This is a genomic window from Hydrogenophaga sp. (assembly GCF_050250835.1).
Taxonomy (GTDB): Bacteria; Pseudomonadota; Gammaproteobacteria; order Burkholderiales; family Burkholderiaceae_C; genus Hydrogenophaga.
In genome coordinates this window covers 113,089-169,416 of sequence record NZ_JBFWNX010000001.1, presented here as the reverse complement: position 1 = coordinate 169,416, position 56,328 = coordinate 113,089, and the positions used below count along the sequence as shown (strand labels likewise).

The following is a 56,328-nucleotide window of genomic DNA, read 5'->3' as shown; positions in this document are numbered from 1 at the left end:
GCCTGGGCGCCAAAGAGGAGGTGGTGGAGGCCAAACCGGCACCGGCACCGGTCAAACCGCCCGCCGATGCCGAGCGTGCCCGGGCACTGCTGGAGGGCAAGCCGACGCCGCCTGCAGCGGCTTCACCGGCCCCCGCGCCCGCGGCCGGTGCCTCCGAGCGCATGGTGGTGCAGGTGGGTGCGTTTGCCGAAGAAGCTGGCGCGCGCACGGTGCGGCAGAAACTTGAAGCAGCCGGCCTCAAGACCTACACGCAGGTGGCTCAGACGGCCGACGGCCGACGCATCCGGGTGCGGTTGGGTCCGTTTGAGAGCCGTGCGGAGGCCGAAAAGGTGGCGGCTCGTGTCAAGGCGCTGGGCCTGAGCGCCAGCGTGCTCACACTGTGAGCCTGGCGGGACGCCAACCATGGTGACGACGGACTGGGTGCTGCTGGCGGTTTTGCTGCTGTCCGTGCTGTTGGGGCTCTGGCGCGGGCTGATGTACGAAGTGCTTTCGCTGGCCGGATGGGTGCTTGCTTTCATCCTCGCCCAGGCCTTTGCCGACGACGTCGCTGCCCGGTTGCCGATGGATGGCTTTTCGCCGCCGCTGAAACTGGCGCTGGCATTTGTATTGGTGTTTATCCTGGTGGCGTTTGCCGGAGGCATGGTGGCCTGGCTGGTGCAGAAGATCGTGGCCAGCGTGGGCCTGAGGCCGGTGGACCGGGTGCTCGGTGGCGCCTTCGGGCTCGCGCGGGCACTGGTGATGTTGCTGGGCGTGGCCGTGGTGGTGAGCATGATGCAGTTGCAGAGCGCGGCGTGGTGGCAGGGTTCAAGCACCGCAGGCATGCTGTCGGCCACGCTGCTGGAAATACGCCCCTTGTTACCCGAGCCGGTGGCCCGACATATCCGTTAGTTTTCCTGAGGGTTCAAATCATGTGTGGAATCGTGGGCGTGGTGAACAAGACGCCGGTCAATCAGCTCATTTACGACGCCTTGCTGCTGCTGCAGCACCGGGGGCAGGACGCGGCTGGCATCGTCACCCAGCAGGGGCGCAAATTCTTCATGCACAAGGCCAAAGGCATGGTGCGCGACGTATTCCGCACCCGCAACATGCGCGCACTGCCCGGCCTGTGTGGGCTGGGCCAGGTGCGCTACCCCACGGCAGGCAACGCCTTCAGCGAAGAAGAGGCGCAGCCCTTCTACGTGAATGCGCCGTTCGGCCTGGTGCTGGTGCACAACGGCAACCTGACCAACGCCAAGGCGCTGGCGCAGGAGCTGTTCCAGACCGACCACCGCCACGTCAACACCGAGAGCGACTCCGAGGTGCTGCTCAACGTGCTGGCGCACGAACTGGAAAAGGTCACGCGTGGCATCACCCTCAAGCCGGCCGATGTGTTTGCAGCCGTGCGCGGCGTCCACCAGCGCGTCAAGGGTTCTTATGCGGTGGTGGCGCTCATCGCCGGTCATGGCCTGCTCGCCTTCCGCGATCCGCACGGCATTCGTCCGCTCTGCGTGGGCCACAACGACCAGGGCGGCGTGATGGTGGCGAGCGAATCGGTGGCACTCGAGGGCACCGGTTACGTGCTTGACCGCGACCTGCAACCGGGCGAGGCGGTGTTCGTCGATCTCGAAGGCCAGATGCACTTCCAGCAGTGCGCCGACAAGGTCAGCCACCATCCCTGCATCTTCGAGTTCGTGTACCTGGCCCGTCCCGACTCCGTGCTCGACGGCATTTCGGTCTACCAGGCGCGCCTGAACCTGGGCATCACGCTGGCCAAGCGCGTGGTCTCCACCGTGCCGCCCAACGAGATCGACGTCGTCATTCCCATCCCCGAATCCTCGCGTCCGAGCGCGATGGAGCTCGCCCAGTTGCTCGGCCTGCCGTACCGCGAAGGTTTCGTGAAGAACCGCTACGTGGGCCGCACGTTCATCATGCCGGGGCAGGGCGTGCGCAAGAAATCGGTGCGTCAGAAGCTCAACGTGATCGGCAGCGAGTTCAAGGGCCGCAACGTGCTGCTGGTGGACGACTCCATCGTGCGCGGCACCACCAGCCGCGAGATCGTCCAGATGGCTCGCGACGCTGGCGCGCGCAAGGTCTATCTGGCCAGCGCTGCGCCCCCGGTGCGCTATCCCAACGTCTACGGCATCGACATGCCCACGCCCGACGAACTGGTGGCGCACGGTCGCACGGTCGAGGAGGTGCGCGAGAGCATTGGCTGCGACGCATTGATCTACCAGGACGTGGACGCGATGAAGCAGGCCATTGGCTCGCTCAACCCCAGTCTCTCCGGCTTTGATGCCTCGTGTTTCGATGGCGTCTACGTCACCGGCGACATCACCCCCGACGACATCGCCCGCCTCAACGCGGGGCGCGACCACAGCGAGGAGGGCGAAGAAGACACCTCGCGCCTGGCCCTGCCCAACGCACAGGTCGCCTGATCACCCTTGTAGAAGACCCTCCCATGACGCAGAAGAAAACCGCGCCCGGTCTGCACCGCGACACGCTGGCCGTGCGAGAAGCCGTGGAGCGAAGCCAGTACGGCGAAAACTCCGAGGCGCTCTACCTCACCAGTGGCTATGTACAGCCCAGCGCCGACGCATCGGCGCGCCGCTTCGCGGGTGAGGAGGACGGCTACACCTACGGCCGCACGGGCAACCCCACCGTCACCAGTTTCGAGCAGCGCCTGGCCGCGATGGAAGGCACGCAAGCCGCGATGGCCACCGCCTCCGGCATGGCGGCCATCATGCTGATGTGCTTCAGCATGTTGCGCTCGGGTGACCACGTGGTGTTTTCGCAGTCGATGTTCGGCTCGACCATCAAACTGATCGGCACCGAGTTCGCTCGCTTTGGCGTCGAATCCACGATCGTCCCTCAGTCCGACATCGACGCCTGGCGCGCTGCCGTGCGGCCGGGTACCAAGCTGCTCTTTGCGGAAACGCCCACGAATCCGCTGACGGAAGTCTGCGACATCGCCGCGCTGGCCGACCTTGCGCACGGCGTGGGCGCCTTGCTGTGCGTGGACAACTGCTTTGCCACGCCGGCGCTGCAGCGCCCTGTGACGCTGGGTGCCGACATCGTCATGCACTCAGGCACCAAGTTCCTGGACGGCCAGGGACGCGTGATGGCTGGCGCGTTGTGCGCGGCCGAAGAACTGGTGCGCGAGAAATTCCTGCCCGTGCAGAAAAACGCCGGCATGGTGCTTTCACCCTTCAATGCCTGGGTGGTGCTCAAGGGACTGGAGACGCTGAGCCTGCGCATGAACGCACAGAGCGCGGCCACCCTGACGCTGGCGCAGTGGCTGGAGCAGCACCCCGCGGTCGCGCGCGTGCATTACCCTGGACTTCCCAGTCACCCCCAGCATGCGCTGGCCATGCGCCAGATGTCCGGCGTGGGGGGCGCGGTGCTGTCGTTCGATCTGAAGGCCGACGATCCCACTCAGGCGCGGGCGCGCGCTTTTCATGTGCTCGACGCGTTGCAAGTGCTGTCGCTGTGCACCAACCTGGGCGACACCAAGACCTTGCTGACCCACCCGGCCAGCACGTCACACGGCAAGCTGGCCGAGACACAGAGGCAGGCCGCCGGCATCGGTCAGGGCCTGATCCGCGTGGCGGTCGGCCTGGAGCATCTCGACGATTTGAAGGCCGACCTGTCGCGCGGCCTGGACACCCTTTCATGAGCACCGTCAGAACCCGCTTCGCTCCGTCGCCCACCGGTTTCATCCACCTCGGCAACATCCGCTCGGCGCTCTATCCCTGGGCCTTCGCACGCTCCACCGGAGGCGTGTTCATCCTGCGCATCGAAGACACCGATCTGGAGCGCTCTTCGCAGGCGGCGGTGGACGTGATCATCGAAGGCATGAAGTGGCTCGGACTCGATCACGACGAAGGCCCCTTCTACCAGATGCAGCGCATGGACCGCTACAAGGCGGTGCTCGCAGGCATGTTGGCTGCCGACCTGGTGTACCCCTGCTACATGAGCGTGGCCGAACTGGATGCCCTGCGCGAGAAACAGATGGCGGCAAAAGAAAAGCCGCGCTACGACGGTACCTGGCGCCCTGAGCCTGGCAAGGCCCTGCCGCCGGTGCCCGAAGGCGTCAAGCCTGTGCTGCGTTTCAAGAACCCGCAAGGTGGCGTGGTCGCATGGGACGACAAGGTGAAAGGCCGCATCGAGATCGCCAACGACGAACTCGACGACCTCGTGATCGCGCGTCCCGACGGCACGCCCACCTACAACTTCTGCGTGGTGGTCGACGACATCGACATGGCCATCACCCATGTGATCCGTGGCGACGACCACGTGAACAACACGCCGCGCCAGATCAACATCTTCCGCGCGCTCGGCAAGGAGCCCCCGGTGTATGCCCACCTGCCCACCGTGCTCAACGAGCAGGGCGAAAAGATGAGCAAGCGCAACGGCGCCAAACCGGTGACGCAATACCGTGACGAGGGTTACCTGCCCGATGCCATGGTCAACTACCTCGCCCGCCTGGGCTGGAGCCACGGCGACGACGAGATCTTCAGCCGTGCGCAGTTCCTGGAGTGGTTCAACCTGGATCACCTCGGCCGAAGCGCCGCGCAGTTTGACGAAACCAAGCTTCGCTGGGTGAATGCCCAGCATCTCAAGGCCATGACCGATGAGGCTCTGGTGCCGCTGGTTTCGCAGCAGTTGGAAAAGCTGGGCGTGCGCGCAGACGCACGGCTGCCGCGCATCTGCGGACTCTTCAAGGACCGCTGCGACACCACCGTGGCGCTGGCGCAATGGGCGCGGGCGTTTTATGCCGACGTCACGCCCCACCCCGAAGAGCTTGCCCAGCATGTCACCGACGCCGTGCGCCCCGTGCTGGCCACGCTCGTCGCCAGGCTGGCCGACTGTGCGTGGGACAAGGCCGCCATTGCTGCGGCCATCAAGGCAACGCTGGCCGCGCATGGCCTGAAGATGCCGCAACTCGCGATGCCGGTGCGAGTGCTGGTGATGGGCACGGCCCAGACGCCTTCGCTGGACGCTGTGCTCGAACTGCAGGATCGTCAGATCGTGTTGGCGCGTTTGCAGGGTGCTTGAAAAAATCGCCTATAATCTGAGGCTTGCTGAAATGCACCGCTTGGAGCGATTCACCCGGTACAGAACAGCAACCCGCGTGGGGGTATAGCTCAGCTGGGAGAGCGCTTGCATGGCATGCAAGAGGTCAGCGGTTCGATCCCGCTTACCTCCACCAAAGTTTTTCAATCGTGAAGAAGAGTACCGGTAGCCCGATGCTAGAATTCGCGATTCGGTTAGTCCCAAGGTTTTGACCCTATCGTCTAGAGGCCTAGGACATCACCCTTTCACGGTGAGTACCGGGGTTCGAATCCCCGTAGGGTCGCCAAACAAGCCGCAAGGCAAGTAGGCAAACAAGTGGTTGGCACTTGGCTCGCAAGAGCGAACGCCATCTACCAGGAGTGGTAGTTCAGTTGGTTAGAATACCGGCCTGTCACGCCGGGGGTCGCGGGTTCGAGCCCCGTCCACTCCGCCAAAAATCCAGAAGCCGTTGCAAGTTTTGCTTGCAGCGGCTTTTTGCTTTCATCTGCTGGCCAACGAACCAGGCCGATGGGATGGCGCCTCCCGGGGTCAGAAGCCTGCGCTTACACTGCGCGTTCTTTTTCAGGCCTCCAATTTCATGCCAGTGCCGTCCTCCGATCACAAGCTTCAGATCACGCCCGTGCCGGCCCGGCGCACTTACGAACTGGTGGTCAACAGCATTCGAGAGCAGTTGGCCAATGGTGCGCTCAAGCCCGGCGACAAGCTGCCATCTGAAAAGGACCTGGCCGAACAACTGGGCGTGGGGCGCAACGCCGTGCGTGAGGCGCTGCGCAACCTTGAGAACGCCGGGCTCATTGCGATGGAGCTGGGCGTGAAGGGCGGGGCGTTTATCCGTGAGGGCGACACCACGGGCAAAGTCACCGAGGTGATGCGCGACATGGTGCACCTGGGTTCGATCTCGGTGGACGACCTGACGGAGTTGCGCATCCACTTGCTGGACGTGGTGGTGCGCCTGGCCTGTGAGCGGGCCACAGAAGAAGATTTTTCGGCGCTCAAGGACATCGTGGACAAGACGGCGTCCACGCTGTCGGACCCGAGCTACGAGCAGCGGCTGGCCTATTCGCTGGAGTTCTATCGCATCCTGGCCAGGGCCACGCGCAACCGCGCCATCAGCATGGTGGTGGACTCCATCAGCGACACGGTGGGTCGCCTGCTGGGCCCCACCTACTTCTCGCCGGTTGAACTGGCGGCGGCGCGCCAGCGGTTCTACGAGCACTTCGTGCGGCGCGATGCCGATGCCGCCAGCCGCGAACTGCGCGCATTGCTCGTCGCGCTGAGAGACCTGGCCAAGAGCCTCGACATCGGGCCAGGTCGTTGACCGGCCAGGCGCTTCGCGACACTGCTTTTTGCTGACAGGGTTTACCCCCATGGCGGAATTTCTGTCGTCTCTCAAAATAGTGGGACCTTTTAAAGGTGGGACATTTAAACCACAGGAGACCGTGTGAGACTCGCAAACAAGAAGGCCATCGTGACGGCCGCCGCTTCCGGCATGGGTCAGGCCGGGTGCGAGGCATTTGCCCGCGAAGGCGCTACCGTGGTGGCCATCGACATTGACGCCCAGCGCCTGAAGACCGTCGTGGACCAGATCAACGCCAGCGGCGGCAAGGCTCACGGCATCGTGGCCGATCTGCTGGACGCGAATGCCTGCCGCAGCACCATCGAAGAGGCGGCCCGTCTCATGGGGGGCATCGACGTGCTTTGGGCCCACGCGGGCATGCCGGGCCTGCGTGAGGTGGAGAACCTCGACATGGTGGCCTACGACGAAGCCATGAACCTCAACGTGCGCGCCGGCCTGCTGGCGGCAGGCGCGGCTCTGCCCTTTATGCGCAAGGCCGGCGGTGGCTCGATCCTGTTCACCGCGTCCACGGCGGGCCTTGTGGGGGCGTCGGTGAGTCCTGTGTATTCCACCGCCAAGTTCGCCGTGGTGGGCATGACGAAGTCGCTCGCGCTGCGTTGTGCGGCCGACCGCATCCGGGTGAACGTGATCTGTCCGGGCCCGATCGACACGCCCATGTTCCCGAAATTCTTCGATCCCAACGCCAGCGCCGAGATGGCGGCCAAGTCGCAGGCCGCGGTGCTCGCTGCGATCCCGCTGGGGCGCATCGGCCAGCCGCACGAAGTGGCGAACGCCGCGCTGTGGCTGGCGTCCGACGAGGCTTCTTTCGTCACCGGCGCGGCCTTGCCGGTGGACGGGGGTTTCACCGCCCGCTGAACCCCGGCCCCGGGTTGCCACGAGGCAGCCCGCGCGCCCCTCGGAGTCCGTCATGGAATATTTCATCGTTGCCCTGCTCAACGGCGTGAGCTACGGCCTGCTGTTGTTCATGCTCTCGTCCGGTCTCACGCTGATCTTCAGCATGATGGGCGTGCTGAATTTCGCGCACGCCAGCTTCTACATGCTGGGCGCCTACCTGGCTTACGCCATCAGCACCTACCTGGGCTTCTGGGTGGGGCTTGTCGTGGCGCCGCTCGCGGTGGGAGTCATTGGCGCGCTCATCGAGCGCCACGGCTTGCGTGTGGTGCACAGGCATGGCCACATTGCCGAGCTGTTGTTCACCTTCGGCCTGGCCTACATGATTGTCGAGGTGGTGCAGGTGATCTGGGGCCGGACCACGCAGCCCTACGCCGTGCCGATCGAGCTCGACCGCCCCCTGTTCACGCTGTTCTCGACCACCTTTCCAGCCTACCGGGGCTTCATGATGCTGGTGGCGCTGCTGATGCTGCTCTCCATCTACCTGCTGCTCAAGAAGACGCGCATCGGGCTGGTGATCCAGGCGGCGCTCACGCATCCGGAATCGGTGGAAGCGCTGGGCCACAACGTGCCGCGCGTGTTCACCATGGTGTTTGGGGGTGGCGCCGCACTGGCCGGACTGGCTGGGGTGATTGGTGGCAATGCCTTCGTCACCGAGCCGTCCATGGCCGCTGCCGTGGGCAGCATCATATTTGTGGTGGTGGTCATTGGCGGGCTGGGCTCGCTGGTGGGTGCGCTGCTGGCTTCGCTGCTCATCGGCGTGGTGCAGACCTTTGCCGTGTCCATGGACTATTCGCTGATCACGCTGGTGAGCCACTGGGGCGTGGTGATCGACGAGTCGGCACCGGCATACGACCTCTTCAAGCTCACGGTGGCGCAGGTGGCGCCCATCCTGCCCTACGTGCTGCTGATCCTGGTGCTGGTGTTCCGGCCCCGAGGTCTTCTGGGAACACGGGAGACCTGAAAATGAAACACCCCCGCATCGCTTCGCGCTACCCCCTCAAGGGCGCGGCACCAGCCGTCCAGCAAAGCTGGCCCGGCGGCGCCACTCGATGGAATCGCTTCAAGCTGGCATTCCCCTGGCTGGCACTGACGCTGGTGGTGGTGTTCGCGCCGCTGCTGTTCAGCAGTTCCGCGTCGGTCTACTTCCTCTCCACCATGGGCACGCTCATTCTGTTCTGCCTGTCCTACAACATGTTGTTGGGGCAAGGCGGCATGCTGTCCTTTGGCCACGCGGTGTATTCAGGGCTTGGTGCGCATTTCGCCATCCACGCGATGAACATGGCCGCCGGCGGCGCGATGTGGATGCCGGTCTACCTGATTCCCCTGGTGGGTGGTGTGGCCGGCATGTTGTTCGGTGCATTTTTCGGCCTGATCATGACCAAGAAGGCCGGCATGACCTTTGCCATGATCACGCTGGGCATTGGCGAACTGGTGTTTGCGCTCTCGCACATGTTCCCGAGCTTCTTCGGTGGGGAAGGCGGTCTGTCCACCAACCGCAGCTACGGCGAACCGCTGTTCGGCCTGTCGTTCGGGCCACAGATCCAGGTGTATTACCTCATCGCGTTCTGGCTCGTGCTCAGCACGCTGGTGATGTACGCTTTCACACAGACGCCGCTGGGCCGTATCGCCAATGCGGTGCGCGACAACCCGGAGCGTGCCGAATTCATCGGCTACGACACCCGCCGTGTGCGCTACATCGTGCTGGTGGTGGCCACCTTCTTCGCAGGCGTGGCAGGGGGCCTCTCGGCCATCAATTTCGAGGTGGTGAGCGCCGAAAGCCTGAGCGCCCAGCGCTCGGCGGACGCGCTCATCCTCACCTTCATCGGCGGCACCACCAGCTTTGCTGGTCCCATCGTCGGCGCCTTGGTGGGCGGCTTCCTCATGCACAAGCTTTCAGACTTCACCGGTGCCTGGCAGTTCTACCTGGGCGCATTCTTCGTGCTGTTCGTGATGTACGCGCCCGGTGGCCTGGCGGGTCTGTTCACCGCCAACTGGCGCGTGCTGCGCTCGGGTCGATTCGGCCGCGTGGCACCGCACTGGATCGCCGTGGTGCTGGCCGCCGCGCTCATCGCGCTGGGCACCGTGATCCTGGTGGAGCTGGCTTACATCCACGCCTTTGGCACCAGCAAGGCGGCGGCGGCCCGGCTGCTGGAGCAACTGGGCGAGCATGGCATGTGGATCGGCGCGGGCATCGGTGCCGCCCTGGTGGCGCTGGGCGCTGTCTGGCTGCGTTCGCGCAAGGTGGCCTTCGTGAGCGCCTGGGACAGCGTGAACGCTGAGATCGACGCACGTGCCCTGGAGGGCAGGAAATCATGAATCACGCTCCAGCCATCGAACTGCGCGATGTGCGCAAGCGCTTCGGCGCCACCGAGATCATTCGCGGCGCCAACCTGGTGGTGCCGGCGGGTGAACGCTTCGCCATCATCGGGCCCAACGGCGCCGGCAAGACCACGCTGTTCAACCTGATCTCGGGCCGCTTCGGCCTGAGTTCGGGCGACATCCTGCTCAAGGGCCATTCCATCGTGGGGCTCAAGCCGTTCGAGATCAACCGCGCGGGTCTTTCGCGCAGTTTCCAGATCACCAACATCTTCCACCGTCTGAGCGTTTACGAGAACCTGCGCTGCGCGGTGATGTGGTCGCTGGGGTACCGCTATTCCTTCTGGCAGCGACTCGCCGCACTCGGCGACGTGCGCGAGCGCGCCGAAGCCATCCTGGAGCAGACCGGTCTGGTCGCCAAGCGCGACGTGGCCGCCGGCCTGCTGCCCTATGCCGAACAGCGTGCGCTGGAGATCGGCGTGACGGTGGCCGGTGGTGCCGATGTGATCCTGCTCGACGAACCCACTGCCGGCATGAGCCGCTCGGAGTCGGACGCAGCGGTGGACCTGATCCGCCGCATGACGGTGGGCAAAACCCTGCTGATGGTGGAGCACGACATGGGTGTGGTGTTTGGCCTGGCCGACAAGATCGCGGTGGTGGTGTATGGCGAGGTGATCGCCTGCGACACCCCCGAGCGCATCCGCTGCAACGCCGCGGTGCAGGAAGCCTACCTGGGCACCACCGCACACGAGGAAGCATCGGCATGAGCGCAGTCAACACCACATCGCCGCTGCTCGAACTGCGCGACGTGCATGGCTTCTACGGCAAGAGCCACGTGCTGCATGGGTTGAACCTCCATGTGGGACAGGGCGAGATCGTGAGTCTGCTGGGCCGCAACGGCGTGGGCCGTTCCACGGCGGTCAAGGCGGCCATGGGACAGGTGCAGGCCACCGGTTCGATCCGTTTCAAAGGCGAGGAGATTCTCGGCCTCAAGGCGTTTCAGATCGCCCACAAAGGCCTTGGCTACGTGCCCGAGAGCCGCGACATCTACCCCACGCTCACGGTCGAACAGAACCTGATCCTCGGCGAGAAAAAGGGTAAGGCCTCGCGCTGGTCCATGGACGACATGTACACGTTGTTCCCGCGCCTGAAGGAGCGCCGGCACACGGCGGCTGGCGTGCTATCGGGCGGCGAGCAGCAGATGCTCACGCTGTGCCGCACGCTCATGGGCGACCCTGATCTCATCATGATCGACGAGCCCACCGAGGGCCTGGCGCCAAAGATCGTTGAACAGGTGGGTGCCTACCTCGAAGAACTCCGCCGGCGCGGCATCTCGGTGCTGCTGGTCGAGCAGAAGCTGGCCATTGCCATGCAGATTTCCCAGCGCGTCTATGTCATGGGACACGGCGCCATCGTCTTCGAGGGCGCGCCCTCGGACCTCCAGCGCAACAGCCAGATCCGCAAGGAATGGCTGGAGGTGTAGCGACTCGCTCTCTGGCTTTGTCCCATCCACCCCCCAAAGGAGACACCATGAAATCTTTCATCCGTTCCGCCACCGGCCTGGCCGTTGCACTGGCCTGCTCAGCGTCGTGGGCCGATGTCGTGAAGATCGCGCACATCGACCCGTTCTCCGGACCGGCCGCGGCCATCGTGGAGAACGCCAACAAGACCCTGCGCCTGGTGGTGGACATCGCCAACAAGGAAAACTGGGCAAGCGGCCACACCTATGAGGTGGTGAACTTTGACGGCAAGGGCAGCCCGCAGGAATCGCTGCAGCAGCTCAAGAGTGCGTCGGACCAGGGCATCCGCTACATCGCGCACGCGCACAGCTCGGCCGTGGCCGCCGCACTCATCGACGCCATCAACCGACACAACGAGCGCAATCCCGGCAAGGAACTGATCTACCTGGACGTGACCAACGGCGCACCCGAGCTCACCAACGAAAAATGCAGCTTCTGGCATTTCCGTTTCGATTCGCACCAGGACATGAAGACTCAGGGCCTGGTCAGCTACATGGCCACGCTGCCCGATCTCAAGAAGATCTACCTGATCAACCAGAACTACTCCACCGGCCAGCAGACCAGCGCCGGTGTGAAGGCCGTGCTCAAGCAGAAGCGGCCCGACGTGGAAATCGTCGGTGACGACCTGCATCCCATGCTGGCGGTGAAGGACTTCGCGCCCTACGTGGCCAAAATCAAGGCCTCGGGCGCGCAGGCGGTGGTCACTGCCAACTGGAGCGCCGACTTGACCTTGCTCATCAAGGCCGCCAAGGACGCCAGCCTGAAGGTGCCCTTCTTCACCTACAACGCCGCCACCACCGGCGCACCCACTGCGCTGGCCTCTGCCAACGCCGAGGACGTCAAGCTCATCACCTACTGGAACCCGAACGACTACCCGAACGAGAGCAAGAAGGTGATGGAGCCCTTCCGCGCCAAGTACAACGACGACTTCGTGGTGCTGCCCTACTACAGCACGGTGAAGCTGCTCTCTGCGGCCATGGCCAAGGCCAAGTCGACCGAACCACTGGCCGTGGCCCGCGCCCTCGAAGGGCTGAAGGTCATGAGCATGAATGGCGAGATCGAGATGCGCAAGATGGACCACCAGATCCAGCAGTCGCAAGTGGTCTCGACCTGGACCAAGGCCGACGGCAAGGCCGTGAAGTACGACCTGGAGAAGACCGGCTACGGATGGAAGACGCTGCAGAAGCTCGAGCCTTACGTCTCGTCGCTCCCCACTTCCTGCCAGATGAAGCGACCGGGCTGAAGCCCTCTACAAGGACACACACCATGGGAAGCATTCCAACCCCATTCAAACTGCCCGCGTTCCTGGACGGAAAGCCCAAGCTGCTGCTGATTGACGGCCAGCTGGTGCCTGCGGCCTCGGGCAAGACGTTCAAGACCTACAACCCGAGCACGGGGCAGGTGCTGGCCGAAGTGGCCGAAGCCGGGCCCGAGGACATCCACCGCGCGGTGGGCGCCGCGCGGCGCGCCTTCGAAGGCCCGTGGAGCAAGTTCAAGCCCTTCGACCGCCAGGCCGTGCTGCTCAAGCTGGCCGACCTGCTCGACCAGCACTTCGAAGAACTCTCCACCCTGGACACCCTGGACATGGGCGGACCGATCGCGCGCACCGCAGCCGGTCGGCGCCGGGGCATTGCCCTGCTGCGCTACTACGCCGGGCTGGCCACGGCCACCCACGGCCACACCATCGAGAACTCGGTCGACGGCCACGTCTTCTCCTACACGCTCAAGGAACCCGTGGGCGTGGTCGCGGCCATCAACCCCTGGAACGGTCCGCTGGGGCTGGCCATCTGGAAGATCGCCCCGGTGCTGGCCACGGGCTGCACCATGGTGCTCAAGCCGGCCGAGCAGGCGCCGCTGTCGCCCCTGCGCCTGGGCGAGCTGTGCCTGGAAGCGGGCATTCCGCCCGGCGTGATCAACGTGGTGACTGGTTTCGGTGAAGCCGGAGCGGCGCTGGCGGCCCACCCCGATGTGGACAAGATTGCCTTCACCGGCTCGACCGAAGTGGGCCAGCACATCGTGCGCGCCTCGGCCGGCAACATGAAGCGCGTCTCGGTCGAGCTGGGAGGCAAGTCGCCCAACATCGTGTTTGCCGATGCCGACCTGGACGAGGCGGTGCCTGGCGCGGCCATGGCGGTGTTCAACAACTCGGGGCAGATCTGCAGCGCGGGCACGCGGCTGTTTGTCGAGCGCCGCATCCACGACGAATTTGTCGAACGCGTGGCCGCCTTTGCCAAGACGCTGCGCGTGGGCGATCCGCTGGACCCGCAGACGCAGCTTGGCCCGCTGGTGAGCGACGCGCAGCTCGAGCGCGTCACGGGCTACCTGGCCACGGGCAAGACCGAGGGGGCCAGGGCCTTGTCGGGGGGAGGGCGCATCACCGAAGGGGCGCTGGCGCAGGGGTACTTTGTGGCGCCGACCATCTTTGCCGGGGTGAACGACGGCATGACGATCGCGCGCGAGGAGATCTTTGGTCCGGTGATCTCGGCCATGCCGTTTGACGACGTGGACGAAGTGATCCGGCGGGGCAACGACACGCCGTACGGGCTGGGCAGCGGGGTGTGGACGCGCGACATCAGCAACGCGCAGCGCGTCTCGCGCGGGCTGCGCACGGGCACGGTGTGGGTGAACTGCTACCAGGCGATGGACCCGGCGGTGCCGTTCGGGGGCTACAAGATGAGTGGCTACGGCCGCGAGTCCGGCACCGAGCACATGGAAGAGTATTTGCAGACCAAGGCGGTGTGGCTCAAGGGCCACCCCATGAAGCGCTGAGCTGAGAGCACCCATGTCACGTTCCAATACGGGTTTCGACTACATCATCGTGGGCGCTGGCGCGGCCGGTTGCGTGCTGGCCAACCGGCTTTCGGCCGATCCGGCCGTTCGCGTCGCGCTGGTCGAGGCCGGGCCCTCCGACCTGAACTTCCCCGTCAACGTCAAGACCACGGTGCCGATCGGCAACGTGTTCCTGCTGCCGCACGAGCGTTACAACTGGCAGTTCAACTTCAGGGGCGGCGAGGGCGTCAACCAGCGCGACATTCCTTGCCCGCGCGGACGACTCTTCGGCGGCTGCACCTCGGTCAATGGCACGGTCTACATCCGGGGCCACCAGCGCGACTACGACGAGTGGGCCGCGCTGGGCAACCCCGGCTGGGGATACGACGATGTGCTGCCGTTCTACAAGCAGCACGAGAACCGCGCCGCCGGTGCATCCCGCTGGCACAACCGGGGTGGTGAGCTCGACGTGCAGCGGCTCAGGCACACCAATCCGTTGTCGCACGCGTTCGTGAACGCGGCGCAGCAGGCCGGGCACGCACGCAACGACGATTTCAACGGCGAGCAGCAAGACGGCTTCGGCCTGTTTGAACTCAACCAGCGCGATGGCCGTCGCCTGAGCAGTTCGCGCGCCTTTCTGCACCCTGTGATGGGCCGGCCCAACCTCACGGTGTTTGCCGACACGCTGGTGGAACGCATCCGCCTGCTTGCGGGCCGCGCCGTGGGCCTGACCGTGGTACACGGCGGCAAGCGCGTCGAGCTGGACGCCGGTACCGAGGTGGTGGTGTCTGCGGGCGCCATCAATTCACCACAATTGCTCATGCTTTCCGGCATCGGGCCGGCGCACATGCTGCACCAGCACGGCCTGCAGGTGCAGCATGAACTGCCAGGCGTGGGCGCGAATCTGCAGGATCACCCGACCGTGTCGGTGGCCATGGCCAATCCTGGCGCAGAGTCCTACGCGCTGAGCTGGCGCGTGGCACCGCGTGTGGCCATGGCCCCGTTCCAGTATCTGTTTGGCCGCACTGGCATGCTGTCGTCGAACGCCGCCGAGTCGGGCGGCTTCTTTCGCAGCCAGCCCGGCCTGGATCGGCCCGATGTGCAATACACCTTCATGGTGGGCATGAAGGAAAACGCCAAGACCATGCCGCGCCGCCACGGTGTGGTGCTGCACGTGGCGCTCCTGCGGCCACGCACGCGCGGCCAGGTGTCACTGGCCTCCGCCAACCCGGCCGACAAGCCGGTGCTGGACGCACGGTTCCTGGAAGACCGCGAGGACGCCCGCACCCTGGTGCGCGGACTGAAGGAAGCGCGGCGCATCCTGGGCATGCCGGCGATGGCGCCCTACCTGGGCGACGAGCTGTCACCCGGCGCCAGCGCTGTCAGCGACGATCGCATTGAAGCCTATGTGCGCCAGGCCACCACCACCACTTACCACCCGGTAGGCACCTGCAAGATGGGGCCTGCCGAGGACCCGATGGCGGTGGTGGATTCCCGCCTGCGCGTGCACGGCATCGAAGGCCTGCGCGTGGCGGACGCGTCCATCATGCCCAACATCATTGGCGGCAACACGGCTGCGCCTTCGATGATGATCGGCGAGCGCGCTGCGCACTTCCTGTTGAACCCTCAGGAAGCGGCGGCGCGCCCGGTCAGGCTTGCAGCGTGAACCCTTCGTAACCCTTGAACGCCACGTCCGCGCACTTCATGCGGTAGACGCCGTGACCGCCCACGTAGGGCAGGAACACGCGTGGTTTGCCCGGGATGTTGGCGCCGGTGTACCACGAGTTGGCGCGCGGGAAGAGGGTGGTATCGGCGACCTCGTTGACGTGGCGGACCCAGGCCTCTTCGAAGTCGGGTTGCGCCTCCATGCGCCGGATGCCCTTTTGACCGAGGTAGCGCAGGCAGTCGGCAATCCACTCGATGTGCTGTTCGATCGAGGTGATCATGTTGGTCAGCACCGAAGGGCTGCCCGGGCCGGTGACCATGAACATGTTGGGGTAGCCGGCGGTCATGAGCCCCAGGTAGGTCTTGGGGCCATGAGCCCATTTCTCGGCCAGTGAGGGACCGCCGTCGACGCGGATGTCGATGTTGAGGATGGCGCCGGTCACTGCGTCGTATCCGGTGGCGAACACGATGGCATCGAGCTCGTGTTCTTTTTCAGTCGTGCGGATGCCCTTGGGTGTGATCGCTTCGATCGGATGCTCACGCACATTCACCAGCTTCACGTTGTCGCGGTTGTAGGTTTCGTAGTAGTCGGTGTCCACGCAGATGCGCTTGGTGCCGATGGCGTGGTCGGTGGGCGTGAGCATTGCGGCCACCGCCGGGTCCTTCACCTTCTGTCGGATCTTGTTGCGCACGAACTCGGCCATGGTCTCGTTGGCCTTTTCGTTGGAGAGGATGTCCTTGTAGATGCGGGTGAATCCCGGTCCACCGTGCGCCCATCCCGCCTCATAGACTTTGGCGCGCAGTTCGTCGGACACCTCGAGTGCGCCCTTGTCGGGCGTGGGATGGTTGGCAATGCCGGCCGAGGAATAGCGTGCTTTCTCGCGCCGTGCCGGGTAGTAGGCCTTGAACCAGGCCTCGTACTCGGCAGGCATGGGCGTGTTCCAGGCCGGCAAGCTGAAGTTGGCGGTGCGCTGGAACACCGTGAGTTGCTTCGCCTGCTCGGCGATGCGTGGAATGACCTGGATACCACTGGAGCCGGTGCCGATCACGCCGACCCGCATGCGGGTGAAGTCCACGCCTTCGTGCGGCCATGTGCCAGTGTGATAGAGCTTGCCCTGGAAGCTGTCGCGGCCGGGGAAGTCAGGCATGCGTGGCAACGAGAGGCAGCCACCCGCCACCACGAAAAAGCGTGCGCTGACGGTGTCGCCTTGGTCGGTGCGGATCGTCCAGAGGCTGCTCGCCGAATCGAAAGCAGCGCTCACCACGCGCGTGCTGAACTGGATCGCATCTCGCAGCTCGAAGCGGTCCGCCACGTGGTTGGCGTAGCGCAGGATCTCGCTCTGCTGCGCGTACTTCTCGCTCCACTTCCATTCCTGCTGCAATTCGTTGCTGAAGGAATACGAGTACTCCATGCTTTCCACGTCGCAGCGAGCACCGGGGTAGCGATTCCAGTACCAGGTGCCGCCCACGCCGTCGCCGGCCTCGAAGGCGCGCACCTTCAGGCCCTGCTGGCGAAACTTGTGGATGGCATACAGGCCGCCGAAACCGGCGCCCACGATAACGACGTCAAGCCCGGCGGCTGGCTGCGATGAGGCTTTCAAGGGACAGGTCTCCTGAGGATCTTGGTGAAAGGGAAACGGAAAGGGGAATTCAGACCACGAGCGGCACCGACGCGCCGTCCATGGACATCACCACGCCCGTGACGTACGCCGCGCGGGGCGACGCCAGGAACACCACCACGTCGGCAATGTCCTGGGGTGTGGCCAGGCGACCCAGCGGTGCGCGCGATTGCGCCTGCCGCAAGGCTTCCTCCTCGGGCACGTTGCGCTGCCGCGCGTCGGCCGAGATCGCGGCGGTGGCGCGCTCGGTGAGCGTGAGGGCGGGGTTGACCGCGTTCACGCGCACACCGCTGGGCGCATAGGCCGCCGCCAGGCCAGCGGTGGAGAGCATCAGCGCGGCATTGGCCGAGCCCCCGGCGAGGTGGTGGATGGTGGCGACCTTGCCGCCCATGCCCACCACGTTGACCACGGCACCATGGCCGCGCGCGCCCATGCGTTTGATCAGCGGGTCCGTGACGTTGATGTAGCTGAAGAACTTGGCCTGCATGGCGGCTTGCCAGGCGGCCGGGCTGAGTTCGGCAAACGGCGTGAGCCTGGCTGCGCCGGCAGAATTCACCAGAATGTCGATGGGTCCGCCTTCGCGCTCGGCGGCATCCACCAGCGCCAATGCGGCCTGCGCGTCGCTCAGGTCGGCGCTGTGGATGGCCACGTTGGCGCCTGTGTCTTTCTGCAGTTGTGCCTGCGCGCTCTTGAGGTGTTCAGGGTTGCGGCCAGCGATGCTCACGCGTGCGCCTTCCCGCAGGAATTCCAGCGCGCATGCCAGGCCAATGCCGCGGCTGCCGCCGGTGACGAGCACGTGCTGCCCGGTGAGTCTGAGGTCCATGGGGTCTCCGTTGGGAAAGCTGGAATTGAAATGGTCTTACCAGTAGAATTCTACGACCTTTGAGCGTTTTACAGCGTGAGTTTTGAGGAGACTTCCGTGAGCATGAGCAACACCCATCCCCCCGTAGAACTGGACGCCGTGATCGTCGGTGCCGGCTTTGCCGGCATCTACCAGCTCTACAGCCTGCGCCGCATTGGGCTTTCCGCCCGCGTGCTGGAAGCGGGCGAGGGCGTGGGCGGCACGTGGTTCTGGAACCGCTACCCCGGCGCGCGTTGCGATGTCGAGAGCCTGGATTACTCCTATTCGTTCAGCGAGGAACTGCAACAGGAATGGGACTGGAAAGAGCGCTATGCGCCGCAGCCCGACATCCTTCGATACATCAACCACGTGGTCGACCGCTTCGACCTGCGCCGCGACATCCAGCTCAATGCGCGCGTGACCTCGGCCATCTTCGATGAGACGCTGGACCGCTGGCTGGTGACCACCGAGGGTGGTGATCGGTTTTCAGCGCGCTACTGCATCATGGCCACGGGCTGTCTGTCGATACCGCAGGCGCCCACCTTCTCCGGGCTCGATGTGTTCAAGGGTCGTTGGTACCACAGCGCCAACTGGCCGCACGAGGGAGTGGACTTTTCAGGCCAGCGCGTGGGTCTCATCGGCACTGGCTCCAGCGGCGTGCAGATGACACCGGAAATTGCCCAGCGGGCGAAGCACCTCACGGTTTTCCAGCGCACCGCCAACTACAGCGTGCCGGCGCAGAACGAGCCGATCACGCCTGAGCAGCTCGCCGAGGTCAAGGCCAACTACGGGGCACGCCGCGAGCGCGCCCTGGAAACCCACACGGGGCACTTCCTGATCGCCAACGACAAGTCGGCCATGGAGGTGAGCGAAGAGGAGCGGCGCAAGGAGTTTGAATTCCGCTGGAAGGGCGCCGGCGGTGGCTTTCGCATGCTGCGCGCGTTCAACGACCTGATGGTGAACAAGCAGTCGAATGACAAGGCGGCCGAGTTCGTGCGCAGCAAAATCCGTGCGACCGTGAAAGACCCCGCCACGGCCGAGCTGTTGTGCCCAAAAGAAGATCTTCCGTTCGGCACCAAGCGCCTGTGCGTCGACACCGACTACTACCAGACCTTCAACCGGGACAACGTGGCGCTGGTCGACGTGAAGACCGATCCGCTGGTGGAGGCCACGCCCGGTGGCCTGCGCACGCAATCGGGCCAGGAATACCCGCTGGACATCATCGTCTTCGCCACCGGGTTTGACGCCATGACCGGTGCGCTCAAGTCCATCGACGTGCGCGGTGTGGGCGGGCAACACCTGCGCGACAAATGGGAGCATGGACCGCGCACCTATCTGGGCCTGGCGGTGGCGGGCTTTCCGAACCTGTTCATCCTGGCGGGCCCCGGCAGCCCTTCGGTGCTGAGCAACATGGTGCACTCCATCGAGCTGCATGTGAACTGGCTCACCCAGTGCCTGCAAGACGCGCGCGCCAAGGGTGCGCGCCGCATCGAGGCCCAGCAGCAGGCCGAGGACGGCTGGGTGCAGCACGTGAACGAGGTCGCCGACCGCACGCTCTACCCCACCGCCAACTCCTGGTACATGGGCTCCAACATGCCGGGCAAGCCGCGCGTGTTCATGCCCTACGTGGCCGGCGTGCCCGCCTACCGAAAGATCGTCAATGAGGTGGCGGCCGATGGCTACAGGGGCTTCGAGATGGCTTGAAGCTGGACCACCCGGTGTGTCACTGCTGCCTCATTCACCGCCAGAGCGGCCTGCAGCGTTCGCATGCCGTCCAGACCGGAGCACAGTGGCTGCTCCCGCCCTTCTGCCACGGCGCGCACATGGCGCAGCTGTTCCATGTAAGGGTCCTGCCGGTGCAGCATGGTCTGGCTTGCGGTGAGCGGTTCGTGCCAGCCGCGCTTGCCATCGAAACGCCAGACGTTGAGCCGGGGCAGGGTGATCGAGCCTTCGGTACCGCTGAGGAAGTGCGTGTCCACCGACACCTGCGCGTAGTGCGGCGCTTCGCCGGCGGCGAGGTCCCAGTTCCAGGGCGTCACGGCCGCATCGGACACCGTGAGCGTGCCCAGGGCGCCGTTGGCAAAGCGCAGCAGCACGGCGGCGGTGTCCTCCACCTCGTAGCCGCGCACCGCGCTGGAGGCCATGGCCTGCACGCTCTCGATTTCACCCATCAGATAGCGCAGCAGATCCAGGTCGTGAATCAGGTTGATCAGCACCGGGCCGCCGCCTTTCTCGCGCCGCCAGGCAAGATCGAAGTAGGCATCGGGTTTGAGCCAGGTGGCCATGCCGTTGGCGCAGACCGGCTTGCCCAGCACGCCTTCGTTCACCAGCGCGCGGGCGCGCTGGATGATGGGGTTGTGGCGCCGCTGGTGTCCCACCATGATGGGCACACCGGCTCGTGCGGCGGCATCGCACAGGCGCTGAGCGTTCTCGAGGGTGTCGGCCACCGGTTTTTCCATCAGCACGGGCAGGCCGCGCGAGATGCAGTCGATGCCCACGTCGGCATGCGTGTGGTTGGGCGTGGCCACGATGGCGGCGCGCGCGCCCGATTTCTCCAGCAGATCGCGGTGGTCCGCGAACCAGGCCAGGCCCAGGCCTTCTGCCAGGGTTCTGGCCGCAGGCGTCGGATCGGCGATGGCGGCCACGGTCACGTCCGGATGGCGCAGCATGCGCTCGATGTGCATGCGGCCGATGGCGCCCGCACCGATGACGGCCACGGGCATGCGAGAAGAAGGGGAAGTGGTCATGGTCGTTGGTGGTGGTCTGTATTTTCGCGATAGTATCCTATGGTCCAACCAAACACGACCCCCTCCGAACATCTGGAAAAAGCACACCGTGAGCAGTCCGTCATCCCTCAAGAAAGAAGTTGATCTCGTGGTCGTTGGCGCGGGAGCCGGCGGCATGACCGCCGCCGTCATGGGCACGCTGGCCGGGCTGGACGTGCTGCTGTGCGAGGGCACCGAGCAGGTGGGCGGCACCACCGCCACCGCAGCGGGCACGATCTGGGTGCCCAACAACAACCTGGGCAAGGCTGCGGGCTTCGAGGACAGCCTGGAAGAGGGCATGCGCTACCTCGACGGCCTGGTCCCATCGGGCGAGCTGCGCCGCCTGCGCGAGGTGTACCTGGAGAGCGGACCGCGCATCATCGACGACATCGTGCGGCGCACGCAGGTGAAGTTCATGGCGGCGGGCAAGCACCCCGACTATGTGGACATCCCCGGCTCGCGCGTGGCGGGGCGCGCGCTGGCGCCGCTGCCGTTCGATGGTCGCCTGCTGGGCAAGGAGTTCCATCGCATTCGCCCGCCCATGAAGGAATTCATGGTGCTCGGCGGCATGATGGTCGGCAAGGCCGACATTGGTCACTTGCTGGGACGTTTCCATTCGTGGGCCAGCTTCAAGCACAGCGCGGGCCTGGTGCTGCGCTACGTCAGCGATCGCCTGCGCCATGCGCGTGGCACGCGGCTGGTGATGGGCAACGCGCTGGTGGCGCGACTCTTTGCGAGCCTGCGCGACGCGGGCACGGCCATTGCATTTGGCGCGCAGATCGAGTCGCTGCTGAAAGACGGCGAGCGTGTGACCGGCGCGCGCTTCAAGCTCAGCACTGGCGAACTCGTAGAGGTCAAGGCGCGCCGGGGCGTGGTGCTGGCCACGGGTGGCATCGGTCGCAACCCGGTGCTGCGCAAACAATGGATGGCGCCCGGGCACGACCGGTGGCCATCGCTGATCTTCGAGGGCAACCAGGGCGGCGGCGTGCGTGCAGCCGAACTCGCTGGTGCGGCGATCGACGCCAGGCCGGGCGGCGCGGGCGTGTTGTGGCAACCGGTCTCGGTCACGCAAGATGCCAAGGGCGGCACCGGTCTGTTCCCGCACCTTTTTCTTGACCGGGCCAAGCCCGGCCTGATTGCGGTGGACAGCGCTGGCCTGCGTTTCACCAACGAGGGCGCGTCGTACCACTATTTCTGCGAAGACATGATCCGGCGCCACGCCACCACGCCGGCCATTCCCGCCTGGCTGATCTGCGATGCCGCCTTTGTGGAGAAGTACGGCCTGGGCCTGATCCACCCCGGCACCACGAACCTGAAGCCGCACGTCCGGAGCGGCTACCTGCATGTGGGCGACACGCTGGACGCGCTGGCGCGCAGCATCGGCGTGGACGCGGACGGCCTGAAAGACAGCGTGGCCCGCAACAACGCGTACGCCCTCACTGGCGTGGACAGCGACTACGGCAAGGGCGCCACCGAAGTGAGCCGCTTCAATGGCGACCCCGATCACCAGCCCAACCCCTGTCTGGGTCCCATTGCGCAAGCGCCGTTTTGCGCCATGGCCTTGTGGCCGGGCGATGCGGCGGCCGACGCCGGTCTGGCCACCAACGAAAACGGACAGGTGCTCGACGCCGAAGGCCAGCCCATTGCCGGGCTCTACGCCTGCGGCAACGATGCGGCCTCTCTCATGCGCGGCACCTATCCCGGTCCCGGCGCCACCATCGGCCCGGCCATGGTCTTTGGCTACCGCGCCGCCATGCACGCGGCCGGAACATGATTTCCCTTTTTTGCGAGAACTTCGATGTCACCTGTCTCCTCTCCTTCTGTGGCCCTTGTCGCGGGCGCCAGCGGCATCGTCGGTATCGGCGTGACCCAGCGTCTGGTGGCTGATGGCTGGCGCGTGCTCTGCGCCTCGCGCTCGGGCGGCGGCGACATCGAAGGCACCGAAGGGATCGCGCTGGATCTGATGGACCCGCAGGCCTGCAGGAAGGTGCTGGCGAACCACCCCGGGATCACGCATGTGTTTTTCACGGCTTACCAGCCCGCACCCAGCCGCGCAGCCGAAGTCGCCCCCAACCTGGCCATGCTCAGGAATCTCGTGGAGGCCGTGAGTGCGACGGCGCCTCTGCTGGAGAAAGTGGTGCTGACCACGGGTGCGAAGTTCTATGGCATCCAGTGGGGCCAGACGAAGACGCCGTGCCGGGAGACCGACCCGCGCCAGTTGCCGCCCAACTTTTATTACGACCAGGAAGACTTCCTGCGCCAGGCGCAGCAGGGCCAGCGCTGGTCCTGGGTCAACCTCATCCCGCCATTCGTGTCCGGATTCGCAGTGGGCAACCCCATGAACCTGGTGATGGGCGTGGGCATCTACGCCGCCATCAGCAAGGAGATGGGTCTGCCGCTGCGCTTCCCCGGCAGCGCAGGTGCCTACGAAGCGCTGCACCAGATCGCCGACGCGCACGTGATCGGCGCGGCCGCGAGCTGGGCCGCCCGCTCGGAGACAGCGGCGAACCAGGCCTTCAATGTGAGCAACGGCGACCCCGCGCGCTGGCGCAACACCTGGCCGGTGATCGCCCAGGGCCTGGGCATGGAATGGGCCGAGCCCAAGACCATGCCGCTGGTCGATGTGATGCCCGACCAGCAAGCGCTTTGGGACCGCATCACCGAACGCCATGGCCTGCGCAAGATCGACATCAACCGCATCGTCAACTGGGCCTGGGTCGACTACATGCTGCGCATGTCGCACGACGTGTTGCTGGAGACCGGCAAGATCCGCCGCGCCGGCTTTCACGAATGCATCGAGACCGACGCCATGTTCGTGCAGCGCCTGCGGGAATTGCAGCAGCACAAGGTGCTTCCGTCATGAACGCGCGTCACCGCCGCATTGGCGATCTCACCCTGGGCTTTCTGACGCTGGGCGCACAGGCCGCCCCGCTGGACGTGATCGACGCGGCGGCGAACGCCGGCTTCGGCGCTGCGGGCCCGCGCATCAGCGGACGCTACCCCGGTGACGCCTGGCCCTCGGTGGATGGCAACCCGGACGCGTTCGACGAGATCCGGCGGGTGGCCGCGCAGCGCGGCGTTCGCCTGTCCAGCATCAGCGGGTACTACATCTCGCCGCAAGTGACGCTGGAGCATCTGCTGGCCAACGTGCGAGCCGCCAGGGCCGTGGGCGCGCCCATGATCCTGCAAGGGTGCTTTGACGGCGACCAGTCACGCGTGGCCGCGCTGGTGCGCGACTACGCCGCCGCTGCGCGCGAGGCGGGCGTGCGCATCGCGCTGGAGTTCATGCCCATGAGCGAACTCAAGACACTGGCGCAGACGGTGGCGCTCATCGCTGCCAGCGGTGCGGGCAACGTGGGCATCCTGGTGGATGCGCTCCACCTGGCACGTTCAGGGGCCACCCCTGGCGACGTGGCCGCGCTCGATCCGTCGGTCGTGTACCTCACGCAGCTGTGTGATGCGCCGGCACAGCTCGCCGAAGGGGACACACTGTTCAACGAAGCCATGGCCGGACGCAGGCTGCTGGGCGACGGCGGGCTGGATCTGGCCGGGCTGGTGAATGCCTTGCCGCCGGACGCCGAACTGGAACTGGAGACGCCCGCCGTGCAGCATGCCGACCTGGCACCCACCCTGCGTGCTCGCCATGCGGCCGAGGCGGCACAGCGCTTTTTCTCACGGCACTTTCAGGGGTAGAGGCCCTCGGCCCTGGCCTTGACGGTGGCCAGGGTCACCAGCAAATCGAGCGTGGGGGTGGAAACCCCCTGCTCGCGCGCCATGCGCAGGGGCGCCAGGAACATGCTTTCGAGTTCGATCCTGCGGCCGGCAGCGGCGTCCTGCGCGATGCTCGGCACATGGGGTGAACGCTGCGCAAAGGCCAGTTGTCCCGCAAAGTCGATGTCTGCTCGGCTGCCCACCGCAATGGCCGTGGCCGCCACCTCGGCCAGCACGCGAAAGCGCGCGTCCACCAGCACCTGCTCTGCAAACAGATCGCGTATCGGCACCGGCACCAGAACCCCCATCGGACCAGAGCCCAGGTTGAGCGCCAGCTTGGTCCAGATGGCGTCGCGGATGGCGGCGGTGGTCTCGACCGGGAAGCCCGCCTTTCGCAAGGCCTCAGCAGCCTGGCGCAGTCGTGGCGTGTCCTGCCCGCTGGGTTCACCCAGGGTGAGTGCGCGGTTGCCGCCCTTGACTTCGATCAGGCCGGGCGCGAGCACGGTGCAGGCGCTCGACGTGACACCTCCGATCACGCGCTGGGGACCGATGACGCGCCAGAGCGCATCGGTGGGATCCAGATCGGTCATTCGCCGGCCTTCGCGCGAACCCCCTACGCCATGGTGGTACCACCAGGGAATGCCGTTCTGCAGGAACACCACGGGCGTGTCGGGTCCCAGCAGTGGCGAGATGGCTTCTGCCGCCTCGGGCAGGGCATGGGATTTGAGCGTGACCAGCACGAGATCTTGCGCGCCGAGTTCGCCCGCGTTGTCGCTGGCCCTCAACTCGGCCCTGATTTCACCTTCGTCGGTGCGCAGTGTCAGCCCGGAGCGTCGCACGGCGGCCAGTGTCTCTCCACGCACCACCACGCTCACGTCCTGCCCCGAGCGGGAAAGAAGCGCCGCGAAGTGGCCGCCGGTGGCGCCGGCGCCAAACACGGCGATCTTCATGGCGGTGTCACTTTCTGTTCCGGATCGTTGGCTTCCAGGTGCTCGCGGTCGGCGTGCAGCTCGATCAATTTGTTCAAAAGCGCCAACAGCTGCTTGCGTTCGGCGCGTGGCAGTGGTTCGAGCACGGCCTCCCGGGTCTCGCGCGCGGCCACGCTGGCCTCGCGCAACACCTTCTCTCCCTCGCGCGTGAGGTGCAGCGTGCGCGCGCGTCGATCGCTCGGATGCGGTCGGCGCTCGATCAGCGCCTTCGCTTCGAGGCGGTCGATCACACCGGTGAGGGTGGCCTTGTCGAACTTGATGAGGGCCGACAGCCGGGTGGCGTCCACGCCCGGGTGCTCGTGGATGCCCACGAGCGAGGCGAACTGCACGGTGGTCAGGTTGTGGGGGGTGAGCTGCTCGGTGGCGATGGCCACGGAAAGCTGGAAGGCCCGGCGGAAAAGGTAGCCGGGCGCCTGGCGCAGGTCCTGGATCGAGAGGATGGGCATGGACGCAGTGTAGAGGGGCGGATCGAGGCGGAGCAATCGGCGCAGCGGCTGCCGGCCAGGCTTGGCAAATTCTATTTGAACAGATATAGTATGTATACGAACAACATGGCAGGCAACTCCACAGGAGCTGCGTGCCGCAGGAGACCCGCTTGCAAACCCCTATCTGTGAACGCCTCGGTTGCGAGGTGCCCATCTTTGCGTTTTCCCACTGTCGTGACGTGGTCGTGGAAGCCACGCGCGCCGGGGGCTTTGGCGTGCTCGGTGCAGTCACGTTTTCACCCGAGCAACTGGAGCGAGAGCTCAAGTGGATCGACGACCACGTGGACGGCAGGCCTTATGGCGTCGATGTGCTGATTCCCTCCAACTACGACAAGGATGCAGAAGCCTCCGAACAGCCGGTGCAGGACATGCTGCCTGCGGAGCAGCGCCAGTTCATGGAAGACCTGCTGGCGCGCGAGGGAGTGCCCGAGCTCGGCCCCGACGATGCCAAAGCCGCTCGCGAGGAACTGAGCGGGCGCGGTCGCAATTCGACGCCGGCGGGCGCCAGGAAGCTCATCGACGTGGCGCTGCGCCATCCGCAGGTGAAGCTGGTGGTGAGCGCTCTGGGCACGCCACCCAGGGCGCTGGTGGACGAACTGCACGCGCGCGGCATTCTGGTGGGTTCGCTGTGCGGCAAGCCCGAGCATGCGGTGGACCAGCGTGAGGCGGGTGTGGACATCATCGTGGCGCAGGGCACCGAGGCGGGTGGCCACACGGGCCAGATCTCCACCCTGGTGCTGGTGCCGCAGGTGGTGGATGTGGTCGCGCCTGGCATGGCCGTGCTCGCTGCGGGCGGAATCAGCCGAGGCAGTCAGATCGCGGCGGCCTTTGCGCTGGGCGCGCAGGGCGTGTGGATGGGCACGGTGTGGCTGGGTACGCGCGAGAGTGAACTCACGCCCATGGAGAAAGACGTGCTCTTCAAGGCCCGCACCGAAGACGCGGTGCAACGCAAGTACCAGACCGGCAAGACGGTGCGCATGATCCGCAGCAAGGCTTCCGAGGCCTGGGAGAAGCCAGGCGCACCGAAGCACCTGCCACCTCCGTTGCAGAACGTGCTCTACCACAGCGCGCGCATCCGCATCGAGAAGGCACGCCGTGCCGACCTGTGCTCGTTCCCCGCTGGCCAGGTGGTGGGCACCATGCGCGACGAGACCTCGGTGCGCCAGGTGATGGCCGACCTGATGAACGAATACGCCGCGACAGCCGAGCGACTGTCGCCCCTGATCAACCTCTGAAACCCTCACGAAGCATTGACATGAGCCAGATCACGCAACGAGAGTTCTGCACCGTCGAACGCGACGGTCACCTCACCATCGTCACCATGAACCGCCCCGAGGTGATGAACTCGCTTCACTACGAAGCCGACCTGGAGCTTCACGAGGTCTGGAACGATTTCGCCACCGACGATGACCAGTGGGTGGGCATCATCACCGGTGCCGGGGAGAAGGCCTTCAGCACCGGCAACGACCTGAAGACCCATGCGCAACGTGGCGTTCGGCATTTTCCGCCCACGGGTTTTGCCGGCCTCACCACGCGATTCGACCTGGACAAGCCGGTGATCGCTGCCGTCAATGGCATCGCCATGGGAGGTGGGTTCGAGCTTTCGCTGGCGTGTGACGTGGTGGTGGCATCGGAGAACGCGTTCTTTGCCCTGTCCGAGCCGCGCGTGGGCCTGGCGGCACTGGCCGGTGGTGTGCAGTACCTGCCTCGCGCCATCGGCCTTCCTCGCGCCATGGGCATCCTGCTCACCGGGCGGCGCGTGCCAGCGGCCGAGGCCTTCAGCCTGGGCATCGTCACCGCGCTGGCGCCCGCGGGCGGGGCACTTGCCGAGGCCCGTCAATGGGCGGGTCAGATGCTGGAATGCGCTCCGTTGTCATTGCGGGCCACGAAGGAAGTGGCGCGCAAGACCATGCTGGGCGACGACTTCGAGACCAAGCTCATGGCCGCGCGCGAGTTCCCGGCGGCCAAACGCCTGCGCAGCAGCGAGGACTACCAGGAAGGGCCTCGCGCTTTCGCCGAGAAACGCAAACCCCAATGGAAGAACCGGTGATGCTGGACAAAACCCGCGTTCCTGTCATCGTCGGCACCGGCCAGGTGACCGACACCTCATCGCCACCCGAGTCTGCGCGTTCGCCGCTGCAGTTGATGGTGGAAGCCGCACAGCTGGCCGCGGCCGACAGCGGCTCGGGTGCGGCCCTGTTGCGCTCCCTCGACTCGGTGACGGTGATTCGCCTTTTCTCAGACACGGTGCCACGCTTTGCTTCGCCGTTCGGCAAGCTGGTCAATCCCCCATGGTCGCTGGCCCAGCGCCTGGATGCGCAGCCCACCGACCTGGTGTACCCACCGCAAGGTGGCGATTCGCCCCAGGTGCTGCTGGCTCGCGCCTGTGAGCGCATCGCCCAGGGCGAGTCGCAGGCGGCGCTGATCGTGGGCGGCGAGGCCTTGCGCACCGAGCTTGCTGCCAGGCGCGCCGGGTTGGCGCTGCAATGGGGCGAGGACGCGCCGTCGCAGCCCAACGGCCTGGACGGCGTGAAGGACATGTACACCGCCGAAGAAGAAGCGCATGGCATGCGCTCGGCGATTGCCATGTACGGCCTCATTGGCCAGGCGTTGCGCGGCGCGGCCGGCCAGTCGGTGGACCAGTACCGAGAGGCCAGCGCCCGCCTGTTTGCCGGCTTCGCCGCCGTGGCCAAGGCCAATCCGCTGGCCACTCGCCGCGCCGGCTACAGCGCCGAGGCCATCGCCACGGTCACGCCAGACAATCCCTACGTGGGCTTTCCGTTCACCAAGCTCATGACGGCAAGCGCCTTCATCGACCAGTCCGCCGCCTTCATCGTGGTCTCGGAGGCGCGTGCCGACGAGCTGGGCATTCCCGAAGACCGGCGCGTTCACCTGCACGGCAGCGCTGCAGCGCACGACGAATGGTTCGTCAGCGATCGTCCGCGCCTGGACCAGTCCCCTGCGATGCGGCTGTCGGCGCAGCACGCGCTGGCGCAGGCAGGCTGCACGCTGGACGACCTGGCTTTCCTCGACATCTACAGCTGCTTCCCATCGGCGGTGCAGATCGCCTGCAAGGAGCTCGGCATTTCCCCCGACGATCCGCGTGAGCTGACAGTGACCGGCGGCCTGCCGTATTTCGGCGGGCCGGGCAACAACTACGTGACCCACGCCATTGCCGAAATGGTGCGGTGCGTGCGCAGCCAGCCAGGGTCGTTCGGCCTGGTCATGGCCAACGGCGGGCTGGTGACCAAGGAGGCCGTTGGCGTTTACTCCACCCGGCGACCCACGCGGCCGTTCGTGCGCGAGCGCGCGGCGCTGATCCAGGACCAGATCGACCGCATTCCCAGCCAGCCGCTGAACCACGCGCCGCAGGGCGAGGCGGTGATCGAGACCTATGCCGTGTTGCATGGCAAGAACGGCCCGGAGCGCGGCGTGATGTTTGGCCGGCTCGTGGCCACGGGCGAACGATTTCTGGCCAACACCCCGGACGATGCGCAGACGCTTGCCCGGCTGGAGAGCACGGAAGCGCTGGGCCTGCGTGGACAGGTGTCCCGCGTGGGCGAGATCAACGTGTTCGTGCCGACCTTCTAGGGGCTGGTCAGGCCAGCAGCGGAAGCCCTTCGCGATGTTCGCAGTCCGCACAGACTTCCTGCACCACCTGCCGCATGGCGGCGCGCACCCACTGGTGCAGGGGTTGGCGGTGCGTGCGCTCGTGCCAGACCATGGTGGTCTTGAACGGCGCGATGTCCACCGGCAATGCATGCAGGCGCAGCTGCAAGGCGACCTCGCTGCGCCGTGCCAGCCAGGTGGGCATGGTGCAGAGCAGGCTGGAGCTGGCCACGATTTCCGGGGCCAGCACGATGGAGCTCACCCGGGCGCCCACGGTGCGCACGAGGTTGCGCGACTTCAGTGCCTCGGCCACCGAAGATTCGGCCCACGAAAGGGCCACGTTGGGCGCAGCGGTGAGCACGTGCCGTTCGCGCATGAACGCATCGAGTGTGAGGCGATGGTTCTGGATGCGCGGATGCCCGGCGCTGCGGATCGCCGAGAGCGACTGGATCAGCAGGTCGCTGGCATACATCTGCTCGGGCACCTGCGTGGCGTAGCCCACCGCCATGTCGATCCGGCCCTCGGCCATCAACGCGAACAGATTGGTGTGATCGAGCCGCTGGATCGCCACGCACAACTGCGGTGCCTCCAGGTCAAAGCGGCCGATCAGGTGGGTGCCGAGCAGCAGCGCCATGGAGTCCGACATCGCCACCGTCAGCGTGCCTTCGGCGCGTGCGGGCTCAAAGGGGCGGGGGTCGGAGAAGATGTCCTCCAGCACCGACAGGCCGGTCTTCACCAGGGCGGAAAGTTCCAGCGCGCGCGGTGTGAGTTCCATGCCTTTTCCGGTGCGCACCAGCAGCGGGTCGCGCGTGAGCTCGCGCAGGCGCGAAAGCGCATTGCTCATGCCCGGCTGGCTCATGCCCAGGCGGTTGGCCGCGCGCGTGACCGATTTTTCGGCCAGCAGGGCTTCGAGGCAGAACAGCAGGCTGACTTCGATGCGCTGGGTGCTCACGTCCATCCAATCATTGGAGTCTTGAATGGTCCAATTCTAGGTCCTTTGTTGTTCGAATGGGTGTGTGCTGGGTCTAATGCATCGCTCTGCACACCGATCGACACATTGCCATGAGCCATAGCACCACCCTGATCGAGAAACCCGCCGCTGAACGGAGCACGCCGTTGCGCGAGAGCGCCGAGCTGGTCATGGTGCGCGACGCCGCCCGTGCGCTGCTCGACGCCGAGTGGCCGAGCCAGCAGGCGGCGGCCCTGGCGATGCAGCCGCAGGAACTGCGCCGCCTCTGGCAGCAGGCGGTGCGTCAGGGCTGGACCCAGCTCGATCTGGACGACCGTGAGCTTGGCCTGGCGGCCGCGCTGGTGCTGCAGCAGGAACTCGGTCGCGCCGAATGCCCGCTGCCACTGGCCGACGCGGTGCTTTGTGATGCCGTGCTGGGCGCCTCCCCGCTTCCCGCTGCAAGCTCACTGCGCACCGCGCTGCACGATGGCGATCTTGTGCCCACCTGGTGCTTCGGTCCTGAAAGTGGCGAGGCCGATGCTTTCGAATGGCTGGACGACGGCAAAGCGGTGACTGCGCGGCTGGCCTTTGTGGAGAACACCTCGGTCGCCACCCACCTCTTCGTGGTCACAGGTGGTGCGCGCGAAGTGTTGGTGGTCCCGTTGTCGACCACCCAGGTGCAAACCACACCCGGCCTGGCGCGCCCCCCGCTGGCACAAGTGGTGCTGGATCGCGCGACTCAGTTCGAGCGCATCGACACCGGGTTCGATCTGTCCACGCTGCCGGCCCTGGCCAGGCTGCTGCTGGCTGCTCGTGCGCTCGGTGCCACGCGCCACGGGCTGGAGCTGCTGTGCGACTACGCACGCGTGCGCACCCAGTTTGGCCAGAAGATCGGTCAGTTCCAGGCCATCCAGCACAAGCTCGCGAACTGCCTGATGGGTGTGGAGGTCTGTCGACTTGCGTTGCTGCACGCGAGCACCCCGAACGACACCCCGGCGGACGAGTTGCGGACAGCCACAGCCGTTGCGCTGGCCGGCCAGCACCTGCGCCAGGTGGTGCTGGAGCTTCACCACGGGTTCGGCGGCATCTCGTTCTGGGAAGAGCATGAAATGCCACGCATCTTTCGCCGCGTGCACGGCGACCTCACGCGGCTGGGGGGCGTGGGGGCTGCGCGCATGCAACTCGCGCGCAGCCTGCTCGCACCGGGAGCGCGCATGCCCGAATTCGACCTGGGTGAACAGGCCAACGCCTTTCGCCACGAGGTGCGCGAATGGCTGGCCGAGCACTGGGATCACCGCTACCCGGACGAGACGCTGGGCCAGCCGGTGAACCACCGCAAGGCGCGCCAGGACTTCAGCCGCAAGCTGGGCGCGCGCGGCTGGCTGGGCGTGAGCTGGCCGCGCGAATACGGTGGGCAGGCGCGCAGCGCGCTGGAACACCTGGCCTTCGAGGAAGAGATGGCGTACAGCGAAGCGCCAGTGACCTTTCACAACACGGCGGCCACCATGATCGGGCCGACGCTGATCCGCCATGGCTCTGCCCAGCAGAAGCAGGTCTTTCTGCCCGGCATCGCGCGTGGCGACATCTCCTTCGCGCTTGGCTACAGCGAGCCCGACCACGGTTCCGATCTGGCCGGTATCCGCACCGCCGCCACGCCGCTGCCTGAGGGCGGCTGGCGCATCCGGGGCCAGAAGATCTTCACCTCCACAGCGGGCTTCTCCACGCACGTGTGGCTGGCCGCACGCACCGACCCGGCCCAGCAGCGCCACCGAGGCATCAGCGTCTTCATCGTGCCGTTGGATGCGCCGGGCATCACGCTGCAACCCATGAGCGGCATCAACGGCCATCGCTCCAACGTGGTGTTCTATGACGATGTGCAGGTGGGTGAAGACGCACTGGTCGGCGAACTGCATGGCGGCTGGGAGGTGATCACCGCCGCGCTGGCCTTCGAGCGCGTCTCGCTGGCCGCCATTGCGGCTCGCACGCGTGGCTACTTCGACTTGCTGCTTTCGCATGTGCAGACCGCGCGAAAGGGCGGCCAGCCACTGGCCACGGACTCGCTGGTGTGCGATCGCATCGGCCAGCTCGCGGCGCAGATCCAGGCCGCGCGACTGCTCGCGGTGAACACCGCGCTGGTGGTGCAGGACGGCGAAGTGCCGGTGCACCAGGGCGCGATGGTCAAGGTCTTTGCCAGTGAACTCATGGAATCCCTGTCCGAAGCCGTCATTGACCTGGTGGGCACCGGTGCCACGCTGGAAGCCGGTGCCGCCAGCACCTTGCTGGATGGCCGCTTCGAATACGCCGTGCGCGACGCCTTGCTCTACACCATTGGCGGCGGCACCAACGAGATCCAGCGCACCCTGATTGCCCAGAGAGGCATGGGGATGCCGCGCTGAGCGCGCCGCTCGCGAAAGCGGAATTTCACTTCGAACCACCCTGAAGGAGACCTCCATGACCCTGAATCGCCGCACCCTGCTGGCCGTCACCTGCGCCCTTGCCATCAGCCCAGCCGTCCACGCGCAGGCCTACCCGGACCGCCCGGTGAAGATCATCTATACCTACGCCGCCGGTGGTCCCGGTGACGCCTTGACCAGGTTGCTGGCCCAGCACATGTCTACCTCGCTCGGTCAGCCGGTGGTGGTGGAGAACCGCACCGGCGCGTCCGGTGGCGTCGGCACCATGGCGGTGGCCCGGGCCGATGCAGATGGGTACACCTTCCTCCTGACCACCATCACCACCGTGGTGCAGATTCCCATGGTGATGCGCGACGACACGTTCGATCCGGTGAAATCGCTCACGCCGATCGCCAACGTCTCCATGCAGCCACTGATCCTGATCGCCAATCAGAGCGTGCCTGTCAACGACTTCCCTTCCTTCGTGGAGTGGTCCAGAAAGCAGCCCGATGGCGTGCACGTCGCGGTATCCGGGCCCACGCTGGAAGTGGCTTCCGCGCTGGTCAACAAAGGGGCCAACATCAAGATGGTGAATGTCCCCTACCGTGGCGCCGCACCAGCCTTTCAGGCCTTGCTCGGTGGTGAAGTGAAGCTCTACTTCACCACCCCGTCCGCGTCCACGCTGGAGTTCGTCAAGCAGGGCAAGGTCAAGATCCTGGGCATCACGTCGGCCGAGCCTTCGCCGCTGATTCCCGGCGGGGAGCCACTGATCAAGCATGTGCCTGGCTATGTGCAGGACATCAACTTTGCCGTGTGGGGGCCGCCCGGTTTGCCCGCGCCCATTCAGGCCAAGGTCAACGATGCGATTCGCACCGCGATGGCGGTGCCCGAAGTCAAGGAGCGCCTCAACAGCATGGGCATGGCACCCGCCTATGCCGACGCGGCCAAGGTGGTGAAGACCACCCAGCACGAAGCGGCCAACATCAAGCGCGCCATGGAGGTGGCCACCATTCGCTACGGGCAGTGAGTGCGCATGCCATGAAATCGCCCGTGTCGATGCGCGAGCGCGTTTCCGAGGCGGAGTGGGCCACGCGGGTGGACCTCGCCGCGTGTTATCGGCTCGTGGCCCGCCACGGCATGGCCGATCTCATCTACAACCACATCACCGCGCGAGTGCCGGGTGAGGAAGGTCACTTCCTCATCAATCCCTTCGGTTTCCTGTACGAAGAGATCACCGCGTCCTGCCTGTTCAAGATCGACCTGGAAGGTCGAGTGATCGAGCGGCCCGATGTGCCCTATGAGGTCAATCACGCCGGCTTCGTGATCCACAGTGCGGTGCATGCAGCACGACACGATGTGGCTTGCGTGATCCACACCCACACGCGCGCCGGGATGGCTGTGTCTGTGATGGAGTGTGGCCTGCTGCCCGCGACCCAGGGCGCACTGCGTTTTCATGATCGTCTGTCCTACCACGACTTCGAGGGCCCGGCGGTGGACGAAGGTGAGCGAGCGCGGCTGGTGTCGGACCTGGGTTCGTTCGACGCCATGGTGTTGCGCAACCACGGCTTGCTCACTTGTGGTCGCTCCATCGCCGAAGCCTTCCTGCTCATGCAGCGGCTGGAGATGGCCTGCCGCGTGCAGATCGACTTCATGGGGGCCAACACGCCGCTGCGCCTGCCAACCCCGCAGGCCATGGCGAAAACCGCACGCGTGCTCGCTCCGTCCACCTTCACCGGTCGCCAGGGTGCCGAAGCGTCCCTGGGCAACTGGAGCGGCCAGCGCGAATGGTCTGCGCTGCTGCGCCAGCTCGATCGCGCCGATCCTTCCTATCAACACTGACCCCCTCACCCATGTTTCAACTGGACCAGATCGAGCGGCAACTGCCTGTTGCGCCCACCCGCAATCCTGCTGCGCCCACCGCGCTCGGCGGCATCCGAGTCATCGACTTCAGTCACTTCATTGCGGGACCCTATGCCACGATGATGCTGGCCGACTTCGGTGCCGATGTCATCAAGATCGAGGCGCCAGGCAAGGGAGATGATTTCCGGCACTACCCACCGACCGACCCGAAACTGCCTGCGCAGGGCGCTTCGTTTTTCTTTGCGAACCGCAACAAACGCAGTGTGGCGCTGGACCTGAAGAATTCGGCGGCGCTGGAACTGGTGCGCGAACTCATCGCCGTCAGCGACGTGCTGGTCGAAAACTTCTCTACCGGGGTCATGCAGCGCTTTGGTCTCGACCCGCAGACCTGCCTGAAGCTCAACCCGCGCCTGGTGTATTGCTCGGTACCGGCCTACAGCCGGGATGGCGAGTTTGCCGATCGACCGGGGTTCGATCCGGTGGTGCAGGCCGAGAGCGGCTTCATGTCGATGAACGGTCACGCCGACCGCGATGGCGTTCGCGCGCTATCACCTGTGATGGACCTGGGCACTTCGATGATGGTGAGCAACACGGTGCTGGCCGCGCTCATGGCGCGCCACGCCACCGGCCGTGGCCAGTATTGCGAAGTGTCGCTGTTTGACAGCGCCGTGGCCATGCTCGGCTACGCACCCATGCAATACCTGCTGGGCGGCATGGAGCCGCAGCGCAATGGCAACGTCAGCCCTGACACCTCCCCCTCGGGAGTGTTCCACTGCACCGATGGCAGCTTCTATGTCAACAGTGGCAACGACCGCATTTTTGAACGCCTCGTGGCGGGTGTGCTGCAGCGCCCCGACGTCGCGGCCGACCCGCGCTTCAACAACCGGGTGGGACGCAACCAGCACCGCGCCGAACTGTTCCCCTTGCTGGAGCAGGCTTTTGCCGACAAACCCTGGGCCTACTGGAGCGCCAAGTTTCGCGAAGCCGGCATCCCCAGTGGCCAGGTGCGAACGGTGTCGCAAGCGCTGGCTTCGGATGAAGTGGCCGCACGTGGCCTGGTCACACGCGTCTCCCATCCGGTGGCGGGGTGGGTGCCCAACCTCACGCCGCCTGCGCGGTTGCAGGACACGCCCGTGGTCGATCCGGTGGCCGCGCCTTCGCTGGGCCAGCACACGCAAGAGGTGCTGCGCGAGGTGCTGGGTTGCGACGATGCGCGGCTTGCGCAACTGAGTGCTGCGGGCGCTTTCGGTGCCACCTGAGGCCAGGCGGCGTGCAGCCGCATTTGCCGGAATTCGTACTTATTGGCACAATGGTCGGATATTTTGAAATTCATCCACCACCACTGAAACCGACCATGTCCACGAGCCCATCCCGCACCTTCGACCAAGAATCACTCAAGGGACGCGTTGCCGTCGTCACAGGCGCCAGCGGCGGCCTGGGCGGCGCCATGGTGGCTCGCCTGCATGGCATGGGCGCGAGTGTGGTGACGGTCGACATGAAGGTGCCCGACAACGCGCTGGCCGCGCTCTCGCTGGCCTGCGATGTCACCGACGAGGCAGCCATCGAGGCGATGTCCGCGAAGGTGAAGGAGAAATTCGGCCGTTGCGACATTCTTGTCAACAACGCCGGCATCATGGCGCCGGTGATCCCGCTGGAGGAGCTGCCAGTGGCCACCTGGGACAAGGTGATGGGCGTGAACCTGCGGGGCTCGTTCCTGTGCGCCAAGCACCTGGTGCGCATGATGCTGGCACAGAGGAGCGGCGCGATCATCAACATCGCCTCCATCGGCGCGCGCGTGCCCAACGACATCGGGCCCTACGGCCCGAGCAAGGCCGGTGTGCTGGGCCTGACGCACCAGATGGCGGTGGAGTGGGGGCCGCGCGGCGTGCGCGCCAACTCGGTGAGCCCGGGCATGATTCGCACGCCAATGTCCGAACACTTCTACCAGAACGAGAAGCTTCATCAGGGCCGCATCAAGGTGGTGCCCACCGGGCGCATCGGCCGTCCCGATGACATTGCCGATGCGATCGCCTTTCTGGCCAGTGATGCAGCTTCCTACATGAATGGGCAGGACATCATTGTCGACGGGGGCTTCATGCGCACTGCGCTCATGAATGTGCAACCCGCTGTCTTCGCCTGAAGGTTCGGCCGGCCAGGTGCTTTGCGGGCAGCGCCCGCGCCATCTCATCGAGGCTGCGTCGGCCTGGGGGCTGCGGGCAGGTGCAACATGTCCCGGACGTCGGCTGGCGACGCCAGTTCGCGCCCGTTGTCACGCGCCAGCGCTGCCACGCGCCGCACAAGCTCGGCGTTGCGCGGTGCGCCCAGTTCGGCATAGCCGTGGTCACCGATGCCGATGGAAACGTGGCCTCCCAGTGCGACGGCGGTGGCTGCCAGCGGCAACAGATTCGCACCGGTGAGCGCCACCGTCCATTCATGCGGAATGTCCGTGGGCAGAAAATCCACCAGCGCCATCAGCCCGCGCAGCGTGGGTGGGTGGTGCGCCAGCGAGGATTCGCTGAGCCCAAGGTAGATCCAGGCGGGTGCGTCGATCAGGCCGGCGCGCAGGAAGGCGGTTGCGCTGCGCAGCATGGGCAGGTTCCAGCACACCAGCTGCGGCTTGACGCCGGCTTTGCGCAGCGCCTGCGCGAAGTGGCGAAGGGTGGCGTGGCTGTTGACGTAGGTGCGGTCCTCGCTGGTGAACCACCCGCGCTTTGCGTCGAAGCGGTCCGCATTCGTCGAGCCCATGTCCATGGGTGCGATGTCGGGCGCCTCGCCCATGTCGGCCAGTTGCACGATGTGGGCCAGGCGGTCCTGCGCCGACAACGGCCGTTCGAACGCGCCGAGCGTGGGGTAGGTGAGCATGTCGCAGCGCGCGCGAATGGCTGCAATGGGTGCGCGATAGCTCTCCAGTCCGAAGGCGGGTTCCCCCGCCGGTCCGCGCGCATGAAAGTGAACGATCGCTGCGCCGGCCTCGCGGCACTCGGCCGCGTCCTGCGCGATTTCTTCTGCGGTCCACGGCACGTGAGGGTTGTCCTGACGCATCGCGTACTCGTTGACGCGCACCTCGATGATCAGCTTTTTCGGCATGACGGTCGTCTCATGCAGGTGGCGCAAGTCCGAGCCCGCAGATGCACTGGCTCTGCCGGGCCTCAGGCCCCGGGTGGCCTCAATCTGCCCTGATGCCCGCCGCTTCGATCACGGGCTTCCAGCGTGCGATCTCGCTGGCAATGGTCTTGCGGAACGTGGCCACGCTGGTGTCGGGGGCGGATTCGGTGTTCAAGGTCTTGAGCGCGTCTTTCACCCGCTGCGTTTGCAGCACCGCGGTGATCTCGCGGTTGAGGCGGTCGATGATGGGTTTGGGCGTGCCAGCCGGTGCGACCACGCCGTACCAGGATTCGAGCATCAGCTCAGGCATGCCGAGTTCAGCGGTGGTCGGCACGTCGGGTGCGATGGACACCCGCTTGGGGCTCATGACCGCGAGTGCACGCATCTTGCCGGCGGCCACGTGCGGGAGGGAATCGGTGTTGCCGAACACGACATGGGTCTCATTGCCCAGCAGTCCCATGAAGGCGGGTGCGCCGCCCTTGTAGGGCACGTTCACGAGCTCCCCCTTGGTCAGTTGCGAGAACAGGCCGGCGGTGAGGTGGAAGGTGCTGCCATTGCCAGCGGTGCCGTAGCTGAGTTTGCCCGGGTTGGCCTTGGCGTAGGCCACGAGCTCGCCGAAGGTTTTGATGGAGCTGGACGCGTTGACGACGACGAGATTGGGGCCGATGAAGGTCATGGCCACAGGTTCGAAATCCTTCACCGAGTCGTAGCTCAGGTTCTTGTAGAGGCTGGGTGCCAGGGAAAGCGGCGCGATGGTGCTGAGCGCAATGGTGTAGCCATCGGGCGGCGAGTTCTTGAGCACGCCCATGCCCAGCGTGCCGCCAGCGCCGGGACGCACGTCCATCACCACGGGCTGACCCAGTCGCTCCTGCAGGCCGTCGGTGATCAGGCGCGCCAGGTTGGCGCCCAGACCACCTGCGGCGTACGGCCAGATGAGCTTGATCGGGCGGTCAGGGTACTCGGCCAGCGCGGGAAGTTGCCAGCTGGCGGTGATGGCGAAAAGTGCAGCCAGCGCAGTGCGGCGCAGCATCTTCAAGGACGTCATGGTGTGGTTTCCTGTAGGTGTGGATAGGCGGCGACTGCCTGGCTTCAGGCGCTGGCTTTCTGAGGGCCGCGCACCAGGCGCCCGGGGGTGGCTCCGGTGGCTTCGCCGTTCAGGTAGGTGATCTCGCCGGAGAGGATGGTGGCGGTGTAGCCCGTGGCCTTCTGCAACAGGCGCTTGCCACCGGCGGGCAGATCTTCGACAACGTAAGGCACGCCGAGGGCGAGGCGGTCGAAGTCGATGATGTTGACGTCGGCCTTCATGCCGGGCCTGATGAAGCCGCGATCGTCCAGACCCACTGTTTTCGCGGGGTCGCTGGTGTAGCGGCGCACCAGTTCTTCCACGGGCTGGCGCCCACTGGCGCGGTCGCGACCCCAGTGGGTGAGCAGGTAGGTGGGGAAACAGGCGTCGGTGATGAAGCCCACGTGGGCGCCACCGTCGCCCAGGCCAATCATGGCGTTGGGGTGGGTGAGCATCTCGCGTGTGGGTTCGCACTCGTAGTCGTGGAAACCCGTGAAGGTGGCGTAGAGAAAGCCCAGGCCGCCGTCGGCCAGCAGCATGTCGTAGGCCACCTCGGCCCCGGTGCGGCCTTCGCGGCGCGCGATGCTGGCAATCGAGCTCTCGCGCGGTGGCTCGTAGTTGGGCGGGTTGCCCAGCAGGAACATGTGCTCGTACATCTTCTCGAAGCCCATGCGTTCGAACAGTGGGAAGGTGCTGTCCTTGTAAGGGTCTTCGCCAAGAATGCGCTTGCGGATCTCGGGGTCGCGCATTCGGGCCACGCGCTCGGCGAGCGGCAGATGGGCAATGCTGCGGTAGGTGGGCGTGGCAGCAAAGGGGTTCTGCGTGCCGGTGAGGCCGAACAGCGAACCAATGGGTCGTGGCGCCGTCACCGGGCGGATGCTCAAGCCATCGGCGGCGGCCTGGTCGGACAAGGCCAGCAACTCGCGCCAGACCTCCTTGCGTTCGCCGTGGCGCTGGTTGAGCGAGAACACACAGGTGCGGCCCGACTTCTCGACCAGACGGCGCATCATGCCGAATTCACCGGCCGGGCTGGGCTGGTCCCAATCCGAGACGAACTCGAGCTGACCGTGGCCCGCATCGGCCAGGCCCATGGCAATGCCGGTGAGTTCGTCTTCCTGCGCGCGCAGCATGGGCGTGGGATCGCCCGAAGCACTCTTGTGGCTGATGGTGCGCGAGGTCGTGAAGCCGAAAGCGCCCGCGCGCATGGCCTCGGCTGTGAGCCGACGCATCTCGGCGATGTCTTCCGGTGTGGCGTTTTCCAGGCGCAACGCGCGTTCGCCCATCACGTACACGCGCAGCGGGCCGTGCGGCAACTGGGCGCAGATGTCGGTGTCGCGTGTCTGCGATTCCAGCACATCGAGGTAGTCGCCGAAGCTCTCCCAGTTCCACTGCAGGCCTTCGACCAGGCAGGGGCCGGGGATGTCTTCCACACCCTCCATGAGTTCGATCAGCGCATCGCGGTCTTTGGGGCGAACCGGCGCGAAGCCCACGCCGCAGTTGCCCATGACCACCGTGGTCACGCCATGCCATGAACCGGGTGCGAGGAACCGGTCCCAGATGGCCTGGCCGTCATAGTGGGTGTGGATGTCCACGAAGCCGGGCGTGACCAGTTGGCCACGCGCGTCCAGTTCCTTGCGGCCCTGGCCGGCAAACTGCCCGACGGCGGCGATCTTGCCGCCCTTGATCGCGACGTCGGCGGCGAAGGCGGGCGAGCCCGATCCGTCGATCACCTGTCCGTTGCGGATAACCAGATCAAATTCGAATGTCATGCCGTTGTCCTCATTCGCTGGTGATGCCGGACTTGTCGATCACGGGCTTCCAGCGCGCGGTTTCAGAACGGATCTTGTCAGCGAAGTACTTGGCACTGGTGTCGGGAGCGGCCTGCATCGACAGTGTCTTGAGCTGTTGCTGCACCGAAGGCATGGCCAGCACGGCGGCTGTGGCCTTGTTGAGCTTCTCGAGGATCGGCCTGGGCGTGCCCAGGGGTGCAAAGACGCCGTAGAACGACTCCATGACCAGCTCGGGCATGCCGAGCTCGGCGGTGGTGGGAATGTCCGGCGCGGCGTCCAGGCGTTTGGGGCTCATCACCGCCAGCGCGCGCATCTTGCCGGCCTGCACATGAGGCAGCGAAGACAGGTCGCCAAAGACCACCGAGGTCTCACCACCCAGCAGGCCCATGAAGGCGGGTGCGCCGCCCTTGTAGGGCACATGGACCATCTTCGATCCGTTGATCAGATCAAACATCGCCGGCATGAGGTGGAACGTGGTGCCATTGCCCGCCGAGCCATAGGTGAGCTTGCCCGGATTGGCCTTGGCCTGCGCTCGCAGGTCCGCGAAGTCCTTGATCGTGCTGTCCGCACGCACCACGACCGCATTGCCACCCACATACACCATGGCCACGTGCTCGAAGTCGCGGGTCGGGTCGAAGGGCAGATTCTTGTTGATGGAGGGCACGAGCGTTGACGTGCTGTTGGTGCCGAGCATGATGGTGTAGCCATCTGGCGTGGCGCTCTTGGTGAACTGGAACGCCAGGATGCCGCCCCCACCGGGCTTGGCTTCCACGTACACCGGCTGGCCCAGTTCCTGCGTGAGGCCTTCTGCGAGGATGCGGGCGAGGCTCGCGCCCATGCCACCGCTGGCGAAAGGCCAGACCATGCGGATCGGCCTGTCTGGCCAGTCGGCCAGCGCCGGGGTCTGCCAGGAGGCGGCGAATGCCAGCAATGAGGCCAGCAGGGTGCGGCGAAGCAGCTTGGGGGATTTCATGTTGTGTCTCCTGTGATGTGGGTGTGTACTGCCTGAGGACTCAGTTCGGTGCGTGTTGCGGGCCGCGCACCAGGCGGCCGGGCAGGGCGCCCGTGGCCACACCCTGTCGATAGACCGGCGTGCCCGAGACGATGGTCGCGGTATAGCCATTGGCGCGCTGCATCAGTCGGCGCCCGCCGGCGGGCAGATCGAACTGCATGTGCGGCACGGCCATGCCCAGCGCTTCGGGGTCGATCACGTTGAGATCGGCCTTCATGCCCGGGGCCACCACGCCACGGTCGTTCAGGCCCACGGCGCGCGCGGTGTCGGAGGTCTGGCGCTTGATCAGCCAGGGGAGCTCGAAGCGTCCTGTCTCACCCGCCCAATGGCTTAGCACGAAGGTCTGGAAGCTCGCATCGCAGACCAGGCCCACATGAGCGCCACCATCACCCAGGCCGATCACGGTATCGGGGTGCGCGATCATGTCTCCGCACACGTCCAGGCTGCGTTCGGCGTAGTTGGCAAAAGGCGAATACAACATGCCGTAGCCCTCGTCGGCCATCATCAGGTCGTACGCCACTTCGCCTGGTTCGCGGCCTTCGCGGGCTGCGATGGCGGCGACGGATTTCTCTGGACCCGGGTCGTATTCGGGCGGGTTGCCAAAACGGAAGATGTTGGTGAACTCGACCAGGCGCATGCCCAGCGGTGTGGTGCCGCTCTGGGGCAGTTCACGCAGAAGCGCTGCGCGCAGTTCGGGCTGGCGCAGGCGCGCCACACGCTCTTCGAACGACATCTCCGCGATGGCCTGATACGAAGGGCATTCGGAGAACACGTTGCGGCTGCCCTGCAGGCCCAGCATGATGCCCACGCCGCGTGGCGCCACCTGGGCCAGCATGTTCAGGCCATCGGCATTGGCTTGCCGTGTGAGCTCCAGGATGCGCTGCCAGCCGCGAGGGTTCTTGTGCTTCTGCATCAGCGAGAACGACAGCGGACGGCCCGAGGCGGCGGTGAGCCGGCGCATGAGCGCGAATTCGCCATCCACATCCTCGCCATCAAAGTCGGTGATCATCTGCAGCACGCCACGGCCCGCGTCCTTCACGCCCATGGCGATGGCCATGAGCTCTTCCTCGGAGGCCTTGAGCGTGGGCGTGGGCGTTCCCTTGATCGACTTGTGGTTGATCGAACGCGAGGTGGAAAAACCGAGGGCGCCTGCGCGCATGGCTTCGGTGGTGAGCTCGCGCATGCGGGCGCGGTCCTCGGCCGTGGCCATTTCCAGCCGTGAGGCGCGTTCACCCATCACGTACACACGCAGGGCGGCGTGGGGAAGTTGTGCGCAGAAGTCGATGTCGTGCGGCTTGCGCTCCAGTGCGTCCAGGTAGTCGCCAAAGCTCTCCCATGCCCAGTCCAGGCCCTCTTGCAAGGCTACGCCGGGAATGTCCTCCACGCCTTCCATCAGGTCGATGAGGCGGTCGCGGTCTTGCGGGCGCACCGGCGCAAAGCCCACGCCGCAATTGCCCATGACCGCAGTGGTCACGCCGTGCCAGCTTGAAGGCGCAAAACGCTGATCCCACACGGCCTGGCCGTCGTAGTGGGTATGGATATCAACGAAGCCGGGGGCCACCACCTGGTGCCGCGCGTCGATTTCCTCGCGCCCCTGTGCAGTGACCTTGCCCACTTGCACGATCACGCCGTTGTCCACCGCCACGTCGGCCTCGACCAATGGGCCGCCAAGGCCGTCGGCAACCGCGCCGCCGCGAATCACCAGATCCAGGGTCTTGTTCATCGTATGTCCTCTTGAAGTCATGTCTCCAGCGAGACGTGATTGTGGGATTGCAAGGTTGTAATGTCAACCTAATAAGTTGATAAAACAACAAAATAATCGAAGCCGGGCACATGCGGCTGCGCCATGAATAATGGCGTTCCCGAATGGGGATGCGTTCGCCAGTGTGTCTGGCGATAAAATGGTAAGACCATATGTTAAATGAATGGAATATGCAATGCAAACTGTCCTGATCACCGGTGCCTGCGGCAATCTGGGGCGCGCTGTGGCGCAGGCCTTTTCCGATAAAGGTTGGACCTTGGTCCTGCTGGATCGAGAGCAGAGCCTGCTGGGCTCCATCTATGGACCTGACTCGGATCGGCAGCTCAGCCTGGCCGCCAACTTGCTTGACGCCACAGCGGTGGATGCCGCGGTGCAGCGCGCCCTCAAGCAGTTCGGCCGCATCGAGGTGTTGTGCAACCTCGCTGGCGGCTTCCGCATGGGGGAGGCGGTGCACGAGACCAGCGACAGCACCTGGGACTTTCTCATGGGGCTCAATGTGCGCTCGGTGCTGCACACCGCGCGCGCCGTGGTGCCGGCGATGCTGGCTGCCGGCGGCGGGCGCATCGTCAACGTGGGCGCAGGCGCCGCAGGCAAGGGCGGCGCGAACATGGGTGCCTATGCCGCCTCCAAGAGCGCCGTCGCACGCCTGACCGAATCCATGGCGGCCGAATTGCGCGACAAGGGCATCAATGTGAATTGCGTGCTTCCCAGCATCATTGACACACCTGAAAACCGCAAGGACATGCCCAAGGCCGATCCTTCGCGTTGGGTGTCGCCCCAGTCGCTGGCCGGCGTGATCGCCTTCCTTGCCTCGGATTCGGCCAGGGACATTCATGGCGCGAGCGTGCCGGTCACGGGCCTGAGCTAACTCCCTTTCACGAGCCAGAGAGACAGACACCATGATCCCCACCCGTTCACTCGGACGTTCCGGCATTCAGGTCGCCCCGCTGGCATTCGGCGGCAATGTGTTCGGCTGGACCCTGGACGAAGCGCAGTCGTTCCGCCTGCTCGATGCATGGGTCGACGCCGGCTTCAACCTCATCGACACAGCCGACGTCTACTCCAGCTGGGTTCCCGGCAACCAGGGTGGCGAATCGGAAACCATCATCGGCAACTGGCTCAAGGCCACCGGCAAGCGGGACCGCGTGGTGATCGCCACCAAAGTGGGCAAGCCCATGGGGCCGGGCAAGCAGGGCCTGAGGCCCGAGTACATCCGTCAGGCGGTGGAAGCCTCGCTCAAGCGACTGCGCACCGATCACATTGATCTCTACCAGTCCCACGACGACGATGCAGACACGCCAATGGCTGACACGCTGGGCGCGTTCGCCGACTTGATCCGCGAGGGCAAGGTGCGTGCCATTGGCGCGTCCAACCATTCGGGCGCACGCTTGCAGGAGGCGCTGGACACCAGCAGGCGCCTCGGCCTGCCCCGCTACGAAACCTTGCAGCCGCTCTACAACCTGTACGACCGCCAAGGCTTCGAATCCGACCTGCTGCCGGTGTGCCAGGAGAATGGCGTGGGTGTGCTCACCTTCTATGCGCTGGCCGCCGGTTTTCTCAGCGGCAAGTACCGCAAGCCGGAAGATGCGAGCAAAAGCGCACGTGGCAAGAGCACCATCGCCAAGTACCTCAACCCCCGGGGGCTGGCCATCCTTGACGCGCTCGATGAGGTGGCCGCTCGCCATGCCAGCACCCCGGCGCAGGTGGCGATTGCCTGGCAGCTGGGCATGCCGGGCGTCACCGCGCCCATCGCCAGTGCCACGTCCCTCGATCAGCTCAAGGATCTGGTGGCGGCGGTGTCGCTGAAGCTGGAAGAGGCCGACATGAAGCGCCTGAACACGAGTTCGGGCTCGGGCACCTGAGGCCTGTTCACACTATTTCTCTACTCCATTCCCTCCGGGTTGCAGCCAAAAAGGCCATGCGCCGCGTTGCGAAGCCTAGCCGGAGGCAACCCCGGCTGCGTTTCGCGCCTTGCGCATGGCCTTTTTGGTCCGCAAAGCCTCTTGGAAAAACCGTGTGAACAGGCCCTGGATTTCAGGGCGCCTCGAGATAGGCCTTGACCATGCGGGTCAGTTCGGTGACCAGGGCCTCGTCCTCGAAGGCCAATGGACCTGGGTTGTTGAGCGTGGCATGTACCAGCGTGCCAGCCAATGCCTGATACGCAAACAGAATGCGGAGTTTGCGCTGCCTGGGTGGCAGGTGCGTCAGGTGTGGCGAGATGCGGTCGATGAGTTCGACGCGGTAGCGGTCACCGGAAGCTTTGAACAGATCCCACATGCCTTCCTGGGTGTGCTGAAGCGCAGCGCGCAGCACACCGAGGTTCGAGCGAAAGCCATTGACCGTGAGACTGACCATGTCCAGACAAAGATCGTCCAGCGTTGAAGGGCTGCTTTTGTGCTTTCTGGAAAAGTCCGCAAAGATGGATTCGGAGTGGAAGGTTTGCACCCGTTCCATCGTCATGAAGAAGGCGTGCTTGTTTTCAAAGCGGCCGTAGAACGCGCCCACCGTGGTGCCCGCCGCCCGGCACACCATCTCGACAGACAGATCTTCCAGAGAGCGGTCCCGCAGGAGTTGGCGGCCCGCCTCGATCATGGCCAGGGCGGTGCGCAGACTGCGATCCTGTTGCGTCGGGACCAACTCCGGCAGCCTGCCTTCGGCAATCCAGTTGCGCAATTCGTCGAGTGAAGCGACGGTGGAGGACCCGGGCACATGGGCTGCCTTGGCGAGGGCGTTGGTGGTGGCTTTCATGGAGGCCTACTTTAGCGGCGCAGCAAGTGATCGACCGCCCTCGGGTAAACACCAATGGGAGGACCATTGATGTTTTAAAAAAATAGAATCAGAATGATGATTCTATTTTGTGAAAGCCACTCTTTGAAGGAACAGGCATGGACACCGCAACCGTCGAGCGCAAGGAATCTACTGTGGCCGTGATGGCCAAACCGCCCCGCGGCCAGGCCGCACCCTCGAAGGCCTCCGGGCAATTCGGCAAGTGGGCAGGGCGCCTGCTCTCGCCCACGTTGGGACTGGAGCTGTCAGGCATTTCGCTTGCCACCGATTTCAGCACTGAGGACACGACGGCGCTGCGCGGCTTGCTGGCGCGCCACAAGGTGCTGGTGTTTCGCGACCAGGACATCACGCCCGCCCAGCACGTGGCGTTTGCCCGCCGCTTTGGCGAGCTGGAGGTTCACCCCATCATCAAGCGCCATCCCGACCATCCGGAGCTGGTGACCTTCATCCACAACGACGTGAACGTGGGCGTCGAGAACGTGTACCACTCGGACACCTCTTTCTATCCCGAACCGTCGATGGGTTCGGTGTTGCGTTGCGTTGAATGTCCCGAGGTGGGGGGTGACACGATCTTCGTGAACATGGTGGCGGCCTATGAAGCGCTGCCCGATCAGGTGAAAGAGAAACTGGTCGGATTGAATGCGATGCACGACGCGTCGGTGGTGTTTTCCAACCGCACGCCCACGCCCGAAGGCCGGGCGAAGCTCCGGCAGGACATTCCGGCGGTCGAGCACCCGGTGGTGCGCACCCATCCCGAGACCGGTGAAAAGATTCTGTACGTCAACGAGGCGTTCACCACGCACTTCGCGAATTTCAGGCAGGTCAATGAAGGTGTCTGGAACCGCGATGCGCCCACGCAGGCACGTGATCTGTTCGCCTACCTGCTGCGCCAGGCGCGCACCCCCGAGTTCCAGGTTCGCATCCAGTGGCAGAAGGACACCGTGGTGTTCTGGGACAACCGGGCCGTCCAGCACTACGCCATCATGGACTACTACCCCCATGTGCGAAGCATGATGCGTGCGACCGTCATTGGCGATCGACCCGCGTGAGGGCCCAGTCCATGAAAAACGATTGGCCTCTTCCTCCCTTTCTCGATGGTTCCCCCAAGCTGCTGCTGATTGACGGCCAGCTGGTGCCTGCGGCCTCGGGCAAGACGTTCAAGACCTACAACCCGAGCACGGGGCAGGTGCTGGCCGAAGTGGCCGAAGCCGGGCCCGAGGACATCCACCGCGCGGTGGGCGCCGCGCGGCGCGCCTTCGAAGGCCCGTGGAGCAAGTTCAAGCCCTTCGACCGCCAGGCCGTGCTGCTCAAGCTGGCCGACCTGCTCGACCAGCACTTCGAAGAACTCTCCACCCTGGACACCCTGGACATGGGCGGACCGATCGCGCGCACCGCAGCCGGTCGGCGCCGGGGCATTGCCCTGCTGCGCTACTACGCCGGGCTGGCCACGGCCACCCACGGCCACACCATCGAGAACTCGGTCGACGGCCACGTCTTCTCCTACACGCTCAAGGAACCCGTGGGCGTGGTCGCGGCCATCAACCCCTGGAACGGTCCGCTGGGGCTGGCCATCTGGAAGATCGCCCCGGTGCTGGCCACGGGCTGCACCATGGTGCTCAAGCCGGCCGAGCAGGCGCCGCTGTCGCCCCTGCGCCTGGGCGAGCTGTGCCTGGAAGCGGGCATTCCGCCCGGCGTGATCAACGTGGTGACTGGTTTCGGTGAAGCCGGAGCGGCGCTGGCGGCCCACCCCGATGTGGACAAGATTGCCTTCACCGGCTCGACCGAAGTGGGCCAGCACATCGTGCGCGCCTCGGCCGGCAACATGAAGCGCGTCTCGGTCGAGCTGGGAGGCAAGTCGCCCAACATCGTGTTTGCCGATGCCGACCTGGACGAGGCGGTGCCTGGCGCGGCCATGGCGGTGTTCAACAACTCGGGGCAGATCTGCAGCGCGGGCACGCGGCTGTTTGTCGAGCGCCGCATCCACGACGAATTTGTCGAACGCGTGGCCGCCTTTGCCAAGACGCTGCGCGTGGGCGATCCGCTGGACCCGCAGACGCAGCTTGGCCCGCTGGTGAGCGACGCGCAGCTCGAGCGCGTCACGGGCTACCTGGCCACGGGCAAGACCGAGGGGGCCAGGGCCTTGTCGGGGGGAGGGCGCATCACCGAAGGGGCGCTGGCGCAGGGGTACTTTGTGGCGCCGACCATCTTTGCCGGGGTGAACGACGGCATGACGATCGCGCGCGAGGAGATCTTTGGTCCGGTGATCTCGGCCATGCCGTTTGACGACGTGGACGAAGTGATCCGGCGGGGCAACGACACGCCGTACGGGCTGGGCAGCGGGGTGTGGACGCGCGACATCAGCAACGCGCAGCGCGTCTCGCGCGGGCTGCGCACGGGCACGGTGTGGGTGAACTGCTACCAGGCGATGGACCCGGCGGTGCCGTTCGGGGGCTACAAGATGAGTGGCTACGGCCGCGAGTCCGGCACCGAGCACATGGAAGAGTATTTGCAGACCAAGGCGGTGTGGCTGAAGTCGAAGTGAACTTCGGCCCCCGCCACGTCCCGATCCAGAAAACCAGGAGACCCACATGATCCAACGTCGCCAAATCCTCGCCACGGCTTCCCTGATGGCGCTTGCGCCCCTGTCTCGCGCACAGGCGTTTCCCAATCGTCCCATCAAGCTCATCTACAACTTTGCGCCCGGCGGCCCAGGCGATGCCATTTCGCGCTACCTTGCGCAGCAGATGGGCGCGATCCTGGGCCAGCCCATGGTGGTGGACAACCGGACGGGTGCCGGTGGTGCGGTGGGCATTCTCGCCGCCGCGCGCGCCCCTGCAGATGGCTACACGCTGCTCTACTCCACTGTCACGGGACTGGTTCAGGTTCCTCTCGTCACGAAAGACGAAGGCTTCGATCCTTTCGCCAGTCTCACGCCCGTCATGGGTGTCGGGGTGACGCCGCTGGCCATCCTTGCGCATCCCAGCGTTCCCGCCAACGACATACCCGGCTTTCTAGACTGGGCGCGCCAACAGCCCAAAGGCGTCGATGTGGCGGGTGCCGGGCCCATCATTGAAGTGACCACTGCGTTGCTGGCCCGCGAAGCCAGGCTGAATCTGGTGTACATCGGCTATCGGGGTGCGGCGCCTGCGGTGCAGGCGGTGCTGGCCGGCGACGTGAAGCTGTACCTGAACGTGCCGTCGTCGCTCACGGCCGAGCACATCAAGGCGGGCCGCCTCAAGGTGATCGGTGTGACGTCCGCTGAGCCCTCGTCGCTTTTCCCCGGTGGCGAACCCATCAGCAAGCATGTGCCCGGATTCGTTCAGGAAATCAACTTTGCCCTGTATGCGCCAGCGGGCACGCCAGCCGATGTGGTCGGGAAGTTGCGCGAGGCCTTGCAGAAGGTCCTGACCGAACCGGGCATCGCGGAACGTTTCCACCTTCAAGGTTTGAGCCTCAAGCCCATCGGACCCACAGAGGTGTCCAAGGTGGCCCGGCGCGAAGACACCAGCATCCGCAAGATCCTGGAAACCACCCCGGTCAAGTTTGGTGGTTGAGGCCTGGCCTGGCGGCCTTCAGTCGTTGACCAGCACGACCTTGCCGCTGGTCTGGCGGCTGGTGATGCTGCGAAGCGCCTGCACCGCATCGGCCAGCGGGTAGCTTGCGGACACCAGGGGCTGGAACTTGCCTTCGGCGCACCACGCCAGCACCTGTTCGAGGTTGGTGCGGGCCTCGCTCCACCAGCCGTCGCGCCAGACGTCGTAGCGCACGCCGATCACGTCGTAGCCTTTGACCAGTGGCATGTTGATCTTGAGCATCGGGATGCGCCCCGAGGTGAACCCGATGACCAGGTAGCGGCCGCCCCAGCCGATGGCGCGCACCGCCTCGTCGAAAGCATCGCCGCCCACGGGGTCGTAGACCACATCCACGCCCTTGCCGGCCGTGAGCTCCTTGACCTTCAGGCGCCAGTCGGGCTGGGTGTAGTCCACCGCATGTTCCGCACCGTGCTCAAGCGTGAGGTCGCGCTTCTGCGGTGTGCTGGCCGCCGCGATCACGCGCGCTCCCATGGCTTTGGCCAGGTGCACCGTGGCCAGGCCCACACCGCCGGCAGCGCCCAGCACCAGCACCCATTCACCAGGCCGCAACTGGCCGCGTTGCTTGAGCGCATACAGCGTGGTGCCGTACACCACGGGCACCGCTGCCGCGGCCTCGAAGCTCATGTGGGGTGCCAGCCGGAAGATGCGCTCCTGCGGCAGGACGATCTCCTGCGAAAAGCCGCCGCCATCGGCACTGGAGACCGCCATCACGCGATCCCCCGCCTTGAACCGTGTGACGTCGGAGGCCACCTCGGTCACCACCCCGGCGGTTTCGCTGCCGGGAATCCACGGCAGCGTGGGCTTGATCTGGTGCAGGCCTTCGACCTTGAGCGAATCGGGGAAATTCACGCCTGCGGCCTTGATGGCCACGCGCACCTCGCCGCTGGCCAGAGGGCGTGAGGGTTGGTCGAGGTAGGCGAGTTGATCTACCGGGGCGAAGGCTTGGCAAACGATGGCTTTCATGGATCACTTTCAAATGGTCCGTCCATTGTACCTAAGTGCCATGCGGAGATGCCACGGACACAGCAGCAGCAGGCGCACCCCTTGTGATCAGCGCTTGCGATGCAAGAGCCCCATGGAAAGGGCGGTGCCTCCAATGACCACGGCCGCACAGGCAAGCATGGCCAGGGTGATCTCTTCGCTCAGGAAAACCACGCCGTAGAACATGGCGAACAGCGGCATGACAAAGGTGACGGTGAGGGCGCGCGTGGGGCCGGCACGCTCGAGCACGCGAAAGAACACGAGATAGCCCAGCCCCGTGCACAACACCCCCGCCGCAGCCACCGCCAGCCAAGCCTTCAGGCTCGGCGGTGTGCCAGGCCAGAGCCACAGAGCGGGCAGGGCAAGGCCGAGGGTGGCGCCGACCTGACTGCCAGCAGCGAGCACCAGGGCCGGCACGTCGGAAAGATGTTGCCTGGCGTAGACCGTGGAGACCGCGCCGCTCAGGGCTCCCGCCGAGGCCGCGAGCATGGCCAGCGCCGCAGGCCAGGCTTGCGTGCCGGCCTTGAAACCCACCTTGTCCCAGGCGAGCATGGCCACTCCGGCAAAGCCGATGCACAGGCCAATCGTCGCCAGCCGCGTGGGTCTGGTGCCCAGCCAAACAAAGGCCACCAGCGCACCGAACAGCGGGACCGTGGCATTGACGATGGACGCCATGCCAGAGCTGATCGAGAGCAAGGCAAAGGAGATGCAGGCGGTGGGAATGGCGGCGTTGAGCGTGCCCGCCACCAGGAGCGGTTTCCAGGCGCGGACCGCCCTGCTGGCCTGGCGACGCAGGAACAGCAAGGGCAGCAACGCCAGGGCGCCGATGCCCGCGCGAAGCGTGGCGGTGGGGAACGTGCCGAAATCCACCACCGCCAGGCGCATGAACATGAACGAAGAACCCCAGACGGCGGACAGCAGGATGAAGTCGAGCATCCAGGCCTGGTTGGTGTCGCCTTGCGGGTTATTTGGTCTGTCCATTTGACCTATGCTATCCGTTTGCAGGGTGGCACGTCGCCGCCCATGCCGGTTGTTCATGAAAGGCAGACCATGAATTCGAAACCCGCAAGCGCCACCACCGACCCCGCGCGCATTCCCTACCAGTTGCCGTTTCCCCGTGAGGCTGCGCCCGAAATCGTGGTGCCCTCTGTCATCCCGGACGATGAGCGGGTGTGGGTGCCACAGGCGGAAAACGTTTGGTTCCGCCCGCTGTGCCTCAACACCGTGCAGGGCTACTGGGTGAACCTCTTGCGCGTGCGACGCGCCGGCGTGCTCAGCCGCCACCGCCATCCGGCACCGGTGCACGGCATGGTGCTGCGCGGCAGCTGGCACTACCTGGAGCACGCCTGGGTTGCCTCCGAAGGCTCATATGTGTTCGAGCCGCCCGGTGAAACACACACCCTGGTGGTGCCCGACAACGTGCCGGAAATGATCACGCTGTTCCACATCACCGGCGCCATGGTGTATGTGGACCCCTATGGCACCCAGACGGGCTACGAGGATGTTTTCACCAAGATCGACCTGAGCCGGGCGCACTACATCCGCTGCGGCCTGGGAGAGGGCTTCGTGGATCAGTTCATCCGCTGATGAGCCGGCGCCTGCGAGAATGGTTGGACCATAGTAATTTTGGAGCCGGGGTTTCCCTAGGTTTTTTGGATGGATGATTTATAACGTTGATTTAAAAAGAAAAAATGTCTTGTTGACGCTCGAAAAAACACTGCCTACAATGGTCTTACCAAGAAAACAGGAGACTGGTAGCCATGTTGAGCGGACTGAACGGCCGGGTCGTCATCGTCGGAGCAGGTCATGCGGGTGGCACTGCTGCCACGCTGCTGCGCCAGTACGGCTGGACCGGTGCGATCACGCTGGTGGGTGCCGAAGCGCGTCCGCCCTACCAGCGACCGCCGCTCTCCAAGGGCCTGATGCTGGGCAAGGTGACGCCGCAGGAGCTGCAACTCAAGCCCGAGGGTTTCTACGCCGAGCGTCAGATCGAGTTGCGCACGGGCACCTGCGTCACTCGCGTTGAGCGCGAGGCGCAGCGGGTGCTGCTCGAAACGGGTGAGGCACTGGCCTACGACCACCTGATCCTGGCCACTGGCGCGCGCCTTCGCCCGCTGCCGGTGCCAGGCATCGACCTCGCTGGCGTGGTGTCGCTGCGAACCGATGTGGACGCGTTGCGTCTGCGCGCAGCGGTGCAGCCTGGCACCCGAGTCCTGGTGGTGGGTGGTGGCTACATCGGTCTGGAAGCGGCCGCGTCGGCACGCACCCTGGGTGCGGAGGTCTGCGTGCTGGAGCGGGAAAACCGCCTGATGGCGCGCGTCGCCTCGCAGGAGCTCTCGGCCTTCGTCACGGGCTATGCGCGCAGCAAAGGCGTGGCCATCGAGCTGAGTGCCAGCGTGGTGGGTTTCGATGGCGAGCAGGGCCAGGTGCGCTCGGCCCGACTGGCCGACGGGCGCTCGCTGCCTTGCGATCTTGCCCTGGTGGGCATTGGTGTGCTGGCCGAGCAGGCACTGGCCCAGGAGGCCGGGCTGGTGTGCGAAGACGGCGTGGTGGTGGACGAAGAAGCGCTGACCAGCGACCCCCGCATCAGCGCCATCGGCGACTGCACGCGTCGCCCTGTGGTCCTGTTCGAGCGAAACGCGCGGCTGGAGAGCGTGCACAACGCCATGGAGCAGGCCAAACAGGTGGCGGCGCGCCTGTGCGGCAAGCCGCAACCCGTGGCCGAGGCGCCCTGGACCTGGTCGGACCAGTTCGACCTGCGCCTGCAGATCGCTGGCCTGACCTCTCCCGACGATCAGGTGGCCTTGCGCGGTGACACCGCCGGCAATGCATTCGCCATCTTCCACATTTCGCCGCAGGGCCTCCTGCGTGCGGTGGAAGCGGTCAACGCGCCGATGGACTTCGCGTTTGCGCGCATGGCCATTGGCAAACGCCTGCGCACGCCCGGCGTGCGCCTGTCCGATCCGGCCATTCCGCTCAAGGACGTGGCCATCGCATGAAACCGGTGTGCCCTCGCGGTGCGCTGTCTTAACCCCCTCAGGAGAACCCATCCATGCCCATCATCAAGTTTGTCGAACACGAAGGCACCGAGCACGTCGTGGACGTGCCAGTCGGCACCTCGGCCATGCAGGCGGCCGTCAACAACGGCGTGCCCGGCATCGACGGCGATTGCGGCGGCATCTGTGCCTGCGCCACCTGCCACGTCTATGTGGACCAGGCCTGGATCGAGCGCACCGGTGGACGTGGTGAACAGGAGCACTCCATGCTGACCTTCTCGCCCATCCTGGAGGACAACTCCCGCCTCTGCTGCCAGATCGCCATGCGCCCCGAACTCGATGGCCTGGTGCTGCACCTGCCCGTGGGCCAACACTGAACCTCACCCGGAGACCCCTCTCATGAACGCCGTGATGAAAGAAGCCCTGGCCCCTGCGCCCGATCCCGCCACGCAGAAGCTCGAAGACCTCGATCCGACGCTGCAGTACCGCTTCATGACCGACACGCAGGACGCGATCTTTGCGCGCCTGCGCAAGGAAGCGCCCGTCCACTACCAGAAGCACAGCCAATATGGCCCGCTGTGGAACGTGACTCGCTACAAGGACATCGTCGACATCGAGATCGACCACCAGACTTTTTCATCGGACGTGAAGTACGGCGGCATCCTCATCAAGGACCTGCCCGACAACATGCGCCGCACCAGCTTCATCAACGCCGATCCGCCGCTGCATGACGACCAGCGCAAGGTGGTGAGCCCGGTGGTGTCGCCCGGCAACCTGGTGCGCATGGAAGACCGGGTGCGCAAGGAAGCCAACGACATCCTGGACTCGTTGCCCGTGGGCGAAAACTTCGACTGGGTCGATCGTGTGGCCATCGAACTCACGGGCCGCGTGCTGGCCGAGCTGATGGACACCCCGCGCGACGAACGCCGCCTGCTCACCTACTGGAGCGACATCGTCAACGTGGATCTGCAGGTCGGCGGCGACATCGACACCGAGGAAAAGCGCTACGCCAAGCTCAAGGAATGCGCTGCCTATTTCGGCAAGCTGTTCGACCAGCGCAAGCAGCAGGCGCCCGGGCCGGATCTCATTTCCATGCTGGCACACTCGCCCGCCACCGCCAACATGCCGGCACAGGAGTTCCTGGGCATGATCGTCCTGCTCATGGTGGGCGGCAACGACACCACGCGCAATTCCATCACCGGTGGCCTGCTGGCGCTCAACCAGTTCCCGGAGGAATACGCCCGGCTGCGCGCCAACCCCAGGCTGGTCAACAGCCTTGTGCCCGAAATCATCCGCTGGGTGACGCCTGTGCCCCACATGCGCCGCACCGTCACCAGGGACACCGAGTTCCGCGGCCACAAGATGAAGCAGGGCGACAAAGTCGTCATCTGGTACATGAGCGGCAACCGCGACGAGGACATGATTCCCGAGCCCTACCAGTTCAAGATCGACCGCGCCAACCCCCGCGCCCACCTCTCTTTTGGCATGGGCATCCACCGCTGCCTGGGCAATCGCCTGGCCGAACTGCAACTGCGCGTGCTGTGGGAAGAGATCCTCAAGCGCAACTGGATCATCGACGTCGTCGGCCCCGCCGAGCGCAAGTACGCCAACAACCTGCGCGGCTTCTCGGCCCTGCCGGTCCGCATCCGCACCGCCTGAACCTGGAGAACATGACCATGAACGACATCACCGCCGCCCAATACCTGCACCCACCCTACCTGAACGGCAAGGCCAAGGGCCTGCTCATCGACGGCCAATGGGTGCCATCGGTTTCGGGCAAGACTTTCGCGACCACCAACCCGGCCACCGGCGAAGAAATTGCCACCCTGGCCGAAGCCGACGCGGTGGACGTGGACCGTGCCGTCGCCGCCGCGCGCCGTGCCTTCGATGGCCCGTGGCGAAAGACCAAACCCTTCGAACGCCAGGCCTTGCTGCTCAAGCTGGCCGACCTGGTCGAACAGCATTTCGACGAACTCGCCCTCATCGACACCCTCGACATGGGCGGCCCCATCACGCGCACGCGCGCAGCCAAACGCCGTGCCGTGGGGTTGCTGCGCTTCTACGCTGGCCTGGCCACTTCCGTTCACGGCGAGACCATCGAGAACTCCATCCCTGGCGAGGTCTTCAGCTACACGCTGAAAGAACCCGTGGGCGTTGTCGGTGCCATCATTCCCTGGAACGGCCCCCTGGGCCTGGCCATCTGGAAGATCGCCCCGGCCCTGGCCATGGGTTGCACCATCGTGCTCAAGCCCGCCGAGCAGGCGTCGCTCTCGCCGCTGCGCCTGGCCGAGCTCGTCATGGAAGCGGGTTTCCCGCCCGGTGTGGTCAACGTCGTTACCGGCTTCGGTCCGGCGGGCGCTGCCCTGGCGGCGCACCCCGGGGTGGACAAAGTGGCCTTCACCGGCTCCACCGAAACGGGGCAGGCCATCATCCGCGCCTCGGCCG

Annotated in this window: 50 protein-coding genes and 3 tRNA genes (2 of these 53 cut by a window edge); 39 read left to right on the top strand and 14 right to left on the bottom strand. The window is 65.5% G+C overall.

Features of this window, described 5'->3' with window-relative positions; translation table 11 throughout:
* The 17 genes from AB7F11_RS00775 to AB7F11_RS00695 all read left to right on the top strand — a co-directional run.
* Positions 1-383, top strand: the 3' portion of a protein-coding gene (locus tag AB7F11_RS00775) for an SPOR domain-containing protein (RefSeq protein WP_428289143.1). It extends 310 nt beyond the left edge of the window; 383 of the gene's 693 nt are visible here — the last part of the coding sequence; the start codon falls outside the window, past its left edge; the stop codon is at positions 381-383.
* Between the two features lie 19 nt (positions 384-402).
* Entirely contained in the window at positions 403-888 is a 486-nt protein-coding gene (locus AB7F11_RS00770) for a CvpA family protein (RefSeq protein ID WP_428289144.1), read from the top strand.
* Between the two features lie 20 nt (positions 889-908).
* Positions 909-2,414 carry an amidophosphoribosyltransferase gene (gene purF / locus AB7F11_RS00765; RefSeq protein ID WP_428289145.1) on the top strand — a complete coding sequence of 502 codons (1,506 nt, stop codon included), beginning with the start codon at positions 909-911 and terminating at the stop codon, positions 2,412-2,414.
* 23 nt (positions 2,415-2,437) lie between these two features.
* On the top strand, positions 2,438-3,652 hold the full coding sequence (locus AB7F11_RS00760; RefSeq protein WP_428289146.1) for an O-succinylhomoserine sulfhydrylase: 1,215 nt from the start codon (positions 2,438-2,440) through the stop codon (positions 3,650-3,652).
* The gene (gltX, locus tag AB7F11_RS00755) at positions 3,649-5,034 is read left to right on the top strand and encodes a glutamate--tRNA ligase (RefSeq protein ID WP_428289147.1); all 1,386 of its coding nucleotides are present in this window, start codon (positions 3,649-3,651) and stop codon (positions 5,032-5,034) included. Before AB7F11_RS00760 ends, gltX begins: the two co-directional genes overlap by 4 nt.
* Positions 5,035-5,112: 78 nt before the next feature.
* A tRNA-Ala gene (locus tag AB7F11_RS00750) sits at positions 5,113-5,188 on the top strand.
* A gap of 74 nt (positions 5,189-5,262) precedes the next feature.
* Positions 5,263-5,338: transfer RNA gene (locus AB7F11_RS00745), tRNA-Glu, on the top strand.
* A 70-nt stretch (positions 5,339-5,408) separates the two neighbouring features.
* A tRNA-Asp gene (locus tag AB7F11_RS00740) sits at positions 5,409-5,485 on the top strand.
* A gap of 144 nt (positions 5,486-5,629) precedes the next feature.
* Positions 5,630-6,370, top strand: coding sequence for a FadR/GntR family transcriptional regulator (locus AB7F11_RS00735; protein ID WP_428289148.1), 741 nt, complete (start codon positions 5,630-5,632; stop codon positions 6,368-6,370).
* Between the two features lie 123 nt (positions 6,371-6,493).
* Positions 6,494-7,264, top strand: a complete 771-nt coding sequence (locus AB7F11_RS00730; RefSeq protein ID WP_428289149.1) for an SDR family NAD(P)-dependent oxidoreductase — start codon at positions 6,494-6,496, stop codon at positions 7,262-7,264.
* A 52-nt stretch (positions 7,265-7,316) separates the two neighbouring features.
* Positions 7,317-8,264, top strand: coding sequence for a branched-chain amino acid ABC transporter permease (locus AB7F11_RS00725; RefSeq protein ID WP_428289150.1), 948 nt, complete (start codon positions 7,317-7,319; stop codon positions 8,262-8,264).
* 2 nt (positions 8,265-8,266) lie between these two features.
* Positions 8,267-9,619 carry a branched-chain amino acid ABC transporter permease gene (locus AB7F11_RS00720; RefSeq protein ID WP_428289151.1) on the top strand — a complete coding sequence of 451 codons (1,353 nt, stop codon included), beginning with the start codon at positions 8,267-8,269 and terminating at the stop codon, positions 9,617-9,619.
* Complete coding sequence (locus tag AB7F11_RS00715; RefSeq protein WP_428289152.1) at positions 9,616-10,386, top strand: ABC transporter ATP-binding protein; 771 nt, start codon at positions 9,616-9,618, stop codon at positions 10,384-10,386. The genes AB7F11_RS00720 and AB7F11_RS00715 overlap by 4 nt, the downstream gene beginning before the upstream one ends.
* Positions 10,383-11,102 carry an ABC transporter ATP-binding protein gene (locus tag AB7F11_RS00710; RefSeq protein ID WP_428289153.1) on the top strand — a complete coding sequence of 240 codons (720 nt, stop codon included), beginning with the start codon at positions 10,383-10,385 and terminating at the stop codon, positions 11,100-11,102. Before AB7F11_RS00715 ends, AB7F11_RS00710 begins: the two co-directional genes overlap by 4 nt.
* 47 nt (positions 11,103-11,149) lie before the next feature.
* Positions 11,150-12,382: a branched-chain amino acid ABC transporter substrate-binding protein gene (locus AB7F11_RS00705; protein ID WP_428289154.1), complete on the top strand. Its 1,233-nt coding sequence runs from the start codon at positions 11,150-11,152 to the stop codon at positions 12,380-12,382.
* 23 nt (positions 12,383-12,405) lie between these two features.
* Positions 12,406-13,908 carry an aldehyde dehydrogenase family protein gene (locus AB7F11_RS00700; protein ID WP_428289155.1) on the top strand — a complete coding sequence of 501 codons (1,503 nt, stop codon included), beginning with the start codon at positions 12,406-12,408 and terminating at the stop codon, positions 13,906-13,908.
* A gap of 13 nt (positions 13,909-13,921) precedes the next feature.
* A complete protein-coding gene (locus AB7F11_RS00695) occupies positions 13,922-15,574 on the top strand; it encodes a GMC family oxidoreductase (protein WP_428289156.1) in 1,653 nt (550 codons plus the stop codon).
* On the opposite strand, the gene AB7F11_RS00690 is transcribed toward AB7F11_RS00695, so the two are convergent.
* Entirely contained in the window at positions 15,558-17,174 is a 1,617-nt protein-coding gene (locus tag AB7F11_RS00690) for a flavin-containing monooxygenase (RefSeq protein ID WP_428289157.1), read from the bottom strand. The two genes, AB7F11_RS00695 and AB7F11_RS00690, sit on opposite strands and share 17 nt — an antisense overlap.
* A gap of 49 nt (positions 17,175-17,223) precedes the next feature.
* Positions 17,224-18,015 carry an SDR family NAD(P)-dependent oxidoreductase gene (locus AB7F11_RS00685; protein ID WP_428289158.1) on the bottom strand — a complete coding sequence of 264 codons (792 nt, stop codon included), beginning with the start codon at positions 18,013-18,015 and terminating at the stop codon, positions 17,224-17,226.
* A gap of 102 nt (positions 18,016-18,117) precedes the next feature.
* Between AB7F11_RS00685 and AB7F11_RS00680 the strand changes: the two genes are divergently transcribed.
* Complete coding sequence (locus AB7F11_RS00680) at positions 18,118-19,737, top strand: flavin-containing monooxygenase (protein ID WP_428289188.1); 1,620 nt, start codon at positions 18,118-18,120, stop codon at positions 19,735-19,737.
* Here the strand turns inward: AB7F11_RS00680 and AB7F11_RS00675 are convergent.
* Positions 19,713-20,780, bottom strand: coding sequence for a Gfo/Idh/MocA family protein (locus AB7F11_RS00675; RefSeq protein WP_428289159.1), 1,068 nt, complete (start codon positions 20,778-20,780; stop codon positions 19,713-19,715). The two genes, AB7F11_RS00680 and AB7F11_RS00675, sit on opposite strands and share 25 nt — an antisense overlap.
* 88 nt (positions 20,781-20,868) lie before the next feature.
* Between AB7F11_RS00675 and AB7F11_RS00670 the strand changes: the two genes are divergently transcribed.
* Genes AB7F11_RS00670 through AB7F11_RS00660 form a run of 3 tightly spaced genes read left to right on the top strand, consistent with a single transcriptional unit; the run spans position 20,869 to position 24,491 of the window.
* The gene (locus AB7F11_RS00670) at positions 20,869-22,572 is read left to right on the top strand and encodes an FAD-binding protein (protein WP_428289160.1); all 1,704 of its coding nucleotides are present in this window, start codon (positions 20,869-20,871) and stop codon (positions 22,570-22,572) included.
* Between the two features lie 24 nt (positions 22,573-22,596).
* Entirely contained in the window at positions 22,597-23,661 is a 1,065-nt protein-coding gene (locus AB7F11_RS00665; protein WP_428289161.1) for an SDR family oxidoreductase, read from the top strand.
* Complete coding sequence (locus tag AB7F11_RS00660; protein WP_428289162.1) at positions 23,658-24,491, top strand: sugar phosphate isomerase/epimerase family protein; 834 nt, start codon at positions 23,658-23,660, stop codon at positions 24,489-24,491. The genes AB7F11_RS00665 and AB7F11_RS00660 overlap by 4 nt, the downstream gene beginning before the upstream one ends.
* On the opposite strand, the gene AB7F11_RS00655 is transcribed toward AB7F11_RS00660, so the two are convergent.
* A complete protein-coding gene (locus tag AB7F11_RS00655; protein WP_428289163.1) occupies positions 24,482-25,459 on the bottom strand; it encodes a ketopantoate reductase family protein in 978 nt (325 codons plus the stop codon). The genes AB7F11_RS00660 and AB7F11_RS00655 overlap by 10 nt on opposite strands.
* A complete protein-coding gene (locus AB7F11_RS00650; protein WP_428289164.1) occupies positions 25,456-25,944 on the bottom strand; it encodes a MarR family winged helix-turn-helix transcriptional regulator in 489 nt (162 codons plus the stop codon). The genes AB7F11_RS00655 and AB7F11_RS00650 overlap by 4 nt, the downstream gene beginning before the upstream one ends.
* A gap of 149 nt (positions 25,945-26,093) precedes the next feature.
* Here AB7F11_RS00650 and AB7F11_RS00645 point away from each other — a divergent pair, with 149 nt between their 5' ends.
* The 3 genes from AB7F11_RS00645 to AB7F11_RS00635 are packed head-to-tail and all read left to right on the top strand — an operon-like array spanning position 26,094 to position 29,574.
* The gene (locus tag AB7F11_RS00645; RefSeq protein ID WP_428289165.1) at positions 26,094-27,218 is read left to right on the top strand and encodes a nitronate monooxygenase; all 1,125 of its coding nucleotides are present in this window, start codon (positions 26,094-26,096) and stop codon (positions 27,216-27,218) included.
* Positions 27,219-27,238: 20 nt separating this feature from the next.
* The gene (locus AB7F11_RS00640) at positions 27,239-28,033 is read left to right on the top strand and encodes an enoyl-CoA hydratase-related protein (protein WP_428289166.1); all 795 of its coding nucleotides are present in this window, start codon (positions 27,239-27,241) and stop codon (positions 28,031-28,033) included.
* Positions 28,018-29,574, top strand: a complete 1,557-nt coding sequence (locus tag AB7F11_RS00635; RefSeq protein ID WP_428300717.1) for an acetyl-CoA acetyltransferase — start codon at positions 28,018-28,020, stop codon at positions 29,572-29,574. The genes AB7F11_RS00640 and AB7F11_RS00635 overlap by 16 nt, the downstream gene beginning before the upstream one ends.
* 7 nt (positions 29,575-29,581) lie before the next feature.
* Here the strand turns inward: AB7F11_RS00635 and AB7F11_RS00630 are convergent, their stop codons facing one another.
* Positions 29,582-30,550 (bottom strand): LysR family transcriptional regulator, encoded by a 969-nt coding sequence (locus AB7F11_RS00630; RefSeq protein WP_428289168.1) that lies wholly within the window; start codon positions 30,548-30,550, stop codon positions 29,582-29,584.
* 104 nt (positions 30,551-30,654) lie between these two features.
* On the opposite strand from AB7F11_RS00630, the gene AB7F11_RS00625 reads away from it, so the two are divergent.
* The 5 genes from AB7F11_RS00625 to AB7F11_RS00605 all read left to right on the top strand — a co-directional run bounded on the left by AB7F11_RS00625 (position 30,655) and on the right by AB7F11_RS00605 (position 36,934).
* Entirely contained in the window at positions 30,655-32,937 is a 2,283-nt protein-coding gene (locus tag AB7F11_RS00625; RefSeq protein ID WP_428289169.1) for an acyl-CoA dehydrogenase family protein, read from the top strand.
* A gap of 55 nt (positions 32,938-32,992) precedes the next feature.
* Positions 32,993-33,961: a Bug family tripartite tricarboxylate transporter substrate binding protein gene (locus AB7F11_RS00620; protein WP_428289170.1), complete on the top strand. Its 969-nt coding sequence runs from the start codon at positions 32,993-32,995 to the stop codon at positions 33,959-33,961.
* 11 nt (positions 33,962-33,972) lie between these two features.
* Positions 33,973-34,773 (top strand): class II aldolase/adducin family protein, encoded by an 801-nt coding sequence (locus AB7F11_RS00615; protein ID WP_428289171.1) that lies wholly within the window; start codon positions 33,973-33,975, stop codon positions 34,771-34,773.
* An 11-nt stretch (positions 34,774-34,784) separates the two neighbouring features.
* Positions 34,785-36,053 (top strand): CaiB/BaiF CoA transferase family protein, encoded by a 1,269-nt coding sequence (locus AB7F11_RS00610; protein WP_428289172.1) that lies wholly within the window; start codon positions 34,785-34,787, stop codon positions 36,051-36,053.
* A 95-nt stretch (positions 36,054-36,148) separates the two neighbouring features.
* On the top strand, positions 36,149-36,934 hold the full coding sequence (locus tag AB7F11_RS00605) for an SDR family NAD(P)-dependent oxidoreductase (RefSeq protein ID WP_428289173.1): 786 nt from the start codon (positions 36,149-36,151) through the stop codon (positions 36,932-36,934).
* 44 nt (positions 36,935-36,978) lie between these two features.
* Here the strand turns inward: AB7F11_RS00605 and AB7F11_RS00600 are convergent, their stop codons facing one another.
* From AB7F11_RS00600 to AB7F11_RS00580, 5 genes are all read right to left on the bottom strand, one after another.
* Positions 36,979-37,881 (bottom strand): 3-keto-5-aminohexanoate cleavage protein, encoded by a 903-nt coding sequence (locus AB7F11_RS00600; RefSeq protein WP_428289174.1) that lies wholly within the window; start codon positions 37,879-37,881, stop codon positions 36,979-36,981.
* Between the two features lie 79 nt (positions 37,882-37,960).
* Positions 37,961-38,944: a Bug family tripartite tricarboxylate transporter substrate binding protein gene (locus tag AB7F11_RS00595; protein ID WP_428289175.1), complete on the bottom strand. Its 984-nt coding sequence runs from the start codon at positions 38,942-38,944 to the stop codon at positions 37,961-37,963.
* A 44-nt stretch (positions 38,945-38,988) separates the two neighbouring features.
* Positions 38,989-40,731: an N-acyl-D-amino-acid deacylase family protein gene (locus AB7F11_RS00590; RefSeq protein WP_428289176.1), complete on the bottom strand. Its 1,743-nt coding sequence runs from the start codon at positions 40,729-40,731 to the stop codon at positions 38,989-38,991.
* 10 nt (positions 40,732-40,741) lie between these two features.
* A complete protein-coding gene (locus tag AB7F11_RS00585) occupies positions 40,742-41,725 on the bottom strand; it encodes a Bug family tripartite tricarboxylate transporter substrate binding protein (RefSeq protein ID WP_428289177.1) in 984 nt (327 codons plus the stop codon).
* A 40-nt stretch (positions 41,726-41,765) separates the two neighbouring features.
* The gene (locus AB7F11_RS00580) at positions 41,766-43,487 is read right to left on the bottom strand and encodes an N-acyl-D-amino-acid deacylase family protein (protein WP_428289178.1); all 1,722 of its coding nucleotides are present in this window, start codon (positions 43,485-43,487) and stop codon (positions 41,766-41,768) included.
* 202 nt (positions 43,488-43,689) lie between these two features.
* Here AB7F11_RS00580 and AB7F11_RS00575 point away from each other — a divergent pair, with 202 nt between their 5' ends.
* Both AB7F11_RS00575 and AB7F11_RS00570 read left to right on the top strand, forming a co-directional pair.
* Positions 43,690-44,394: an SDR family NAD(P)-dependent oxidoreductase gene (locus tag AB7F11_RS00575; RefSeq protein WP_428289179.1), complete on the top strand. Its 705-nt coding sequence runs from the start codon at positions 43,690-43,692 to the stop codon at positions 44,392-44,394.
* 31 nt (positions 44,395-44,425) lie between these two features.
* On the top strand, positions 44,426-45,388 hold the full coding sequence (locus tag AB7F11_RS00570; protein ID WP_428289180.1) for an aldo/keto reductase: 963 nt from the start codon (positions 44,426-44,428) through the stop codon (positions 45,386-45,388).
* A gap of 172 nt (positions 45,389-45,560) precedes the next feature.
* Here AB7F11_RS00570 and AB7F11_RS00565 read toward each other — a convergent pair whose 3' ends face one another.
* Positions 45,561-46,274 (bottom strand): TetR/AcrR family transcriptional regulator, encoded by a 714-nt coding sequence (locus tag AB7F11_RS00565; RefSeq protein WP_428289181.1) that lies wholly within the window; start codon positions 46,272-46,274, stop codon positions 45,561-45,563.
* 137 nt (positions 46,275-46,411) lie between these two features.
* Between AB7F11_RS00565 and AB7F11_RS00560 the strand changes: the two genes are divergently transcribed.
* Genes AB7F11_RS00560 through AB7F11_RS00550 form a run of 3 tightly spaced genes read left to right on the top strand, consistent with a single transcriptional unit; the run spans position 46,412 to position 49,867 of the window.
* Entirely contained in the window at positions 46,412-47,362 is a 951-nt protein-coding gene (locus AB7F11_RS00560) for a TauD/TfdA dioxygenase family protein (protein WP_428289182.1), read from the top strand.
* An 11-nt stretch (positions 47,363-47,373) separates the two neighbouring features.
* Positions 47,374-48,855, top strand: a complete 1,482-nt coding sequence (locus tag AB7F11_RS00555) for an aldehyde dehydrogenase family protein (protein WP_428289183.1) — start codon at positions 47,374-47,376, stop codon at positions 48,853-48,855.
* A 46-nt stretch (positions 48,856-48,901) separates the two neighbouring features.
* Entirely contained in the window at positions 48,902-49,867 is a 966-nt protein-coding gene (locus tag AB7F11_RS00550) for a Bug family tripartite tricarboxylate transporter substrate binding protein (protein WP_428289184.1), read from the top strand.
* Between the two features lie 18 nt (positions 49,868-49,885).
* Here the strand turns inward: AB7F11_RS00550 and AB7F11_RS00545 are convergent, their stop codons facing one another.
* The gene (locus tag AB7F11_RS00545; protein WP_428289185.1) at positions 49,886-50,869 is read right to left on the bottom strand and encodes an NADPH:quinone oxidoreductase family protein; all 984 of its coding nucleotides are present in this window, start codon (positions 50,867-50,869) and stop codon (positions 49,886-49,888) included.
* Between the two features lie 87 nt (positions 50,870-50,956).
* Positions 50,957-51,868 carry a DMT family transporter gene (locus AB7F11_RS00540; RefSeq protein WP_428289186.1) on the bottom strand — a complete coding sequence of 304 codons (912 nt, stop codon included), beginning with the start codon at positions 51,866-51,868 and terminating at the stop codon, positions 50,957-50,959.
* A 69-nt stretch (positions 51,869-51,937) separates the two neighbouring features.
* Between AB7F11_RS00540 and AB7F11_RS00535 the strand changes: the two genes are divergently transcribed.
* From AB7F11_RS00535 to AB7F11_RS00515, 5 genes are all read left to right on the top strand, one after another.
* Complete coding sequence (locus AB7F11_RS00535) at positions 51,938-52,474, top strand: 2,4'-dihydroxyacetophenone dioxygenase family protein (protein WP_428289187.1); 537 nt, start codon at positions 51,938-51,940, stop codon at positions 52,472-52,474.
* A gap of 173 nt (positions 52,475-52,647) precedes the next feature.
* Entirely contained in the window at positions 52,648-53,886 is a 1,239-nt protein-coding gene (locus AB7F11_RS00530) for an NAD(P)/FAD-dependent oxidoreductase (RefSeq protein ID WP_428288650.1), read from the top strand.
* 53 nt (positions 53,887-53,939) lie between these two features.
* On the top strand, positions 53,940-54,260 hold the full coding sequence (locus AB7F11_RS00525; RefSeq protein ID WP_428288649.1) for a 2Fe-2S iron-sulfur cluster-binding protein: 321 nt from the start codon (positions 53,940-53,942) through the stop codon (positions 54,258-54,260).
* A gap of 22 nt (positions 54,261-54,282) precedes the next feature.
* Positions 54,283-55,542, top strand: coding sequence for a cytochrome P450 (locus tag AB7F11_RS00520; RefSeq protein ID WP_428288648.1), 1,260 nt, complete (start codon positions 54,283-54,285; stop codon positions 55,540-55,542).
* A 17-nt stretch (positions 55,543-55,559) separates the two neighbouring features.
* Positions 55,560-56,328 carry the 5' portion of an aldehyde dehydrogenase family protein gene (locus AB7F11_RS00515; protein ID WP_428288647.1) on the top strand. Its footprint extends 725 nt past the window's final position, so the window shows 769 of its 1,494 coding nt (coding positions 1-769); its start codon is at positions 55,560-55,562; its stop codon lies off the right edge, out of view.

What these genes read in the sequence shown, in the direction of transcription:
- AB7F11_RS00735 (WP_428289148.1), top strand. Translation starts at nt 5,630, where the DNA reads ATGCCAGTGCCGTCCTCCGATCACAAGCTTCAGATCACGCCCGTGCCG.
- AB7F11_RS00595 (WP_428289175.1), bottom strand. Translation starts at nt 38,944, where the DNA reads ATGACGTCCTTGAAGATGCTGCGCCGCACTGCGCTGGCTGCACTTTTC.
- AB7F11_RS00590 (WP_428289176.1), bottom strand. Translation starts at nt 40,731, where the DNA reads ATGACATTCGAATTTGATCTGGTTATCCGCAACGGACAGGTGATCGAC.
- AB7F11_RS00630 (WP_428289168.1), bottom strand. Translation starts at nt 30,550, where the DNA reads ATGGACGTGAGCACCCAGCGCATCGAAGTCAGCCTGCTGTTCTGCCTC.
- AB7F11_RS00570 (WP_428289180.1), top strand. Translation starts at nt 44,426, where the DNA reads ATGATCCCCACCCGTTCACTCGGACGTTCCGGCATTCAGGTCGCCCCG.
- AB7F11_RS00700 (WP_428289155.1), top strand. Translation starts at nt 12,406, where the DNA reads ATGGGAAGCATTCCAACCCCATTCAAACTGCCCGCGTTCCTGGACGGA.
- AB7F11_RS00680 (WP_428289188.1), top strand. Translation starts at nt 18,118, where the DNA reads ATGAGCAACACCCATCCCCCCGTAGAACTGGACGCCGTGATCGTCGGT.
- AB7F11_RS00535 (WP_428289187.1), top strand. Translation starts at nt 51,938, where the DNA reads ATGAATTCGAAACCCGCAAGCGCCACCACCGACCCCGCGCGCATTCCC.
- AB7F11_RS00665 (WP_428289161.1), top strand. Translation starts at nt 22,597, where the DNA reads ATGTCACCTGTCTCCTCTCCTTCTGTGGCCCTTGTCGCGGGCGCCAGC.
- AB7F11_RS00720 (WP_428289151.1), top strand. Translation starts at nt 8,267, where the DNA reads ATGAAACACCCCCGCATCGCTTCGCGCTACCCCCTCAAGGGCGCGGCA.
- AB7F11_RS00530 (WP_428288650.1), top strand. Translation starts at nt 52,648, where the DNA reads ATGTTGAGCGGACTGAACGGCCGGGTCGTCATCGTCGGAGCAGGTCAT.
- AB7F11_RS00615 (WP_428289171.1), top strand. Translation starts at nt 33,973, where the DNA reads ATGAAATCGCCCGTGTCGATGCGCGAGCGCGTTTCCGAGGCGGAGTGG.
- AB7F11_RS00575 (WP_428289179.1), top strand. Translation starts at nt 43,690, where the DNA reads ATGGAATATGCAATGCAAACTGTCCTGATCACCGGTGCCTGCGGCAAT.
- AB7F11_RS00685 (WP_428289158.1), bottom strand. Translation starts at nt 18,015, where the DNA reads ATGGACCTCAGACTCACCGGGCAGCACGTGCTCGTCACCGGCGGCAGC.
- AB7F11_RS00705 (WP_428289154.1), top strand. Translation starts at nt 11,150, where the DNA reads ATGAAATCTTTCATCCGTTCCGCCACCGGCCTGGCCGTTGCACTGGCC.
- AB7F11_RS00710 (WP_428289153.1), top strand. Translation starts at nt 10,383, where the DNA reads ATGAGCGCAGTCAACACCACATCGCCGCTGCTCGAACTGCGCGACGTG.
- AB7F11_RS00770 (WP_428289144.1), top strand. Translation starts at nt 403, where the DNA reads ATGGTGACGACGGACTGGGTGCTGCTGGCGGTTTTGCTGCTGTCCGTG.
- AB7F11_RS00660 (WP_428289162.1), top strand. Translation starts at nt 23,658, where the DNA reads ATGAACGCGCGTCACCGCCGCATTGGCGATCTCACCCTGGGCTTTCTG.
- AB7F11_RS00725 (WP_428289150.1), top strand. Translation starts at nt 7,317, where the DNA reads ATGGAATATTTCATCGTTGCCCTGCTCAACGGCGTGAGCTACGGCCTG.
- AB7F11_RS00695 (WP_428289156.1), top strand. Translation starts at nt 13,922, where the DNA reads ATGTCACGTTCCAATACGGGTTTCGACTACATCATCGTGGGCGCTGGC.
- AB7F11_RS00555 (WP_428289183.1), top strand. Translation starts at nt 47,374, where the DNA reads ATGAAAAACGATTGGCCTCTTCCTCCCTTTCTCGATGGTTCCCCCAAG.
- AB7F11_RS00650 (WP_428289164.1), bottom strand. Translation starts at nt 25,944, where the DNA reads ATGCCCATCCTCTCGATCCAGGACCTGCGCCAGGCGCCCGGCTACCTT.
- AB7F11_RS00580 (WP_428289178.1), bottom strand. Translation starts at nt 43,487, where the DNA reads ATGAACAAGACCCTGGATCTGGTGATTCGCGGCGGCGCGGTTGCCGAC.
- AB7F11_RS00675 (WP_428289159.1), bottom strand. Translation starts at nt 20,780, where the DNA reads ATGACCACTTCCCCTTCTTCTCGCATGCCCGTGGCCGTCATCGGTGCG.
- AB7F11_RS00640 (WP_428289166.1), top strand. Translation starts at nt 27,239, where the DNA reads ATGAGCCAGATCACGCAACGAGAGTTCTGCACCGTCGAACGCGACGGT.
- AB7F11_RS00540 (WP_428289186.1), bottom strand. Translation starts at nt 51,868, where the DNA reads ATGGACAGACCAAATAACCCGCAAGGCGACACCAACCAGGCCTGGATG.
- AB7F11_RS00605 (WP_428289173.1), top strand. Translation starts at nt 36,149, where the DNA reads ATGTCCACGAGCCCATCCCGCACCTTCGACCAAGAATCACTCAAGGGA.
- AB7F11_RS00525 (WP_428288649.1), top strand. Translation starts at nt 53,940, where the DNA reads ATGCCCATCATCAAGTTTGTCGAACACGAAGGCACCGAGCACGTCGTG.
- AB7F11_RS00625 (WP_428289169.1), top strand. Translation starts at nt 30,655, where the DNA reads ATGAGCCATAGCACCACCCTGATCGAGAAACCCGCCGCTGAACGGAGC.
- AB7F11_RS00545 (WP_428289185.1), bottom strand. Translation starts at nt 50,869, where the DNA reads ATGAAAGCCATCGTTTGCCAAGCCTTCGCCCCGGTAGATCAACTCGCC.
- purF (WP_428289145.1), top strand. Translation starts at nt 909, where the DNA reads ATGTGTGGAATCGTGGGCGTGGTGAACAAGACGCCGGTCAATCAGCTC.
- AB7F11_RS00565 (WP_428289181.1), bottom strand. Translation starts at nt 46,274, where the DNA reads ATGAAAGCCACCACCAACGCCCTCGCCAAGGCAGCCCATGTGCCCGGG.
- AB7F11_RS00610 (WP_428289172.1), top strand. Translation starts at nt 34,785, where the DNA reads ATGTTTCAACTGGACCAGATCGAGCGGCAACTGCCTGTTGCGCCCACC.
- AB7F11_RS00655 (WP_428289163.1), bottom strand. Translation starts at nt 25,459, where the DNA reads ATGAAGATCGCCGTGTTTGGCGCCGGCGCCACCGGCGGCCACTTCGCG.
- AB7F11_RS00600 (WP_428289174.1), bottom strand. Translation starts at nt 37,881, where the DNA reads ATGCCGAAAAAGCTGATCATCGAGGTGCGCGTCAACGAGTACGCGATG.
- AB7F11_RS00550 (WP_428289184.1), top strand. Translation starts at nt 48,902, where the DNA reads ATGATCCAACGTCGCCAAATCCTCGCCACGGCTTCCCTGATGGCGCTT.
- AB7F11_RS00520 (WP_428288648.1), top strand. Translation starts at nt 54,283, where the DNA reads ATGAACGCCGTGATGAAAGAAGCCCTGGCCCCTGCGCCCGATCCCGCC.
- AB7F11_RS00760 (WP_428289146.1), top strand. Translation starts at nt 2,438, where the DNA reads ATGACGCAGAAGAAAACCGCGCCCGGTCTGCACCGCGACACGCTGGCC.
- gltX (WP_428289147.1), top strand. Translation starts at nt 3,649, where the DNA reads ATGAGCACCGTCAGAACCCGCTTCGCTCCGTCGCCCACCGGTTTCATC.
- AB7F11_RS00620 (WP_428289170.1), top strand. Translation starts at nt 32,993, where the DNA reads ATGACCCTGAATCGCCGCACCCTGCTGGCCGTCACCTGCGCCCTTGCC.
- AB7F11_RS00715 (WP_428289152.1), top strand. Translation starts at nt 9,616, where the DNA reads ATGAATCACGCTCCAGCCATCGAACTGCGCGATGTGCGCAAGCGCTTC.
- AB7F11_RS00635 (WP_428300717.1), top strand. Translation starts at nt 28,018, where the DNA reads ATGGAAGAACCGGTGATGCTGGACAAAACCCGCGTTCCTGTCATCGTC.
- AB7F11_RS00560 (WP_428289182.1), top strand. Translation starts at nt 46,412, where the DNA reads ATGGACACCGCAACCGTCGAGCGCAAGGAATCTACTGTGGCCGTGATG.
- AB7F11_RS00585 (WP_428289177.1), bottom strand. Translation starts at nt 41,725, where the DNA reads ATGAAATCCCCCAAGCTGCTTCGCCGCACCCTGCTGGCCTCATTGCTG.